The organism is Nocardioides sp. LS1, from assembly GCF_003865225.1.
GTDB lineage: Bacteria > Actinomycetota > Actinomycetes > Propionibacteriales > Nocardioidaceae > Nocardioides > Nocardioides ginsengisegetis.
In genome coordinates, this window is the sequence record NZ_BIFF01000005.1 from 451,624 (window position 1) to 509,057 (window position 57,434).

A 57,434-nucleotide genomic window follows, 5' to 3' on the forward strand; every position below is an offset into this window, starting at 1 on the left:
TCACCCACCAGGTCCTGCCCTCCCAGTCGGTGCGCCAGCTGGCCGAGGGCGTACGCCGCCTGCGCGAGGCCGGTGTCGCGGTGCTGGTCGGCACCTGCCCGGACCTCGGCACCATCAAGCCGATCGCTCCCCCGCTCAAGCAGGTCGCCCGCGCCTGGTCGCGCCGGCTGGCCGCGGCCCAGACGATCGCGGTCGTCGAGCAGGGCGGCCGGACCGTGTCGGTCGGCTCGATCCTCGGCCCGGAGTTCGACGCCGCCCCGGCCCTGCTGTTCGGGCCCGACCAGTTCCACCCGTCCGCGGAGGGCTACCGCTCGCTCGTGACCGTCCTGCTGCCCTCGTCGCTGGCCGCGCTCGGCGTGATCGCCGAGGACGAGGTGCGGCCCGAGGCGTTCCGCGGCGAGGGGATCATGCCGGTCGTGGCCGCCGCGATCCAGGCCGTCCGCAACCCCGGCACCGAGCTGGACGGCACCGAGGTGGCCGGTGCGCGCCGCGGCGTACGCGGCATGTGGGTGGAGCTGCGACACCGTCGCCGGCACCCGCACACCGAGGGCTCCGCGCCGGACGCCGAGGACCCGCACGACGACGTGCAGGCCGACGACACCTCGGTCCAGGCATGACACAGGGCCCCGGGCGACTGCCCGGGGCCCTGTGTCGTACAGCTCGGTGGTCGAGCCTGCCGAGACTAGTTGTCGCTGAAGATCGCGAGCAGGCGCAGCAGGTTGGTGTAGATCCAGACCAGGCTGACCGTCATCGCGAACGCGGCACGCCACGACTCGCGCTCCGGGATGCCGTTGCGGATGCCCTGCTCGACGAAGTCGAAGTCCATGACGAGCATGAAGACACCGAGCACCAGGCCGGCGATCGCGGTCAGCAGGCCGAGGCCGCCGAAGCCGAAGAGGCCGAGCTGGGCGCCGAAGAAGCCGAGCACCATCTCCATGAGCGAGAGGCCGACCATGCCGAAGACGGCGGCCATCACGAACATGCGGAACTTGTTGCCGACCTTGATGTCGAAGACCTTGTACGCCGCGAGCGTGCCCGCGAACGCAGCGAAGGTGCCGATCACGGCGCCGGAGACGACGTTGCCGCCGAACTGGGCGTCGAAGACCTTGCTGAGGCCGCCGAGGGCGACACCCTCCAGGGCGCAGAACGCCAGCACCAGCGCGGGGCTGATGACGCGCTTGAACGAGTTGACCATCGACAGGACGAAGGCGCCGAGGCTGCCGATCGTCACGGCGGCGTAGAGGCCGCTGAGGTCGGCGGCGGTGGTGGCCGTCGTGATGGCCGGGGTCATGATCCAGGTCGCGAGTGCGGCCACGATGACGACGCCGAGCGAGAGACCGGTCTTCTGGACGACCGTGTCGATCGTCATCGGGCCGGTGGAGACCGGGGTCTGGGTGCCGGGCGTGCCGGTGCCCCACGTGGACGGGTCGGAGTAGCCGGCCTGCCCGTAGCCCGGGTAGGCCTGGCCGTTGCCGGCGTAGGTCTGGTTGCCGTAGGCGTTCGCGCCGGGGCGATTGAACTCCTCCGAGCGGCGGAACACCGGGTTGTTGCTCTGCATTGGTCTCTCCTTGGAGGCCGGGATGATCTGCCCAGTCTAGGCAGGCTCACCGGTTCCAACGCCCGGCCCGGGCCCCTCGTTCCCCGGTGGGACAGGATTTTGGCAGGTTCTCAGGTTATCCGGCCCCTGCGAGTGCCCCCGGTGGGACTCGAACCCACACTCGGTCGCTTTTAAGGCGACTTCCTCTGCCGATTGGGATACGGGGGCGGGGGGACGTCATACGGAGTGGTCGCCGGGGCGACCGCGTCGTACGACGTCCGGTCATAAGTAGGTCTTGCGCGCGTGGATCGCGTGCGCCCCGGCCGCCCGGTCGAGGAAGAGCAGCCCCTGACAGTGGTCCATCTCGTGCTGCAGCGCCTTGGCCTCGAAGGCGTCGGTGGTCACGGTGACCTCCTCGCCCGTGCCGGGCAGCTGGCCGCGGACGACGATCCGGGTCGCGCGCTTCACGTCGCCGGTGAAGTCCGGGACGCTCATGCACCCCTCGCGGGCCTTCTCGTTGCGGCTGGCCTCCACCACCTCAGCGTTGCACAGCACGAAGGTCCCGTGGTGGGTGCGCGTCTTGGGGTGCTCGGACACGTCGACGCAGAACAGCTGCGCGCCGACCCCGACCTGGGGTGCGGCGAGGCCGACGCAGCCGGGGCTGACGCGCATGGTGGCGACCAGGTCGGCGGCGAGCTGGACGGTCTCGGGGCTGGCGGGGTCGACCGGCTCACCCGGGGTGGACAGGACCGTCGCCGGGGCGCGCACGACGTCGAGCAGCCGGCCCTCGACGCCCAGCTCGTCGACGGACCACGCGAGGACGCGGTTCACAGGTCGTCGGCCTCCGCCTCGCGCAGCGTCGCGCCGACGCCGAGCGTGGTGGCGACCGCCTTGATGGCGGCCTCGACGGCGGGTACGTCGATCCCGGCCGGGAAGTCGATCTCCGCGATCAGGAGGTAGAGGTCGCCGGCGAGCCGGGTGGTCAGGTCCGTGATGTTGCCGCCGACCCGGGCCACCTCGGTGACGATCGAGGACACGATCCCCGGCCGGTCGCCGCCGTGGACGGTCAGCACCCACGAGCTGCCGGGCGTGCTGTCCGCGTGCTCCTCGGGGACCTCACGGACGGTGACGGTGAGGGTGCCGTCGGCTGCCAGCGGGGCCAGCGCGGCCTCGATCGCGCCGCCCTCGGCGTCGCCGGCGCACACCAGGGTCATCGCGAAGTGGCCGCGCAGCAGCGTCATCGAGGAGTCCTCGAGGTTGAGGCCGAGCTCGGCCAGCCTCCCCGTCGTCTCGGCGATGATGCCGGGACGGTCGTGGCCGAGGACGGTGATGGCGTGCAGGTGCGTGGTCACCCGGGCATTCTCGCAGCGGCCGCCGCCCGGCCGAGCACGTCGTCCAGCATCGGCTCGGTCAGCTTGCCCGTGAAGGTGTTCTGCTGGCTGGGGTGGTAGCTGCCGAGCAGCAGCACGCCCCTGTCCCTCACGCGCAGGCGCGCCTCGGCGCCGTGGCCGAACCGCGGCTTGGGCGTCGGGACGTCCCAGCCGGCGCGGCGTACGGCCCGCAGTGCCGCATCCCACCCGAACGAGCCCAGCGCCACCACGACGCGGACGTGCTCCTCCACCAGGGCCAGCTCGGCGTCGAGCCAGGGCGCGCAGGTGTCGCGCTCCTCGGTGGTCGGCTTGTTGAGCGGCGGCGCGCACCGCACCGCCGCCACCATGCGGGTGTCGACGAGCCGCTGCCCGTCGCCCGCGTGCTCGCTGGTCGCCTGGGTCGCCAGCCCGACCCGGTGGAGGCTCGCGAACAGCCAGTCCCCCGACCGGTCGCCGGTGAAGATCCGCCCCGTCCGGTTGCCGCCGTGCGCCGCCGGCGCCAGGCCGACGACGAGAACCCGTGGCGTGGCCGATCCCCATCCCGCGATCGGGCGCCCCCAGTAGGGCTGGTCGGCGTACGACGCCCGCTTGTCGGCGGCGACCTCCTCGCGCCACGCCACCAGCCGCGGGCACGCCCGGCAGACGCTCACCTGGGCATCCAGGTCGGCCAGCGGGGTTGCCGTTTGGTCCCCAACGGCATGTCCCGGGGCCGATTTCATGCCGTTGGGGACCAAACGGCATGCCAGACCCTGCACGTCGGAGGGGGTGCGGGCGACGGGGGTGGCGGCCGATGCCGGGTCGCCGGGCCAGCCCGTGCCGGGCGGGACGGGCGAGGGGAACGGCCGGCCGGTCAGCGGGTGCGGCAGGTCGGTCACCGGGTCATCGTGCCGGACCGGTCAGGGGGTCGGCGAGACGGACGCCTCGCGGCGTACCTTGTCGGCCGCGGTCGAGACCGCCTCGGACGCCTTCTCCTTCGCCACGTCGGCGACCGCGGCGGCCTGAGCGGCCACCGCGTCCTGCGCCTGGTGGGCCACCGACCGGACACGCGGGTCACGGGCGACGCGGCGTGCACCCGCGGCGATCTGCTCGTAGCGCTGACGTCCGGCGCGGGTCCCGAGGACGTAGCCGGCGCTCGCGGCCAGCAGGAGGGGCAGCTTCTTCATGGTGGTCTCCTTCGTGAGTGGGTCAGCGGGTCCGGCGCCAGATGACCAGGCCGACGGCGCCGACGAGTGCGGCGGCCCCGACGGCCAGGATCGGCCGGTTCTTCGGGTCCTTCACGGCCGCTCCGGCCCGGGACTTCACGTCCAGGCGGGCGTGCAGCTCGCTCACGGTCGCGGCGAGCTCCTCGCGCTGCTGCGCGATCTCGGCCTCGATCTGCTCGGGGGTCTGTCCGTTCATGCCCGGCCTCCCTTGATGACCGAGACGTCCTCGCGTACGCCGGCGAGGGCGCGCTCGGGGGCCGGCGGGGTCGCCGCGGCGACCTCGTTCCTGCCCGCCAGCGCGGCACCCAGGGCGGCGACCAGGAGGACACCGGCCACGATCAGGCCGCTCGCCCACAGCGGCAGCACCAGTGCCAGCGCGATGACGGCGGTGGCGACCAGGGTGGCCACGCCGAAGAAGGCCAGCAGCCCGGCGCCGGTGAACATGCCGATGCCGATCCCGGCCCTCCGGCCCTTCTGGGCCAGCTCGGCCTGGGCCAGCCGGAGCTCGCTGCGGACCAGCTCGGGGACCTGCTCGGAGAGTCGGTGCACGAGCGCACCGAGCGGTTCGTCGGACGGATGAGTCGTGGGTTCGCTCATGTCCGGCCCGTGCCCGATCGACTCGGGGACAAACGGGTGCGCCGCGTCACGACACGAGCGACCAGGCGATCCCGTCGAGGATGTCGGACTCGGAGACGACCAGCGACGGCACGGAGGCGCGGGCCAGCACGCGCGACAGGATCAGCGCCCCGGCGTCGATCACGTCGGCGCGGCCGGGGTGCATCCAGGGCAGCGCGAGCCGCTCCTCCACGGTCATGCTGACCAGGCGCGACACCAGCGCGTGCACGTCCTCGACGGCCAGGACCTGCTGGTCGATCGCCTCGCGGTCGTACGCCGGCAGGTCGAGCACGCCGGCCGCCACCGTCGTCACGGTGCCGGCCACCCCGACGACCGTCGCGGCACCCGCGGGCGGGACGGGGCAGGCGTCGAGGTGGGCGTCGATGTCGGCGACGCAGGCCGCGACCTCGGCGGCGGTCGGGGGGTCGGAGTGGAGGTGCCGCTCGTGCAGCCGCACCGACCCGATGTCCATGGAGTGGGCCGCGGCGGGCGAGGACGACCCCAGGATCAGCTCGGTCGACCCGCCGCCGATGTCGACGACGAGCACGGGAGCGGCGGGCGGCGAGGCCAGGTTGCGCACGGCGCCGTCGAAGGACAGCGCGGCCTCCTCCGCACCGGACAGCACCTCGGGCCACACCCCCAGCCGGGCGTGCACGCCCGCGGCGAAGACCGACGCGTTGGCCGAGTCGCGGGTCGCCGAGGTGGCGCAGAAGCGCACGCGGGAGGGCGGGACGCCGTGCGCGGCGATGAGGACGGCGTACTCGTCGATCGCCGCGAACGTCCGCGCCAGCGCCTCGTCGGCGAGCCGGCCCGTCTTGTCGACGCCCTGGCCCAGCCGCACCATCCGCGACTCGCGCACGGCGACGTCGGGCAGGGTGCCGATCAGCAGCTTGATGGTGTTGGTGCCGCAGTCGATCGCGGCCAGGGGGCCGGTCACGCGTCCGGGGTGGCGGTCACGCAGGGGCCCGAGGACCACCAGTCGCCGAGCGCCTCGAGCACCTCGTCGCCGAGCGGGTTGACGCCCGGCCCTTGGGCCAGCGACTGCCCGGCGAGGACGTGCAGGCACTTCACGCGGTCGGGCATGCCGCCGGCGGAGATGCCCTCGATCTCCGGCACCTCGAGACCCGCCTCGGAAGCGATCGCAGCGCGCGCCTCGAGGTAGCGCTCGTGGGCGGCGCGGTAGGCCGCGGCCAACTCCGGGTCGGTCCCGAGCCGGTCCTGCATCTCCTTCATCACCCCGCCACCCTCGAGGGTGCCGATGCGCGAGGCCGCGCGCGGGCAGGTCAGGTAGTAGGTCGTGGGGAACGGCGTGCCGTTGGGGAGGCGCGGCTCGGTGGTGACAACGTCGGGGTTGCCGCAGGGACAGCGGTGCCCGACCTCGTGGATGGCCCGCGGCTCCCGGCCCAGCTGGGCGGCGATCGCCGCTTCGTCGGCCGGGTCGATCACTGGTGGTTCACTCCTTCGTGCCGTCGATCTCGGAGACCGGCGGGGCTTGCGGCTTGGGCGGGACCCCGGCGAGCGTGACGGAGTTCCACTCCTGGGTCCACCAGGCGGTGGGGGCCTTGCGGTCGACGGTCGCGGGGTCGGTGAGCGAGGTCTGGCTCTCCAGCGGCTTGCCGTCGGCCCCGAGGACGACGTACGACGTCTCGCCGGGCATCAGGTAGCCGAAGCGCTCGCGGGCCTGGGCCTGGACGTAGGCCGGGTCGTGCCAGCGGCGCTTCTCCCGCTCGAGGGCGTCGATGCTCGTCTCGCGCTGCGCGATCTGGGCCTTCAGGTCCTGGATGTGCGAGCGCTGCTGGACGTAGGCCCGCATCGAGGAGGCGTAGGAGACGGTCAGCACCGCGAGCACCAGGACCAGGATCGCGGCCCGGCCGGTCAGCCGCGGCCGGCGGCCCTCCGGGCCGGCGCTGCCCGGGGTGGGTGCGGCAGCGGCCCGGGCCCGCGGGTTGCCCCGCTGGCCCGGTCGCCTGCTGCCTCCGGGTCCACCCCGGCTCGTCCGTCGCTGTTCCGCCACGGGAGAAGTCTCCCCCGATCAGGACCGATAACGCGGGAAGGCGCTCGCACCGGCGTAGCGCGCCGCGTCGCCGAGCTCGTCCTCGATGCGCAGGAGCTGGTTGTACTTCGCGACGCGGTCCGACCGGGCCGGTGCGCCGGTCTTGATCTGGCCGCAGTTGGTGGCGACCGCGAGGTCGGCGATCGTGGTGTCCTCGGTCTCGCCGGAGCGGTGGCTCATCATGTTGCGGAAGCCGGCGCGGTGCGCGAGCTCGACCGCGTCGAGGGTCTCGGTGAGCGAGCCGATCTGGTTGACCTTGACCAGCATGGCGTTGGCCTGGCCGCCGTCGATGCCGCGCTGCAGCCGCTCGACGTTGGTGACGAACAGGTCGTCGCCCACGATCTGGGTGCGGCTGCCGAGCTGGTCGGTGATGGCCTTCCAGCCAGCCCAGTCGTCCTCGTCGAGCGGGTCCTCGATGGAGACGATGGGGTAGGACCCGACCAGGTCGGCGTAGTAGGCGGTCATCTCCTCGGCCGACTTGGTGCCGCCCTCGAAGGCGTAGGACCCGTCCTTGAAGAACTCGGAGGCCGCCACGTCCATGGCCAGCGCGATGTCGCGGCCGAGGGTGAGGCCCGCGGCCTGCACGGCCTCGGCGATCAGGTCGAGCGCGGCCCGGTTGGAGTCGAGGTTGGGCGCGAAGCCGCCCTCGTCGCCGAGGCCGGTGGAGAGGCCCTTCTTCTTCAGCACCGACTTGAGCGCGTGGTAGACCTCCGCGCCCTGGCGCAGCGCCTCGCGGAAGGTGGGGGCGCCGATCGGCGCGATCATGAACTCCTGGATGTCCACGTTGGAGTCGGCGTGCGAGCCGCCGTTGAGGATGTTCATCATCGGCACCGGCAGCAGGTGGGCGTTGGGGCCACCGACGTAGCGGTAGAGCGGCAGGCCGGCCGAGTCGGCGGCGGCCCGGGCGACGGCGAGCGAGACACCGAGGATCGCGTTGGCGCCGAGGTTGGCCTTGTTGGGCGTGCCGTCCAGCTCGAGCATCGTCTGGTCGATGAGGCGCTGGTCGTCGGCGGCGAGGCCCTCGACGGCCGGGGCGATCGTCGTGATGACGCCCTCGACGGCCTTCTGGACGCCCTTGCCGAGGTAGCGGTCGCCCCCGTCACGCAGCTCGACCGCCTCGAAGGCGCCGGTGGAGGCGCCGCTGGGGACCATGGCGCGCGCGAACGCGCCGTCGTCGAGGAGCACCTCGACCTCGACAGTGGGGTTGCCGCGCGAGTCGAGGATCTCGCGGGCGCCGACAGCTTCGATGGATGCCACGGGTTGCTCCTGGGTCGAGGGGGCGCCCAGGGGGTGCTCTGGGCGGGGCTCAGCCTAGCCCCGCGGTCCCCCGGCGGTGCCGGGCCCCGGGAGCAGGCTCATGGACTGGTCAGTAACCGGCGTACGGCGTCGCGCAGCGCCTGCTCCGGGTCGGTGCCGGTCGTGCGCGCCTCGGCCACGAGGGCGAGCAACCGGTCGCCGAGGTCACCGGGCTCGGTGGTCGAGCCTGCCGAGACCCCCCTCCGCTCGAGCCGGTCGAGCACCTTGTCGGCGTAGAGCAGGGCGGGCAGCGTGGGCGAGATCCCGTCGGTGAGGGCGGCGCCGGGCTTCTCGGCCGCCTTGACGGCCTGCCAGGCGTCGTTGACGTCGGCCGCGTCCATGGTGGCGGCGGCCCCCCGATCGGCAGCGTCCCCGAAGACGTGCGGGTTGCGGCGCCGCATCTTCTCGGTGATCCCGCGCGCCACGTCGTCGATCGTGAAGGCACCGGACTCCTCGCCGATGACGGCGTGGAAGTAGACCTGCAGCAGCAGGTCGCCGAGCTCCTCCTCGAGGTGCGCCCAGTCACCCGACGCGGCGCCGGCGTCGATCGCGTCGAGGGTCTCGTGGGTCTCCTCGAGCAGGTAGCGCGCCAGCGACCGGTGGGTCTGCTCGCGCTTCCAGGCGCACTCGGCCCGAAGCCGGCGCATCACCTCGAGGAACTCCAGCAGGGGCTCCCCCGAGGCCGGCACCGGCGCGGGCACGCGAGCCTGCTCAGCCGCCGCAGCGGTGGGCGTCGGGCAGCCCGGCGGCGTAGGTCTGGTCGGGCTGCTCGGCCTGGCCGTTCTTGGCGGAGTCGCCGACGGCGAAGGAGATGCTGGTGTCGGCCTGGACGGCCTGGCCGTCCTTGATCTCCATGCCGAACTGCGGGTCGATCTGCACGTCGTGGGCGTCCATCCACTCCACGAACGCCTGCGTGCCGACCTGGTCGGCCTTGGCGGTGGAGTAGTGCTTGCCCTCCTGGGCGGCCTGCTGGTCGCCGATCGCCTCCTGGATGGCGTCGATGTAGGTGCCGGCCGACTCCACCGCGATCACGGCGTCCTGCTGCTCCTGCGGGAGGGTGCTGACGGCGGCCTGGAGGCTGGCGACCTTCTGGTCGTACTGCTCGCCGGCCTCGACGCCGTACTGCTCGGCGATCTGCTTCGCCGCGGCCACCGTGGCCAGCAGCCCGGCGACCCCGCCACGCAGGAAGTGCTGGGGCAGCACCTGCTTGCTCTGCGCCAGCTGGCTCTCGATCGCGGAGCAGTAGTTGCTCGCCGTCGTGTCCACGTCGGCCACGGTCACGGTCTCGTCGCCCACCTGGGCGGCGATGCCGGGGTGGAAGCTGGTGCCGGCGACGCCGCACCCGGACGTCGTGCCCACGAACACCAGCGACACAGCGGCCAGGACGATCTGGCGGGTCTTGCTCACGACGACTTCTCCTCGGTCAGGGCACCTTGCTCGGGGGCTGGTCCGTGGGTGGATCGATGATGGCGTCGATCACACCGCGGGCCCATTCAAGCAGGGCCACCCCCGTGATCGGATGACCCCCGACCACTGCCGTCTGCGGGCGCGGCACGAGGATCGTGTCGAGCTGCGTCTTCACGATCGACCGGGGGTACATCCGGTTGAGGCGTACGACGCGCGAATCGGGCAGGCTGACCGGCGCGAACCGGACGTTCTTGCCCGCGATCGTCACCTCCCCGACCCCGGCCTGGCGGGCCCGGGCCCGGAAGCGGGCCACGAGCAGCAGCGAGGAGACCTCCTGCGGCGGCTCGCCGTAGCGGTCGAGCAGCTCCTCGTTGATGAGGTCGACGTCGTCGTCGGAGCGGACCTCGGCCAGGCGCTTGTACATCTCGAGGCGAAGCCGCTCGCTGGGGATGTAGTCGTGGGGCAGGTGGGCGTCGACGGGCAGCTCGATGCGGACCTCCCTCATGTCGTCCGCGCTCGGGCCGTCCGTCCCCTTGAACTCGTTGACGGCCTCGCCGACCAGCCGGACGTAGAGGTCGAAGCCGACGTCGGCGATGTGCCCGGACTGCTCGCCGCCGAGCAGGTTGCCGGCGCCGCGGATCTCGAGGTCCTTCATCGCGATCGCCATGCCGCCGCCGAGGTCGGAGTGCTGGGCGAGGGTGGCGAGCCGCTCGTGGGCGGTCTCGGTCAGCGGCTTCTCGGCCGGGTAGAGGAAGTAGGCGTAGGCCCGCTCCCGGGACCGGCCGACCCGGCCCCGCAGCTGGTGCAGCTGGGAGAGGCCGAGGGTGTCGGAGCGCTCGATGATCATCGTGTTGGCGTTGGAGACGTCGAGCCCGGACTCGACGATGGTCGTGCAGACCAGGACGTCGAAGCGCTTCTCCCAGAAGTCCAGCATCACCTGCTCGAGCTGGTGCTCCCCCATCTGGCCGTGGGCGGTGGCGACGCGGGCCTCGGGGACGAGCTCCTTGATCCGCGCGGCGGACTTCTCGATCGACTGGACGCGGTTGTGGATGAAGAAGACCTGGCCCTCGCGGAGCAGCTCGCGGCGGATCGCCGCGATGACCTGGCGGTCCTCGTAGGCGCCGACGTAGGTCAGGACCGGGTGTCGCTCCTCCGGCGGGGTCGTGATCGTGGACATCTCGCGGATCCCGGTGATCGCCATCTCGAGCGTGCGCGGGATCGGCGTCGCGGACATCGACAGCACGTCGACGGAGGTGCGGAGCCGCTTCATCTGCTCCTTGTGCTCGACGCCGAAGCGCTGCTCCTCGTCGACGATGATCAGGCCGAGGTCCTTCATCCGGATGTCCGGGTTGAGCAGCCGGTGCGTGCCCACCACGACGTCGACGGTGCCGTCGGCGAGGCCGGCGATGACCTCCTTCGCCTCCTTGTCGGTCTGGAAGCGGCTCAGCCCCCGGAGGTTGACCGGGAACCCGCTCATCCGCTCGGTGAACGTCGAGAGGTGCTGGGTGACCAGCAGGGTCGTGGGCACGAGGACGACCACCTGCTTGCCGTCCTGGACGGCCTTGAAGGCCGCGCGCACGGCGATCTCGGTCTTGCCGTAGCCCACGTCGCCGCAGACCAGCCGGTCCATCGGCATGGTGCGCATCATGTCGCCCTTGACCTCGTCGACCGTGGTGAGCTGGTCGGGGGTCTCGTGGAAGGGGAACGCGTCCTCGAGCTCGCGCTGCCACGGGGTGTCCGGTCCGAAGGCGTGGCCCTTCGTCGCGGCGCGGGCGGCGTAGAGCTTGATCAGCTCGGCCGCGATCTCGCGGACCGCCTTGCGGGCCTTGTTCTTGCGCTTGGTCCAGTCACCGCCGCCGAGCCGGTCGAGCGAGGGCGACTCCCCGCCGACGTAGCGCGTGACCTGGTCGAGGGCGTCGGCCGGGACGTAGAGCCGGTCGGGCGGGCCACCGCGCTTGGAGGCGCCGTACTCGAGGACGAGGTACTCGCGCGTCGCGCCGCCCACCTCGCGCTGCTTCATCTCCACGAAGCGACCGACACCGTGCTGCTCGTGGACGACGAAGTCGCCGCCCTTGAGCTCGAGCGGGTCGATCTGCTTCTTGCGTCGGGCCGGCATCTTCCGCATGTCGCGGGTGGAGGACTTCTGGCCCGAGATGTCCTCGCCGGTCAGGACGGCGAGCCGTCGCTCCTCGTCGACGAACCCGTGCACCATCGCGCCGCAGGTGACCGTGACCAGGCCCGTCGGCAGCTCGCCGTCGACGTCGTCGACCAGCCGGGCCGCGACGTCGCGCTCGCCCAGCGCCTCGACCAGCCGCTGGGCCGGCCCGTGGCCCGGGTGGACCACCGCGACGCGGTAGCCGTCCCTGACCCAGCCGGCGATGTCGGCGATCGCGCGCTCGACGTCGCCGCGGTAGGCCTCGGCAGGCTTCGCGGAGAGCGCGCGGCTGGCCACCGCGCCCACCAGCACGTCGACATCGACGCTCACGACCTCGCCGAGCGAGTCGCGCAGCGGCCCGGCCTCGGTGGTCGAGACCTCGTCGAGCCCGAACGGGCTCATCGTCCACCAGGGCTTGTGCTGGTCGAGGGAGTGCTCGCGCACGTCGCCGATCGAGCGGTAGGACGCGGCGCCGAGGTCGATCGGGGCGGTCCCGCCGCCCGCGGCGGCGGCCCAGCTCGCGCCGAGGAACTCCTCGCTCGTCGCGACCAGGTCGTGGGCCCGGCTGCGCGCCCGCTCGGGGTCGAGCACCAGCACGTGGGTCTCGGCGGGCATCAGGTCGACGAGCAGCTCCATCTCGTCGACGAGGACCGGCGCGAGGGACTCCATGCCCTCGACCGCGATGCCCTGCGAGATCTTGTCGGTCAGCTCCAGCAGCTGCGGGTGGGCCTCGCCCAGCTCCCAGGCCCGGCGGCGCACGTCGTCGGTGAGCAGCAGCTCGCGGCACGGCGGCGCCCACAGCCGCTCGACCTTCTCCAGCGTGCGCTGGTCGGCCACCGAGAAGGTCCGGATCTCCTCGACGTCGTCGCCCCACATCTCGACCCGGAGCGGGTGCTCCTCGGTCGGCGGGAAGACGTCGATGATGCCGCCGCGCACGGCGAACTCGCCGCGCTTCTCCACCAGGTCGACGCGCGTGTAGGCCGCATCGGCGAGGCGGCGTACGACGTCGTCGAGGGGGGCCGTGTCGCCGGGTGACAGCTCGACGGGCTCCAGGTCGCCCAGGCCCTTGACCTGCGGCTGGAGCACGGAGCGGACCGGGGCGACGACGACCTTCAGCGGGCCGTTGCTGGCGTCGGTGCCGGGGTGGCAGAGGCGGCGCAGCACCGCGAGCCGTCGCCCGACGGTGTCCGAGCGCGGGCTGAGCCGCTCGTGCGGCAGCGTCTCCCAGCTCGGGTAGTAGCCGACCTCGGCCGGGTCGAGCAGGTCGCCCAGCGAGCCGACCAGGTCCTCGGCCTCCCGGGCGGTCGCGGTCACCGCCAGGACGGTGCGGCCGGCCCGGACCAGGCCCGCCACGACGAAGGGGCGGAGGGCCTCGGGGCCCGTCAGGTCCAGGGCGCGTACGGCGCCACCGCGCGCGTCCTCGACCGCCTGGGCGAGCGCGGGGTCGGACAGGGTGGCATCGGCGAGGCCGGCGAGGTGCACGGGTGCTCCTGGGAGGTCCGGGTGAGGTTGCGAGGCAACACGAGAGCCCCCGGTCCGTCGGGACAGGGGGTGTCCGACCAGTGTACGAAGCCCCACCGACGGGCCCGGTCGAGGCGCTCACCTGTCTTGGGTATTCGCCTCCTGTAGCCGGTCGGGGCACCCCGGCCGCTGCCTAACTTGGCGTTGTCGACGGGGGCACGCGACACCGCGGTCAGACCCCCACTCACCGAGAGCTGATGCCCGTGACGCGCTTCCTCGTCGTCGCCGGGACCGGCACCGGAGCCGCCGCGCTCGCCGTCCTGCTGATGGCCGTGACGGCGCCCACGATCCTGTCCGCAAGCCCCACCCAGCCCGCCCACACCCAGACCCCCGGGCGCTCGGCCGCCGCGCGTCCCGAGCGCGCGGCGGTCGAGTCCGGAGCCACACCCGGGCAGCACCGCGACGCCGGCACGCGAGCGGGCACGCGCGCCGCCGCACCGGGCCCGACACCGGCCCCGACACCCGCATCGCCGACCGGCCACCCCTCCGGCGGGCAGCGTGACGAGACCGCGCCGACCGACGACCCCGTGACCTCGCGCCTGCCGCGCACCGGCCGACCGACCCTCACCCTCCGGCAGCTGCTCCGGCACGCGATGCCGGGCTCGGCCATCACCACCAGCAGCGTGTCGCCCTCGGACGGTGTGCTGCAGGTGGCCCTGACCGCCAGCACGTCGCGCCGCCCCGCGGCGGTGCTCCGCTGGTGGCGGATCCATCTCGCGCGGCTCGGCCTCCACGAGGTCCGCACCCGCGCCGTCGCGGGCTCGGAGGCCGCGGCGTTCCACCTCGGCCGCTCGTCGGCCACCGTGACCGTGACCCGGCCAGGAGGCGCACGGGAGACGACGTACTCCGTCTTCGCCACCCTGTCCGACCGAAAGACCTGACGATCGTGTACGTGTCCGTACGCGACCGTCCGGCCACGGGAGCCGCCCGCCCCCCTGTCCCCGGGAAGAGGCGGGTGGCTCCCATCGTGGTCACCCTCGGCCTGGTCAGCCTGCTCACCGACGTCTCCTCGGAGTCGGTGGCGGCGATCCTGCCGCTCTACCTGACGGCGACCGTCGGCCTCTCGACCGTGGCCTACGGGTTCGTCGACGGCATCTACCAGGGCGTCAGCTCCCTGGTCCGGGTCGTCGGCGGCTTCGCGGCCGATCGCGGCGGCCACCCCAAGTGGGTCGCCCTCGCCGGCTACCTCATCTCCTGCGTGTCCCGGTTCGTGCTGCTCCTCGCGACCGGCCTCGGCGCGATCTCCGCGGTGATCGCCGCGGACCGGATCGGCAAGGGCCTGCGGACCGCGCCGCGGGACGCGATGATCGCGGCGGCCAGCCCGCCCGACCAGCTCGGCCGCGCCTTCGGGGTCCACCGGACGCTCGACACGATCGGCGCCGTCCTGGGGCCGCTGGTCGCCTTCTCCCTGCTGTGGTGGATCCCCGACGGCTTCCACGCCGTGCTGCTGGTCTCCTTCGGCTTCGCCGTGCTGGGCGTCGCCCTGCTCGGCCTGCTCGTCTCCGACCGCGAGACGCGGGTGCGCGAGCACGCGACCCGCGAGCCCTTCCACTGGCGGGCACTCGCCGACCCGCGGCTGACCCGGCTCCTCGTGGTGGCCGGCGGCCTCGCCCTGCTGACGGTCGGTGACGGCTTCGTCTACCTCGCACTCCTGGACCGGGGCGGCTTCGCGACGCACTGGTTCCCGCTGATGTACGTCGGCACCAACATCGCCTACCTCGCCCTCGCCGTGCCCCTGGGTCGGCTCGCCGACCGGGTCGGCCGGGCCCGGGTGGTCGTGGGCGGTCACGTCGCCCTCGCCGCGGCGTACCTCGTCGTGGCGGCGCCGATGACCACCACCACCTCCACGCTGGCGGCGCTGGCGCTGCTCGGGACGTTCTACGCCGCCACCGACGGCGTCGTCGCGGCCCTGGCCGGCGGGATCGTCGATCCCGGTGCCCGGGCCAGCGGGATCGCCGCCGCCCAGTCGACGGTCGCGGTGGCACGGATGGCCTCCTCGGCCGGCTTCGGGATCCTGTGGTTCGCGCTGGGTCCGGCCACGGCCCTCGTCGTCGTCGCCACCGTGCTCGGCGCCGCCCTGCCGGCCGCCCACTTCGCCCTGCGCGGCCTCGACCGGCCCCTCCTCACGGGAGCGACCCCGTGAGCCCCGTCCTGCGCCGGATCCTGAGCCCCAACGGCCGTGCCGTCGCGTTCATCGCCGTGGCCCTCGCCGTCGTCGGCACGGTGGCGGCCTACGTCCTCGGTGACGCCGCGCGCTACCACTCGCTGCACACGGCGGCGCCGGTCGTCGCGAGCGTGCCCGAGGGCCGGATCGCCGACGGCCCACGCATCGTCTTCCGGCACACCGGGGTGGACAGCAAGTACGGCGTCGTGGCGATGGTCGCGCTCGACGACCCGGGCGGCCCCCGGGCCTTCACCGACCTGGCGTGCGACCGCATCGACGCGACCAGCACCGGCGCCTCGTGCCTGCAGACCAAGCGGGGCGTGGTGACCCGCTACGACCTCCTCGAGCTGGACCGGCACTGGAAGGTGACCGACAAGATCGCCCTGCCCGGCCTCCCGAGCCGGACCCGGCTGTCGCCCGACGGGTCGCTGGTGGCGACCACGACCTTCGTGGCCGGCCACTCCTACATGCAGACCGGCTTCTCGACCAGCACCGAGATCCGGCACGTCGACGGCCGCAGCTACGGCGACCTCGAGAAGTTCCACCTCCTGATCGACGGCCACGACAGCCAGCCGGCGGACCGCAACATCTGGGGCGTCACCTTCGTCGACGACCGGACCTTCTACGCCACCGTCGCGACGGGGGGCCGCACCTACCTCGTCCGCGGCGACCTGCCCAGCCGCACCCTGCGCACGCTGCGCACGAACGCCGAGTGCCCCTCGGTCTCCCCCGACGGCACCCGCGTCGCCTACAAGGTGCGAGCCCCGGGGTCCGGGCTGCCGCACTGGTCGATCGCCGTGCTCGACCTCGTCACCAACCACGAGCAGGTGCTGCGCCGGGAGACGGCCAGCGTCGACGACCAGGTCGAGTGGCTCGACGACGACACCCTCCTCTACGGGCTGGCGCGCGAGCACGAGCCCGGCGTGACCGACGTGTGGCGCATCGACGCCCGCGCCAACGCCCGTCCGCACCTGCTCATCGAGCAGGCCTGGTCACCGGCGGTGGTGCGGCGATGACCCGGTCCCCGATGTCGGTGATATCGGGTCGGCATCCCGGTGGGGACGGGCTTCGGCAATCGAGGCTGATGGCATGGCTGTGAGACCCCATGCACTGATCGTCGTGCAGAACCTCCCCGTGCCGCTGGACCGTCGGGTCTGGCTGGAGTGCCGGGCCCTCACGGCGCGCGGGTTCGACGTCAGCGTGATCTGCCCCAAGGGTCCCGGCGATCCCGCCCGCGAGACGATCGAGGGAGTCCGCATCTACAAGTACCGCCCGGCTCCCCAGGCGTCCGGCGTGCTCGGCTACCTGCTCGAGTTCGTCTACTCGTGGGTCCGCACCGCCCTGCTCTCGCGCCGCGTGTGGCGGCGCAGCCCCTTCCAGGTGCTCCAGGCCTGCAACCCGCCGGACACCTACTGGCTGCTCGCCCGGATGTGGCAGCGCCGCGGCGTACGGTTCGTCTTCGACCAGCACGACCTGAATCCCGAGCTGTTCCTCTCCCGGTTCGGGCGACCCACGGGCCTGGGCGGGCGGCTGCAGCTCGGCGGGCTGCGCTGGCTCGAGCGGATGACCTACCGGACCGCCGACCACGTGATCTCGACCAACGAGTCCTACAAGCGGATCGCGATCGAGCGTGGCGGGCTGGACCCGGCCGACGTGACCGTGGTGCGCAGCGGGCCGGACACCCGCACCATGCGCCCGGTCCTGGCCGAGCGGGGCGCCGCCCGCAAGCAGCGGCACTCACTGGTCTACCTCGGCATCATGGGGCCCCAGGACGGGGTCGAGACGATCCTCGAGGTGATGCACGAGCTGGTGCACGTCCGCGGCCGGACCGACGTGGAGGCCACCCTGCTCGGCTTCGGCGACTGCCTCAAGGACCTCCAGCGCCGCAGCGTGGAGCTCGGCCTGGAGGACCTGGTCACCTTCACCGGGCGCGCGGACGCCGGCATGATCGCCGAGCACCTGAGCGCCGCCGAGATCGGCCTGTGCCCCGACCTGAAGACGCCCCTCAACGACGTGTCGACGATGAACAAGACGATGGAGTACATGGCCTACGCGCTGCCCTCGGTCTCCTTCGACCTGGTCGAGACCCGGGTCTCGGGCGAGGACTCCTGCCTCTACGTCCCCTCCGGGGACGTCGGCGCGTTCACCGACGCGGTGGAGAGGTTGCTCGACGACGTGGAGCTCCGCGTCGAGATGGGCGTGCGGGCCCGCAGACGGGTCTGCGAGGTGCTCGACTGGCGCCCCCAGGCGGAGGCGTACGTCGGGGTGCACGACCGGATGGCGGGCCGCACCGACAACGACATCATGCTGTCGGCGGACCTGTCGCCGGCGGGTGCCGACGGCCACGGCCACGTCTATGCCGACCTCGAGTCGGAGGAGTCGCTCCGCAAGTTCGTCGCCGACCGGGACCCGTTCCTCGGCCACGACGCGGTGGCGTCCTGACACCCTGAGCTCGACCCCGACACGGGCGACCCCATAGCGGACGCCTGCCTCCATACCGACGGATGTCGGACAGTCGTCGGGTATTTCCCCGGCATCCGTGCCTCTCGGCGCGACTGCGGTGATCTGGGCTACAGCCCGGTTTGCCGCCATGCCCTCCTGCGCAGGCTCTGGTCTCCACCGAGCTTCTGGGAGGGAGCCACCATGAACACCGAGAAGATGCACCACGACCCCCAGCACGAGCGCTACCGCCGCGACGCCTCAGGGGCGCCCGACAAGGTCGGCACGAGCGCCCCGTCACAGGGGGGACTGGCATGAGCAGGATCCTGAAGACCCTGGCCGGGACCGCCGTCTTCACCTTGGGCTCCTTCGCCCTCGTGAACGCGGCCACGACCAGCCCCACCCTCGTCGGCGCCGACACCACCACCGCATGCGTCAGGCCATCGGGCTCGGCCACCCGCCAGCAGATCCTCGACTACACCGACTGCCGCGCCAACGAGCTGGCGGCCCGGATGCAGCAGGGCAGCACCCCGACCACGACCCAGCCGGCCCCCACGACCAGCCCCACGCCGACGCAGTCCCCCACCCCCACGCAGTCCCCCACCCCCACGCAGACCCCCACCCCCACGCAGTCCCCCACCCCCACGCAGACCCCGACACCGACGCAGAGCCCCACCCCGGCCCCGAGCAACGGCGCCTGGCCCGGCCCCGACAACACGGGCGTCCCCGCCGGCACCACGCTCACGCCGTACTCCGGCCCGTGCACGATCACGTCGAGCGTGACCATCACCGCCGTCGACGCGCTGGGCAAGTGCGACGCGATCACCATCAAGGCCCCCAACGTGGTCATCACCAAGTCGAACCTCCCGCGGGTCGACGCGACCAACGGCAGCAGTTACTCGGTCACCCTGACCGACGACAACGTGTCGGCCGGCCAGTGGTTCGACGGAGCGATCTGGGGCTCGAACATCACCGCCACCCGGGTGGAGGCGACCGGTGGCCAGCACAGCTTCCACTGCGACGACAACTGCACCGTCCTCGACTCCTGGCTGCACGACCAGTGGAACCCCGACGGCCAGAGCTTCCACAACAACGCCTTCATCTCCAACGGCGGCACGAACATGCTGGTGCGGCACAACACGCTGCACTGCACGTCGGGCTACAACTCCACCGACGGCGGGTGCACCGCTGACCTGTCGCTCTTCGGCGACTTCGGCCCGATCAGCCACGTCACCATCGACAACAACCTGTTCAAGGCCAACAACGTCAGCAACTCGTTCTGCCTGCACTCGGGCTGGAACCCGTCGAAGCCGTACGGCGACAACCCGACCTACATCCAGGTCACGAACAACGTCTGGGAGCGCGGCGCCAACAACAAGTGCGGCGTCTACGGCCCCGTGACCTCGTTCAAGTCGAGCGGCACCGGCAACACCTGGTCCAACAACACGTGGATCGACGGAGGGGTCGTCAACCCCGCCTGATCCCGGCGACACAGACAGCCCGGGCAGCGGCCGGACCACCCTCCAGCTGCTGCCCGGGCTGAGCCGCCTGAAGGTCAAATTCCCGGACCCCGGGCGTGTTCGTCCGGCTACCGGGGAGCGGGCCGTGTTCCATGGTGGCTCACGTCACAGTCCCCCGAGAACCGGCCGCGACCGCCCCTAAACTCGGCCGCTTGCGCCAGCGCCACCCGCCCCGGCGCGCCATCCGACCCTGTCCCCAACCCCAGTCCCTGAGCCTGTCCGGCATGCCCCGACGTCCTCACCGAAGGTTGCCCCCCATGAAACACACCTCCCTCGTCGCCGTCCTGAGCGCCCTCGCCTCGACCCTCGCTGCGCTCGCGCTGGCCAGCCCGTCCGCCGACGCCGCCAGCAGCACCGACCTCCAGAGCGCCGCCCCCACGACTGCCCGGGCCGCAGGTTGGCCCGGCCCCCACAACACCGGCGTCCCCGACGGCACGACGCTGCGCACCTACAAGGGCCCGTGCACGATCACCTCGACGCGCACCATCACGCGCGTCGATGCGACGACGAAGTGTGACGCCCTCCTCATCCGCGCACCGAAGGTGATCATCACCAAGTCGCTGCTCCCCCGCGTCGACGCCACCAGCGCCGGCTCGTCCTCGGTGACGTTGATCGACGACCGGGTCAAGGGCGGCCACTTCACCGACGGATCGATCTGGGGCTCCAACATCCACGCGCGACGCGTGAACGTCACCGGCGGCCAGCACACGTTCCACTGCGACGACAACTGCACCGTGCGCGACTCGTGGCTGCACGGCCAGTGGAATCCCGACGGCCAGGGGTTCCACAACAACGCCTTCATCTCCAACGGCGGCACCAACATGCTGGTCCGCCACAACACCTTGCACTGCACGTCGGGCTACAACTCCACCGACGGCGGGTGCACCGCCGACCTGTCGCTCTTCGGCGACTTCTCCCCGATCAGCCACGTCACGATCGACCACAACTACTTCGCGGCGAACAACGTCAGCAACTCCTACTGCCTCTACGGCGGCCACGACCCGAACAAGCCGTACGGCGACAACCCGACCTACATCACGGTGACCGACAACGTGTTCCAGCGCGGCCACAACAAGCAGTGCGGTGTCTACGGTCCCGTGACCGCGTTCCGTGACGGCGGCACCGGGAACACCTGGTCGGGCAACCACTGGAACGACAAGGGCGCCGTCCGCCCGTAGCACGCCCGGTCCCTGGCCCGCGGCAGGTCAGCCGCGGGCCACGGCCGTGATCGACTTGGTCAGGCCGGCGACCTTCTCGCGAAGGATGTCCGAGCGCGGGAAGTACGCCCGCAGCTCCGCGACGCCCACGAGCTCGGTCCACTGCACCTCCGACATCGCCGCGGCGGCGTCCGCGGGGCGGCTGTGGGCGAGCGGCCACACGGCCGACACCCGAGCGCGTGCGGCGATCGGCAGGAACTGGAGCATCGGGAAGAGCCAGTGCGGCTCGACCGGGAAGTATCGGTAGGGCGTCTGCACCCAGTGCCGGGGCGCGAGGGCATGCACCTCCGCAGCCAGCGCCGCGCGCTGGGCGTGGCCGCCGACGTGCTCGAGGAGCGAGTTCGAGAACACGAGGTCGAAGTCGGTGCCGGCCCTCGCATTGCGCAGGGCGGCGCGCGCGTCGCAGGCGTCCCCGGTCACGGGGTGCAGCCACGGCTCGTCGGACTCGCCGGGCTCGAAGAGGTTGACCACGGTCACGTCGGCGGGGCGGACCGGCGCCCGGCGCCACGCCTCGACGGTGCCGCCCAGGTCGACGACGCGCAGGGTCGCGAGGTCGGGGAAGAGCTGGTGCACCAACGCCCAGCGCTCGGCTCGCTTGCGTGCCCCGATCGACGTCGGCGCATCCACGAACCGGCTGCGCAGCCGTGGCGCCAGCCCTGCGATGACACTCATGTCCACTCCTGTCGTCGAGACCTCATGGCGTCAGGACCGACCCGTCGTCCCACGTGTTGTCGGCCCACCGGTTTCCCTCGCCGTCGCTGCGGAAGCTCGTGGCCGCGCCGTACGTGCCGCACGTGCCGGTCGGGCCACGCTCGAAGACGTTGTCGACGACCACGATCCCGGTCGAGGCCTCCCCGTACTTCTTCTCGGGGTTGTCGCCGAAAGAGCCGCAGTAGCCGCCCCGGCCGGCCAGGAACAGGTTGTCCTCGACGGTCACGTCGGTGACCGGCCCGAAGTCGCCGAACAGCGACAGGTCGGCGGTGCACCCGCCGTCGACCGCGTTGGCCCGGCGGTCGCAGGACAGCGCGTTGTGCCGCAGGACCATGTCGCTGCCGCCGTTGGAGATGAAGGCGTTGAGGTGCCGGGGCTCGTCCGGCGGCAGGCTCTGGGCGTGCAGCCAGGAGTCCTCGACCACGCACGTCCCCGAGCACTGGACGCTGTGCTGGCCGCCCCGCACGTCGACGCGGCGCAGCGTCATCGAGCCGAACGCGACGGCCCCACCGACCCAGGCACCCGCATCGATCGAGGTGTCCTCGACCACGACGGAGGCGGGTGGGTCCCCGATCTCGATGCGCCGGGTGGTGCTGTTGGTGATGTGCACCCCCGGCGCCCGGACCACGAGGTCGCACGCCACCTCCTTCGCGTCGATCTCCGTGCCGGGCTCGGTGATCACGCAGGGGCCGGTGTACGGCGTGAGCTCGGTGCCCGCCGGAACGCCGGTGCTGTCCGGTCCCGGCCAGGCCGACCGGTCGAAGCCCGTCGCCGCGGCGCCAGCCGGGCCGTCGGAGCCGGATGAGTGCACGGCCAGGAGGACCACGACCGCGACTCCGAGCGTCAGCACGGCCGGCACTGCCAGCAGCACCGGTCGCGAGCGCACGAGATCCGTGTCCACGTCAGGCCTGGCGCCCCACGGCGAGCTTGTGGTCGATGAAGGTCGCGAGGCTGCCCACGGTGTCGAAGACCTCACCGGTGAACTCCTCGTCGTCGATGACGAGGTCGAACCGGTCCTCCAGGGCCGCGGCCAGCTCGACGACGGCGAGCGAGTCGAGCTCGGGGATGCCCCCGAACAGTGTCGTCGCGGCGTCGAGTGAGGCGCGTCGCTCCTCGATCCCGAGGGTCGACACGATCACGTCCTTGACGCCTTCCAGCGTGGGGTCCTCAGCGCTCATGACTGCCTCTCGGTCGGGTCTGGGGTGGGGCCATCAGACGAGCACCTCCCGCGGTGCCGGGTGGCCCAGGAACGCGGTGGGACTCGCCGTGAGCCCGTAGGCGCCGGCCTGGAAGAGCACGACCAGGTCGCCCTCCTCGACCGCCGGCAGCGACACTTGCTTGCCGAGCAGGTCGAGCGGCGTGCACAGGCATCCCACGACGGTCACCGGCCCGACGGGCTCCTCGGTGACCCGGTTGCCCACGACGAGCGGGTAGTTGCGACGGATCACCTGGCCGAAGTTGCCGGAGGCGGCGAGCTGGTGGTGCAGGCCGCCGTCGACGACGGCGTACTGCTCGCCGCGCGACTCCTTGCGGTCCACCACCCGCGTGACGTAGACCCCGCTCTCGCCCACGAGGAAGCGTCCGAGCTCGATGACGGTGCGCACGTCGGGCAGCACGGGCCGGATCCTGGTCTCGAGCAGCTCCGCGAGGTTCTGCCCGATCGGCTCGAGGTCCAGGGGCTCGTCGCCCTCGACGTAGGGGATGCCGAACCCGCCACCCAGGTTGAGGTACGACGGAGGCTCGTCGGTCTGCTCGGCGAGCTTGAGCAACAGGTCCACCGTGCGCTGCTGGGCCTCGACGAGGATCTCGGCATGGAGGTTCTGCGACCCGGCGAAGAGGTGGAAGCCCTCGACCGCGAAGTCCCGCTCCGACATCCAGGTCAGCAGCTCGGGGACCGCCTCGACGTCCACCCCGAACTGCTGGGGGCCGCCTCCCATCCGCATGCCCGAGCCCTTGACGGCGAAGTCGGGGTTGACGCGGACCGCGGCCCGCGGCCGGACGCCGAGCCGCTCGCCGGCGGCCAGCAGACGACCGACCTCACCCAGTGACTCGATCTCGACGATGACGCCGGCGGCGACCGCCTGGGACAGCTCGGCCCCTGTCTTGCCGGGGCCCGCGAAGCTCACCTGGCCCGGCCGCATGCCGGTGTCCAGCGCCACGTGCATCTCCCCCGCCGAGGCCACGTCGAGGGAGTCCACCAGCCCGGCGAGGTGCTGCACCACGGCCGGCATGGGGTTCGCCTTCACGGCGTATCCCAGTTCAAGGCCGGGGGGCAGCATGTCGCGCAGGAGGCCGACCCGCTCGGTCATCAGGCGGCGGTCGTAGGCGAAGAACGGCGTCGAGCCCACTCGCTCGGCCAGGCGCGTCAGCGGGACGCCACCCACGGCGAGCTCGCCGCCGGCGGTCCCGAATGCGCCGGCGTGGCGATCCGGCGTCACGGCGTCACCTTGTCCCGGATCAGCGGGCGGTCGAACTTGCCGTTCGCCGAGCGCGGCATCTCGTCCCACTCCTGGACCTCCCCCGGCACCATGAACAGCGGCAGGGCCTGGCGAAGGGACTGCTGGACGGCCTCGACGTCGAGGCCCCCGGGGGCGGACGTCGTCACGACGAGGACGACCCGCTGGCCGAGCCGCTCGTCGGGTACGCCGACGGCGACGGCGTCGCGGACCAGCCCGGTCTCGTAGGCGGCCTCCTCGATCTCGGTGGGGCTCACCCGGTAGCCCGAGGTCTTGATCATGTCGTCGGTGCGGCCCACGAAGTAGAGGAACCCGTCCTCGTCGGCGACCACGGTGTCGCCCGACCAGACCGCCAGCTCGGGCGCCCGCCAGGGCTGATCGGCGCCCGGGACCGGACGGAACCTCTCGGCGGTGCGCTCGGCGTCCTGCCAGTAGCCCAGGGCGACGAGCGGTCCCCGGTGCACCAGCTCCCCCTCCTCGCCCGGCTCGCAGCGGGAGCCGTCGGGGCGCACGACCAGGATCTCGGCGTTGGGGATCGCGCGGCCGATGGAGTCGGGTCGACGGTCCACCTCGGCCGGGTCGAGGTAGGTCGAGCGGAAGGCCTCGGTCAGGCCGTACATCAGGAACGGCGCGGCCTGCGGGAAGATCCCGCGCAGCCTCTCCAGCGTCGACCGCGGCATGCGTCCGCCGGTGTTGGCGAAGTAGCGCAGCCGCGCCGCGGCCGCGTGCGGCCAGGCGTGCTCGGCCAGCTGGATCCAGAGCGGCGGGACGCAGGTGAGCCCGGTGACGCCGTGCTGCTCGCACAGCCGGACCACGTCGCCGGGGAAGAGGTAGTTCATCAGCACCAGGTGCGCACCCGCGGCCAGCGCCGTGGTCAGCTGGCTCAGGCCGGCGTCGAAGCTGAACGGCAGTGCCGCCAGGATCACGTCGTCGGCGTCGTTGCCGAGGTAGTGGCTCACGCTCTCGGCGCCCACGATGAGGTTGCGGTGGCTGAGCACGACGCCCTTGGGCCTCCCCGTGCTGCCGGAGGTGTAGAGGATCGCCGCCATGTCCAGGTCGACGCCGTGTGCCGGCCGCCGCCGCTCGCCCCGCAGCAGCTCCTCGAAGTCGTGGACGGCCACCCGGTCCCCGGACACCGCGCGGCCGGGACCGTCGGGCGCGGCATCGACGAGCACCACGTGCGCCAGGGCGGGCAGCCCGGCCAGGTGCTCGGCGAGCAGCAGCCACCGCTGCTCGGTGGTGACCAGGACGGTCACGTCGCAGTCGGCGAGGACGTAGGACACCTGGGGCGCCTTCAGGATGGGGTTCACCGGCACGAACACGCCGTCCGCGGCGGAGGTGCCGAGCAGGGCGACGACCGTCTCGATCCGCTTCTCCAGCACGATGGCGACCCGCTCGCCGCGGGCCAGCCCGAGACCGCTCAGCCCGCCCGCGAAGGCGAGCACGGACTCGGCCAGCGAGGCGTGGTCCAGCGTGACCTCCTTGAACGTCACGGCAGGGCGGGACCCCACGGTTCCCGCCTGCTCGATCAGGAGGTCGTGCAGCCGCGTTCTCATGCCCCCTCGCCCTTCACCGCTCTCCGTCACCAGGCCACGCAGGCCAGCTCGCTGTACAGGTAGTCGACCGACTCCGGGCGCAGTTCCCGGCTGCGGAACATCTTGGCTCGCGGTGTCGGCACCATGACCGACAACCGCGGCCGTATACCCACAATGCGGAGTTCTGCGAGCGTTGCGAGTGCACCGAGGTGCAGCAGGAGGCAGCGCCGAACCGGCATCGGGTGGGCGGCCAGGAGCTCGGGGTTGCCGACGTACAGCAGGGATGCGAAGAGCGGCAGGTTCTTGCGCCGGTCCCGACGCGCGACCACGTAGCAGTGCTCGCCGCCGGCCACCAGGACCAGGTGGTGGGCGGCTGCCGCCTCCCGGTGGTCCAGGAACAGCTGTCGCTCGTGCGGGTCGAGGAGGCCCTCGATCTCGTCGGCCCGGGTCACCACCCGGGCGCGGCTGCTCCGGGACGGCCAGGCGAGGTTGGGGACCACAGCGGTGGCGGTGTCGAGCCGGGTGAAGCCCAGCCGCTCGTTGAGCGCCACGACGTTGCCGCTCGGCGAGAGGTCGGTGAAGTCGAACTCGCGCTGGGCGAGGAGGGCGCGGAGCAGGCGAAGGCCCTGGGACCGGTGGCTGTCCAGCACGCACCACGCGCCCAGGTTGCAGAAGAGCCGCTGTTGCCCGTCGATCACCCGGCTGGAGTAGAAGGCGAGGTGGACCCCCACGACCTCGCCCCCGTCGTGCAGGAGGAAGCCGTGGTTGGGAGCCTCGAAGGTCCAGGGTGGCACCATCGCGGCCGCCCAGGCCTCGGGACTCACCCGGCGGTTGAGGTGCTCGTGCAGGAACTGCGCGACGCGTTCGACATCGGCCCGCCCGATCGGGGCGAGCTCCGTCGTGCCGCGCGCCAGCATGGCGCCACGGTACGGCGGGAGCCTGGTCACGGGCCGCCGAACCCGGAGATTGTTACGCTCCCCCCGAGCGCGCTGCGAGCGCACGAAGCTGGTGTTGGGGGGTGGCGATGGCCGGTCGAGCGGGCCTGTGCTTCCACGGCATCGGCGAGCCCCGGCGGACCCTCGAGCCCGGGGAGGCCCGCTACTGGATCGGCGTGGAGACCTTCCGCGCCGTCCTGGATCGCGTGGCCGCGATGCCCCGCACGCCGCAACCGGTCCGGATCACCTTCGACGACGGCAACGTCTCCGACGTCGAGACGGCGCTGCCGGAGCTCACCGCCCGCGGGCTGAAGGCCACCTTCTTCGTCCTCGCCGGCCGGCTGGACGAGCCAGGAAGCCTGTCGCGCGACCACGTCCGGACCCTGGTCACGGAGGGGATGGGCGTCGGCAGCCACGGGATGGACCACCGTCCCTGGGTCGGGATGGACGACGTCACCCGACGGCGGGAGCTGGTCGAGGCACGCGATCATCTCCGCGAGGTGACCGGCACCCCGATCGACGAGGCGGCGCTCCCGCTGGGCCGTTACGACCGGCGGCTGCTGCGCCAGCTGCGATCGCTCGGCTACCGCCACGTGCACACGAGCGACCGGGCGTGGGCACGCCCGGACGCGTGGCTCCAGCCACGGTTCAGCCTCCGGGACACCGACACGATCGAGAACGTCCACACGGAGATGCTCACCCGGCCCTCGTTCGCCCGCCGGGCCGAGCGCACCGCCGTGGGGTGGGTCAAGCGGCTCCGCTGACCGAGGTCAGACCCGCTCCAGCCACCTCGGTCCCCGCTCCGCCCTCAGCATCGCGGGCCGGAAGAGGACCCGGATGGCGGACCGGGAGATCTGGCTGCCGACGAGGGCACGCGTGCCCTCCCGGAGGACGAGTGCGAGCCAGAAGAACGTCGTCGGCGCGAGACCGTTGCGACGGCGGAAGAACAGCAGCCGGTTGGCCACGAGGAGCGACCAGAGCCGCGGCGAGGTGCCCGAGTCGCCCTCGAGGTGCGTCGCCGTGGCGGTGGGGACGTACCGGACACGCAGCCCGGCCTCGCGGGTGCGCAGGTGGAAGTCGACCTCCTCGGAGTAGAGGAAGAACGACTCGTCCCAGCCCCCGCAGCGCTGCCAGCACTGGGCGCTGATGAGCTGGGTCGACCCCTCGGCCCACTCGATGTCCGACGCCGACCGGTATCGCGCCGGGTCGGTCACGACCTCCCCCAACGCCCCGACCCGTCCCACCCGCGAGGCGCCGATCAGCGCGTCGCCGAATGCCCGCGGCAGGGTGGGTGCCCGGCGGATGGAGGTGATGACGTCACCACCGGCGTCCAGCAGCCGGGGAACCACGATCCCCACGCCCGGCTCGCGCAGCGCGGCCAGCAGCGTCGGGACGCACCCGGGCGTCAGCCGCACGTCGGGGTTCAGCGCCAGCACGGCGGTGTGCGGCCCGGCGACCGCGACCGCGGCGTTGATGCCCGCGGCGTACCCGGCGTTGCGGCCCATCTCGACCACCGTCGCTGCCGGGGCGAGCCGCCGGACCAGGTCGGCGCTGCCGTCGGTCGAGGCGTTGTCGGCGACGACCAGCTCGTAGGGGACGCCCGCCGTGCCGGCGTCCAGTGACTCCACGAGGCCGGGCAGCACGGCGCTGCTGTTGAAGCTGACCACGACCACCGCGACTCGCTCGGGACTCATGGTCAGGACCTGACCGGCCGCCCATTGCGGGCCGTGGCCGCGACGGCGACCCGGCGGCTCCGGCGGCTCCGGCGGCCGAGCAGGGCCCGGTCGGCCAGCAGGGTCAGCGACGTGACGACGACCAGACCGATCAGCAGGATGCCGGCGGCCGCGCGTGTGGGTCGACCGTTCGCGAGCAGCACTGGTGGATCCTGGGGGACCACGCGGGACGAGATCATGCGGGACGGCCCGATGCCGTCGGCAGCCTGGAGGTCGTAGAGCGTCCGGTCGATCCGCGCGACGGCCGACGTGCGTCGTGCCACGACGTCGTCCGGGGTCGGCCCCACCACCTGGACGGACAGGATGGGTGAGACGTAGTTGTAGTTCCACTGGCCGCCGGCGTTGGGGAGCGAGATCAGCGTCCCGTCACGCACGCCGCGACCCTCCAGGGGCACCCCCTCGCTCGTCGCCGCCTCCGGAGGGACCCCCGCGTTGACCTCGCGCTCGACCAGGCCGGCCATGGCGATGAGGCTCTCCTCGGGGCTGACCAGCGACGTCCCCTCGGCCAACGCCCCCTTCGGGCCGACGAGGATCACCTGCACCTCGGTCGTGTAGACACCCGGTCGGGACATCACGAGGACGGCGCAGACGGCGGACAGCACCAGGCCAGGGACCACGAGGTACCAGCGCCGCAGCAGTGTGAGGAGCACATCCGTCGACGTCACACGCCCACCATCCCTCGCGGCCCCGCGGCCCCTCGGGCCTCCGGCCGCACGTCCCCAAGGCTGGGGAGACGGACGGAACAACGGCACGAAGAGTTGGCGCCGAGAGAAGAATCGGGAGCGGCCTGTGGAATGCGCGGGCCTGGCCACACGAGGGGACGGCCGAACGTTGTATCTACGTGACGTGTTGATGAGCTGCCTGCGCCGTTGGCCGCTCCTGCTGGTCTTCCTGCTGGCCTCCGGCGGCCTCTGGTTCTTCGCGTTCACCCAGATCCCGCCGAGCTACGAGGCCAAGGCCTCTGTGGTGCTCGTGCCGCCGGTCAACACCGAGCTGCCCAACCAGAACCGCTACCTCGGGCTGGGTGGCCTCAAGCAGTCGGCCGACGTCCTGACCCGCTCGATGAGCTCGGAGGACGTCGCGAAGGAGATCAAGCAGGAGGCCCCCGGCGGGACCTACAAGATCGAGCCCGACTTCGCCACGAGCGCACCGATCCTGGTCGTGACCACCAAGAGCAGGTACCCCGACGCGGCCGATCGTGTGCTCGAGTCGGTGCTCAGCCGGATCCCCGACAACCTGCGTGCGCTGCAGGAGGCCGTGGACATCAAGCCCGCCAACCAGATCACCGAGATCCTGGTCGCGCACACCGACAAGCCGGACGTCGTCCAGAAGACCCGGATCAGGATCCTGGGCCTCCTCGGCGTGGTCCTCCTGGTCGGGAGCGGACTCACGGTCGGGGCCATCGACGGGCTCCTCATCCGCAGGCGGGCGTCCCGTGCGGCGAGGCGGCGCGAGGGTCTCCTGCCGCCGGCGACCTCGCCGCCGTACGACGACGGCCCCTCCGCCCGGCCGGCGTCCCGGCCGGCGATGCGGGTCCACAGCGAAGCGGTCCAGCGTCCCTCCCGGCAGCACTGACCCGGTCATGGCCGCGGAGTACCGCAAGAAGTCCTTGCCGCAGCACCTGGATGCCGTGACCTTCCTGACCGTCTTCCTCGTGTGCCTGGTCGGCATCGAGTCGCGCCTCGTGGTCGGCCCCTTGGGCGCCGCCGGGAGTCCGGCCAAGCTCGTGGCCTGCGTGGGGCTCTGCTGGTGGGCGTTCTACCACGTGCAGCGCACCCAGCCGCTGGGCTGGAGGTCGCAGCCGATCCGGATCTCCCTCCTCCTCCTGTTCCTCGCCTTCATGGCGAGCTACGTCGTCGCCATGTCGCGCCCCATCGACGCCGCCGAGGTCAGCACCGCCAACATCGGCCTGGTCAGCCTGCTCGCGTGGCTCGGCATCGCCCTCCTGGCCAATGACGGGATCCCCACGTTCGCCCGTTTCGCGGCGATGTCGGGACGGATCGTCGTGGTGGCGACCCTCCTCGCCCTCCTCGGCATCGCCCAGTTCGTCCTCCACGATCCGCTGATCCACTCGATCACGATCCCCGGCCTCACCTCCAACGTCCCGCTCGGGGGCCTGCTGTCCCGCAACGGCTTCGCCCGTCCGTCCGGGACCGCGCTGCACCCCATCGAGTTCGGCGCGGTGCTCACCACGGTCCTCCCGATCGCCATCGCCCGGGCCCGGTCCCGACTCCCCGAGCGGGCACTGGGCTCGTGGGCCAGCGTGGTCGTGCTGGCCTTCGGCGTCGTCGTCTGCGGCTCGCGGTCCGCGCTCCTGTGCGCCGTGGTCGGCTTGTTCGTGCTGGCGCTGGTCTGGCCGCCCCGCACCAAGCTCGTCGCGGCCGGCGGCGTGGTCGTCATGATGGCCGTGGTGGCCCTGAGCATCCCGGGGATGACGGGCACGATGTTCAAGCTCTTCTGGGACGCCGGCAACGACAACAGCTTCCGGTCGCGCACCGACTCCTACGCGATCGTGCAGGAGTTCTTCCTCCGCAGCCCGTGGCTCGGGCGGGGGTTCGGCACGTTCCTCCCGAGCTACCGCATCCTCGACAACCAGTTCCTCCTGCTCCTGATGGACGTCGGTGTCCTCGGCCTGCTGGCCTTCCTCGGCGTCCTCGGGGCGGCGGTCCTGTGCGGTCGGGCGGCCCGGCTCCACGCACCCGACCGGTTCACGCGCGAGCACGGCCAGGCCTACGCCGCCGCAACGGTGTCGGCCGGCGTGGGCATGCTGACCTACGACGGCCTCAGCTTCCCGATGGGTTCGGGGATGCTCTTCCTCGTGGTCGGCATGTCCGGTGCGCTGTGGCGGCTCGCCCGGACCCCCGACGCGCCTCCGCCACGTCACTCCCGGGCACTGGAGATCCCCCTGGTCCCGGTGAGGGCGCACCAGTGACCGCGCCTGCGCTCGTCGGCATCTGGGCCGGCCAGGACGTCGTCGTGCTCACGGCCGCCAACAGCTGGGACGAGACCCGGATGGCCGACCGCCAGCTCGCTGTCGCGCTCTCCGCCCACGCCCCGGTGCTGTACGTCGATCCCGCGTTGTCGGTCGTCGCGCGGGCGCGGATGCACGGCCTGCGGGGAGCCCGGGTCGGCGGGCACGTGCGGCAGGTGGCCGATCGCGTGGTCCGGCTGTCCCCCGAGGGTCTGCCGGCGGGCAGCAAGCGCGGCGTGGCCGACGTGAACCGAGCCGTCGTGGCCCACCAGGTCCGTCAGGCCCTCAGGACCACGGGCGGGACGGTCCGGGCCCAGCTCGAGGCGAACGTGCAGGCACCGACGATGGGCCGGGTCCCGGCGGGGAACCGGGTCTACTGGGCCCAGGACGACTTCGTGGCCATGGGGCCCCTCGTCGGGGTGAGCCCGCGGCTCCTGGCCCGGGGGGAGCGTCGCCTGGCCGCGGCGGCCGACGCGATCATCGCGGCCAACCCGACGGTCGCGGGCTCGCTCGAGGCCCCCGGCCGCGCGATCCACCTGATCCCGTTCGGCTGCGACGCCGGGCTCTTCGGGGGGCCTCCGCCGGCTCCGGACCCGGCCGTCGACCTGCCGCACCCGATCGCCTTCCTCATGGGCACCCTCAACGACCGGCTCGACGTCGCCTGCCTCCGGGCCGTGGTCGAGGCAGGTGTCTCGTTGTTGCTGGTGGGGCCGAGGAGCGGGCGCTTCGCGAGCCCGGCGTTCGACGCGCTCCTCGCCCGCCCGGACGTCCAGTGGACGGGGCCGCGCGCGTTCGAGGACCTGCCCGCGCTGCTGGCGCATGCCGACGTCGGGATCGTCCCCTACACGCACTCCCCGTTCAACGAGGGCAGCTTCCCCCTCAAGACGCTCGAGTACCTCGCGGCCGGTCTCCCCGTGGTCGCGACCGACCTGCCGGCGATCCGCTGGCTGGCCTCACCCCACGTGGAGGTCGCCGACCGGGCCGCCGACTTCGGCCGCACGGTGGCGCGGAGGGCGAGCCAACCCCGGGACACCGAGGCCGCCTGCCTCCGGCGGCGCTTCGCCGCCGGGCACAGCTGGCAGCACCGCGCCGTCGAGTTCGCCGAGGTGCTCGGTCTCTGAGCTGTCCCACGCCCGGCGGATGTCGCGCAGCTGGCGACGCATCCAGGGCCCGGTGGAGGCGGCGTAGACCGCGAGCGAGAGGGAGCCGGCGGCGACCAGCTGGCGCCAGCCCGGGTCCGTCAGCCCGCGCACCCCCAGCAGCGCGACGGCGACGAGCCCGGTCCCCAGGGCCGGCCGGGCGCACGCGCGCAGGAGGTGCCAGGTCGGTCCACCGCCGTGGCGGCGCACCGACCACAGCGCCAACGGGGAGACGGCCAGGAGCGCCACCACCGGCTGCGCCACGCCGGCTCCGACGATGCCGTCGGCGCGCACGGCCAGCAGCAGGGCGGGCACGAGGGTGGCGATCCACGTCAGCTGGATGGCCAACACCGCGCGCGACGCGCCCACCGCCGTGAGGTAGATGGTCAGGACGGTCATCAGGATGCGCACCGAGCCGAAGACCCCCAGGACCGCGAGGACGGGGGCCGCCGCGTGCCACGTCGGGCCGTAGACGGAGACCACCAGCGAGTCGGCCAGGACGAGGCAGACCAGGCTCACCGGCAGCGCGACGGCGGCGGCGAGCGCGAAGATCGAGGCCAGGCGGGCGGGCAGGTTGCGGCGGTCCCGGCGTACGTGGGCAAAGGCGGGCAGCGCCACCTCGTTGACCATCATGCCGAAGACGCTGACCGGCCAGCCGGCGACGTTGTAGGCGAGGGCGTAGAGGCCGAGGGACAGGGGGCCGAGCTCGCGACCGACGATGATGGAGTCCACGTTGGTGAGTGCGAAGGCGACGACACTGGCGCCCGCGAGAGGCAGGCAGTAGCGCAGGACCGCACGGGCCTCGCTGCGCCGCCACCCCGGCCGGAAGCGCGGCGTGATCATGAGGACGAGCACCACGCACGAGACCAGCTGCCCGCCCAGGCGGGACCAGGCGAGCCCGTCGGCGCCCCAGCCGCGTTCGGCCAGCACGATCACCGCCGCCGTGCTGACCGTGAAGTTGAGGACGTCCGCGACGAAGCGCTTGTCCTGCCGGAAGTCCCGCACGAGGATCCCGTACGGCACCGACGTGAGCCCGCCCACGAGCACGGTGAAGGACAGGATGCGGATGGCCGACGCCGCCTCCGGCGCCCCGAGGCTGGACGCGAGCGTGGGGGCTCCGACGAACATCAGCGTCGTGAGCACCGCGGACGACGCGATCGCGATGGTCAGGACGGTCGGGGCGATCGACTCGAGGCTGCGGTCGGCACGGACGATCGCCGCGCTCACCCCGAGGTCGCTGATGTTGCTGACGATGGCGTGCACGATCAGCGCGACCGCGAACACCCCGAACTGCTCGGGTGCGACGAGCCGGGCCACCACCACACCGACGGCGAACTGCGCGAGTCGCAGCACGAACGAGTTCAGGCTGGTCCACAGCGCCGCGTGCGCCATCCGGCGGCCCATCGGCGGCGGCGACTTCGCCGTCATACGCCAACCTGGTTCATCCGCCACCAGCGCAAGTGGTTGCGCAGGCGGTGGCGCGCCGCACGCGGGAGCCACGCTGACCGCGACCTGAGGGACGAGCACTCACCCAGCGCCAGGGTCCGTCCCCGGCCGGCGACGGGGGCCGGGACCAGCTCCTGCCACAGCTCGACGAGGTCGTCCACGACCCGGTCGTCGTGGCCCCGGGCCCGGGCGCTCACGATGAGGTCGAGTGCCTCGGCGGCCAGGGTCCGACGGGCCACCGCACCGAGGCCCGATCCGGAGAGGACCGGTCGCCCACCGTCGTCGAGGACGGCCCGGAACGCCGCCCACCGGTGGCGCAGGTCGATCGCGGCACCCTCCTGCTGATCGGCCCGGAACGTCCTGACGTGCATGTTGTCCTGGTGCTGGCGGTAGAGCGCCTGGTCGGGGCCGACGACGTAGCCCACGTCGGAGACGGCGGCCACCCGCATCCACATCTCCAGGTCGCCGGAGTGGGGCAGGTCGGCGCGGTAGCCCCCGACGGCGCGGAGCACCGACCCGCGCACGACCACCTCGGGCGACGCGATCACGTTGTGCGCGGTCCGGCAGCGAGCCCGGAGCCACGCCTCCCCCGGCCACACCACCCAGTGGCTGGCCTCGAGGCGCGGCGTCGGGGGCAGGCCGACGAAGTGCCGGGCCCGCCCGTAGGTGAACCCGACCCCCGGGTGCTCCGCCATCAGGGCCGCGGCACGCGTCAGCGCCCCCGGGGTCAGCAGGTCGTCCGCCGACACGAGCGCGACCCAGTCGCCCCCGGCCGCCTCCAGCCCGTCGTTGTACGTCGCGATGTGGCCCCGGTTGGTCCGGTGCCGGATCACGGAGATGCGCTCGTCGTCGCGGGCCAGGTCCTCGGCGACGTCGCCGCTGTCGTCCGGGGATGCGTCGTCGACCACGATGACCTCGACCGCCAGCCCGGGCTGGTCGAGCGCCGCCCGCACCGCGTCGGCGAGGTAGTGGCCGTAGCGGTAGCACGGAATCACGACCGAGGCCCGGCCCAGGTCCTCGTGGGGCACGACGGGGACCGCCCTCCCGCCGCTCCGGGAGAGCGCGAGCGCCAGCTCGGGGGCGACCATCACGCGGTCCCGTGGAGGGCACGCGCCAGGCTCGCGACCACGTGGTCCTGCTGGTCGTCGGTGAGGTGCGGGTGGAGCGGAAGCGACAGCAACCGCCCGGCGGCCGCCTCGGCGACCGGGAAGCTGCCGGGTCCCCGGCGCAGGCAGGCGTAGGCGCCGGTGAGGTGCACGGGCGTCGGGTAGTGCACGCCGGCGTCGACCCCGTGCTCCGCGAGCGCGGCGAGCGCCCGGTCCCGGTCCTCGACCCGGACGACGTAGAGGTGCCAGACGTGCGTGTTGCCCGGCGCCTCGACGGGCACCCGGACCCCGGGCACGTCCGCGAGCAGCTCGCCGTAGCGGGCGGCGAGCCGACGGCGTGCCTCGTTCCAGTGCGCCAGCCGTCGGAGCTTGGCGCGCAGGACGACGGCCTGCACCGTGTCGAGGCGGGAGTTGACCCCGATCTCGTCGTGGACGTACTTGCGCGGCGACCCGTGGGCCGCCAGGACCCGCACCCGGCGCGCGAGGTCGGGGTCGTCGGTGGTGACGGCTCCCGCGTCGCCGGCCGCGCCGAGGTTCTTGCCGGGGTAGAAGCTCGTCGCGGCGACCAGGCCGATCCCGCCGGCCGGGCGGCCGTGCTGCCGGGCCCCCTGCGCCTGCGCGGCGTCCTCGACGATGGGTACGCCGGCGGCGGACGCGATCGCCTCGAGACGCTCCATCGGCGCGACCTGGCCGTAGAGGTGCACCGGCACGATCGCCCGGGTCCTAGGGGTGACCGCCCGTTCGACCTGCGCCGGGTCGATGAGCAGGTGCTCGTCGTCGACGTCCACCAGCACCGGCACGGCGCCGAGTCGCGACACGGCCTCGGCCGTGGCGACGAACGTGTTGGCCGGCAGGACCACCTCGGCACCGGGCCGCACGCCGGCGACCCGCAGTGCGAGCTCGAGGGCGTCGGTGCCGTTGGCCACGCCGACGCAGTGCCGCACGCCGACGAAGCCGGCGTACTCCTGCTCGAAGCAGGCGACCTGCGGTCCTCCGATGAAGGCGCTGCTCGCGAAGACGTCGTCCAGGCCGGCGCGCACCTCGGCGGCGATCTCGACCTGCTGGGACGCGAGGTCCACCAGGGGGATCCTCATGCGGACCGCCTTCCGGTCCGGACCGGCATCGGGCGTGCCGGGACACCGACCCACGTCTCCCCGGCGGGCAGGTCCTCCAGCAGGACCGAGCCCATCCCGAGCGTCGCACCGGCACCGATGCTGAGCCCCTCGCGGACGGAGGCGTTCATGCCGATCCGGGCGCCGTGACCGACCCGCACCCCACCGCCGAGCGCGACACCGGCGCTGATCGTGGCGAAGTCGGCGACCCGGCAGTCGTGCGTGAGGGTCACGTTCGGCATCAGCACGACGTGGCGTCCGACGGTGACCGAGTCGGTCAGGACGACCCCCGCGAGCAGGATGCTGCCGACGCCCACCGAGCAGCTCTGGGGAACGTCGACATCGGGGTGCACGACCCGCGCGTAGCGGACGGTCCCCGTGCCCATCGCGGTCAGGCGGCGCACGATCGCCGACCGCGCTGCCCCGCTCCCGACGGCCACCACGACGGCGGCCTCCTCGAAGGAGAGCAGCCGCTCCAGCCCGCCGACCACGCAGGCGCCCGACACCCAGGCGCCCCAGGTGAGCGGGTCGTCGTCCAGGACCACGACCCGTCCGGTCTCGTCGCGGCCGTGCTCGACCGACAGCACCTCGCGGGCCAGCCCGCTCGCGCCGACGAGCACCAGCTCCGGTTGCGCGTTCACCGCGGCACCCCTGCGGTGCGCAGGACCTCGACGACGCGCGCGTGCTCGACCGGGGAGAGCTGGTGGAACAACGGCAGGATCAGCGTGTTCGAGGAGAGCCGGTCGGTGACCGGGAGCTCGCCCCAGCCGCAGTCGCGGTCGGCGTAGGCCGGCTGCCGGTGGGCCGCCATGATCCCGCGCCGGGCCGAGATGTCGGCCTCGGCGAGCAGCCGCATGAGGCCGTCCCGGCCGACCGGGTGACCGGGCAGGACCTCCACCCAGAACGACTGGAAGTTGCTGGTCCCCCAGGGCGGGTCGGCCACGCAGCGCAGCCCGGGGACCCCCCGCAGCTGCTCGGTGTAGCAGGCCGCGAGCTCGCGGCGCCGCCGGACGATCTCGGGCAGCCGGGACAGCTGGACCAGCCCCAGGGCCGCCTGCAGGTCGGTCATCCGGTAGTTGAACCCGACCTCGGCGTACTCCTCGGCGGGCGGCAGCACCGACGTGTGCCGGGCCGCGGCGGAGATGCTCATCGCGTGCTCGCGCAGCTGCCGCGCGCGGGCCGCCCAGTCGGCGCGCGTGGTCGTCAGCATCCCCCCCTCGCCGGTCGTCAGCAGCTTGCGCGGGTGGAAGGACCAGCAGGCGATCTCGGCGCCGGCACCCACCGGCCGGCCCTGGTACGTCGATCCCGCGCCGCAGGCCGCGTCCTCGACCACCACGATCCCGCGGGGGTCGCAGACGGCGCGGATCGGGTCCAGGTCGACCGGGACGCCGCCCTGGTCGACGACGATCACGGCCCGCGTGCGCGGGGTGATGGCGGCCCGGACCGCGTCCGCGGTCACGTTCCCGGTGGTCTCGTCCACGTCGATGAAGACGGGCCGCGCGCCGACGTACGTGGGTGCGTTGGCGGTGGCGATGAACGAGAAGGACGGGACGAGGACGTCGTCACCGGGCCCGATCCCGGCGACGACGAGTGCGAGGTGGAGGGCGGTGGTGCAGCTGGACGTGGCGACGGCGTACGGCGAGCCGACGGCGAGGCCGAAGCGCGCCTCGAACTCGGCCACGCGGGGGCCCTGGGCGACCCACCCGGAGGCGATGACCTCGGTGACCGCGGCGATCTCCTCCTCGCCGAGCCACGGCTGCATGACGTTGATCCGGCTCATGACAGCCCCGCGAAGGCTCGTCCGGCGGCGATCTCGCCGCGGAGCGGGCGCCACCACGCGACCAGCTGCCGCAGCCCGTCCTCGAGGCCCACCTGGGACTGGAAGCCGAGGTCGGCGCGGGCGGCGGTCACGTCGGCGAGCCGGCGCGACACGTCGTTGACCGCACGGGCCTCGGCGTGCTCGGGCTGGAGCTTGGACCCCATGACCCGGAGCAGGGCCGCGGCCAGCTCGGCCAGGGTCGTCTCGGTGCCGCTCCCCACGTTGTAGGCGCCTTCGACGACGTCGGACTCGGCGGCGAGCACGTTGGCGCGGGCCACGTCGGTGGTGAAGACGAGGTCCATGGACTGGCTGCCGTCACCGAAGATCACCGGTGCGAGGCCGTCGTCGATGTGCTCCATCCAGCGGACCAGCACCTCGGTGTAGCGGCCGTGCACGTCCATCCGCGGGCCGTAGACGTTGAAGTAGCGCAGCAGCACGTGGTCCAGGCCGTTCATGGCCCGGAAGCTGCGGAGCAGCCCCTCGTTGAACGACTTGGCCGCGCCGTAGAGCGTGTCGGCGTTGTGGTGGTGGTGGCGCTCGCCCGTGGGGAACTCCTCGGCCATCCCGTAGACCGAGGCCGAGGAGGCGGCGACCAGCTTGGAGACACCGCCCGCGACGGCGGCCTCGACGACGTTGAAGGTGCCGCCGACGAGGACGTCCAGGGCCAAGCGCGGCTCCTCGGCGCACTGGGTGATCCGGATCGCCGCCTGGTGGAACACGACGTCCTTGCCGCGCACGAGGTCGTGGACCAGGTCGCGGTCGCGGATGTCGCCCTCGATGACGTCGACCCGGCCGGAGGCCCGCGCGCCGTCGAGGTTGACGTGGCGGCCGCGGACGAAGTTGTCCAGCACGGTCACGTGGTCGACACCGGCCTCGACGAGCTGGTCGACCAGGGTCGAGCCGATCGTGCCGGCCCCGCCCGTCACCAGCACATGCGCGCCGGCCAGCCGGCCGCTCACACCCGCTCCAGCCACGAGTCGGTGGTGGAGACGTCGACGAGCGCGCCTCCGGCGGCGGTGCTGGCGGCCACCGCCTCGAGCACGGACAGCACCCGCAGCCCCGCGGCCCCGTCGGTGCGTGGTCGCCGCCCTTCGCGGATGCTGGCCGCGAGCTCGGTGACCATCGCGCCGAGCGCCTCGCGCTCGGGCAGCGCCGGCGCCCACGTGTCGCCGAGGCGGTAGGAGATCTGGCTCTGGTCACGGTCGGCGGCGTCCACCGACTGCTGCACCAGGTCCACGCCGCGGTCGTAGACGCTGAGCCGCTGCTGGGGGTTGAGGTCGTCCCACACGAGGGTCCGCCGGGTCCCGGCCACCACCATCTGGCGGATCTTGGTGGGGCTGAGCCAGTTGACGTGCACGTGCGCGATCGCGCCGTCCGCCAGGGGCAGGGTCAGGTAGCCCACGCAGGCCTTGCCGGCCGCGATCGGGTCGGCGCCCTGGGCCGCGACCCCGGTGGGCCGCAGCCCGCCGGGGAGGATGAAGTCGAGGATCGACAGGTCGTGCGGCGCGAGGTCCCAGAAGACGTCGACGTCGGGCTGGACGAGCCCGAGGTTGATCCGCACGGAGTCGACGAAGAGCACGTCGCCCAGCTCGCCGGCCTCGATCAGCTCGCGCATCCGGAGCACGGCCGGGGTGTAGCAGTAGGTGTGGTCCGTCATCAGGACCAGCCCCTGGGCCCGGGCCTCGGTGACCATCAGGCGTGCCGCCGCGCTCGAGTGGGCCAGCGGCTTCTCCACCAGCACGTGCTTGCCCGCCCGCAGCGCCGAGAGCGCGAGCGTGCCGTGCGTGCCGGCCGGGGTCGCGATCGCGACCGCGTCGACGTCGCTGCGCGCGAGCACATCGGTCAGGTCCCCCGTCACCAGCACCTCGCGGCTGCCCCCGACCACGCGCCGGGCGCGTTCCAGGTCGCGGTCGCACACCGCGACCAGCTCCCACTCCTCGCTCGCACGGAAGTTGCGGACCAGGTTGGGCCCCCAGTAGCCCGCCCCGACCACGGCCACCCCGAGCCGTCGTGTTGTTGTCATGGTGCTCCCCCCAGGGTCCGTCAGGCTGTCGGCCTGAAGACCACGTCGACGAAGTAGTTGGTGCTCTTGTTGGTCGTGGTCGGGAAGCCGCCGCCGGTGGCGTAGCGGTACCGGCCGTTGGTCGTCGCCGGCGCCGTCAGCGGTGCCGCCTTCCAGACCGTCTTGAAGTAGTTCGGCGTGGACGAGTAGTGGCCCTTCGGCGCGTAGTACGACGCCACGTAGGTCTGCCCCGCCACGATCGGCACCGGCGTCGAGAACGTCGCCGTCTGCCAGCCGCTGGCGCTCTCGTTGGTGAAGGTGACCGTCGCGAGCCGGGTGCCGGTCGAGGACCACAGCGATCCGGTGTGCGTCCCGGTGTTGGTGGCCGCCTTGTAGAAGCGGATCTGGGTGACGTTGCCGTTGACCGCGGAGCTGAACGCCACCCCGAGCTCCACCGGCAGCTTGTCGTTGGTGTCCACGGTCGACGGGCTGACGCCGGTGAACAGCGACGTGGTGTCGGTCGTGTGGAACGTCCACGACTGGGTCGCCAGGACCGCGCCGGCCGTCGACACCACGCCTGCGACGGTCACCGTGAGGTCGGCGTCGGCCGGCAGCACGGCCGACGGCTTGAACGTCAGCGTCTTCTGGTCCGAGGAGAGGGACGCGGTGCCGGCGATCGTCGTCGTGCCCTGCTTCACCGTCATCGACCAGCCCGGCCCGACCGGGGCCGAGACCGTGATCGACGGCTGGACGTCCCGGGCGATGCCGGTGGCTCCCGGTGCCGGGGTCTGGCCGACCGTCGCGATCGTCGGAGCGGCGTAGACGACGTCGACGAAGAAGTTCGTCCCGGCCGTGGCGGTCGTCGGGAAGCCGCCCCCGGTGCCGTAGGTGTAGAGCCCGTTGCCGGTCCCCCGGGCGGTCAGGTCCCCGGACGTGAACGGTGCGGTGAGGAAGCCCGGCGTCGAGGAGAAGTGGCCCTGCGGCGCGTAGTAGGAGACCACGTACGTCGTGCCCGCGCTGATCGTCACCGGCTGGGCGAGCACGGCCGTCTGCCACCCGGTGGCGGTCTCGTTGCCGAAGGTGACCGTCGCCAGCCGGGTCCCGGTGGCGCTCCACAGCGAGCCCGTGTGCACCCCCAGGTTGTCGGCGGCCTTGAAGAACCGGATGGCCGTGACGGTCCCGGTCTTCGAGGCCGAGAACGCCGTGCCCAGCTCGACCGGAGAGCTCTCCGGTGCCGACGCGACGGTCGGCAGGTAGTCGCCGAACAGCGACTGGCTCGCGCCCGGGTCCGGAGCGCGGGTGTGGAAGGTCCAGGCCTGGGGCGCCAGGTTCGCACCGGCCACCGACGTGACGCCGCTGAGCGAGACCCTGATGTCGGTGTCGGGCGGCATCAGTGCCGACGGGGTGAACACGAGGCGCGTGCCCGTCGCGTCCAGTGCGGTCGTCCCGGCGATCGACGTACCGCTCGGCTGCTGGGTGGCCGTCATCGTCGCGCCCGGCCGGACCGGGTCGCTGAAGGTCACCGTGACCGGCGTCGCCCGCGGCACGTTGACCGCGCCCGGAGCGGGGTCCTGCGAGGCGATCGACAGCGGTGGAGGGGGCGGGGCGAAGACCGGGTCCACGAGGTAGTTGCTGGCCGAGGTGAAGCCGGGGAACCCGCCGGCGTAGGTGTAGGCGCCCGAGTTCGGGGCGACCCGGAGCGGAGCCCGGGACAGGTCGGCGGCGGCGAAGGCGTTCGGGGTCAGCGAGAACGACCCGGTCGGCGAGCGGTAGGACACGACGTACTCGGTGTCGGCGGCGATCGGATAGGGCTGGGCGAACGTCAGCGTCTCCCAGCCGCTCGTCGACTCCCCGGCGAAGGTGCCCTGTGCCAGCTCGGTCCCATCCATCGCCCACAGGGAGCCGGTGTGCACTCCGGTGTTGTTCGGGCCCTTGTAGAACCGCAGGCCGGTGATCGTGCCTGCCTGGCTCGAGGAGAAGCGCACCCCGAGCGTGACGGGCGTGGACTCCGCCGAGTCGAGGACCGTCGGCAGGAGCGACTCGTCGAAGAGCGTGCACGGGCAGACGCCCGGGACACCCGGCGGCCGGGCCGTCGTGAACTGCCAGCTCCCACCGGAGGTGACCCCGCCACCCTCGAGGTCCGTGCCGGCCACGGTCACCGTGTAGGTCACCAGGCCGCCGAGCGGGTTGGTCGGGGTGAACGTGGCGACGCGGGTCGCGCTGTCGTAGCCGGTGGTGCCCGGCACGTTGGTGCCGCTCTGGTCCTTCACCGTGACGTTCGGTCCGGCCGCGCTCAGCGCCCGCGAGAACTTCGCGGTGACCGTGGTGCTCGCCGGGACCGATGAGGTGCCGGGCAGTGGCCACTGGTTGGTGACCACGAGCGGTGAGCTGTCCGCGGTCGTGAACACCGGGTCGACGAAGTAGCTGGCCTTCTGGAACGTCGAGGCGGGGAACAGCCCGGGCGAGCCGAAGACGCCGGCCGCGCCGGATCCGAGGCCGCCCTCCACCGACAGCGGTGGTGCGGACACGCCCCGGTAGGCGAAGGCGGACAGCTGCACGGCGTAGTTCCCGTTGGGGGCCGTGTAGGAGACCGTGTAGGCCTGTCCCGCCGACACGGGGACCGCCGAGGAGAAGGTGGCCGCCTGCCAGCCCGTGGCGGACTCACCCGAGAACGTCACCTGGGCGAGCCGCTGCCCGGCCGGGCTCCAGACCGAGCCCACGTGGGAGCCCGTGTTGCCTGCCCCCTTGTAGAAGCGGACACCGGTCACGAAGCCGTCCACCTGCGGGATGAACCGCAGGCCGAGCTCGACCGCCCCGGGGTCGTTGGCGGCCGGGACCTGCGGCACCGTGGCCCCGAGCACGCTGCACGGGCACCGCACGTCGAACGACCGGGTGACCGGCGCACCGGTGTTGGCGCTGTCGTCCATGGCGCGGGCCTGCACGGCGGTGCTGCCCAGACCGTGCTGCACGTAGGTGAAGCTCCAGGTGCCGGCACCGGTCGCGGCGCTCCAGGACTGGCCACCGTCCGTCGACACCTCGACACCAGCCACGCGGCCGCCGACGTCCGACGCCGTTCCCGTGACGGTGACCTGGGAGCCGTTGGCCTGAATGGACCCGGCAGCCGGCGAGTCGATGGTGACCGTCGGGGCGGTGGTGTCGGTGGACTTCGTCGCCGCGACGAGGCCGGGCATCAGGGTGGCCGGCTGGACGCCCATGTCCGCCATCACGTTGACCTGGGCCTGCTGCATCCGGGCATCGGGCGGCGACGGCGTCACCGCGTCGTCGTGGACGCTGTCGAGGCCCCAGCTCCACTGGATGGACCCGGTGCTGAAGACGAGGGCACCGCTGGACGCGCGGTACATCGTGAGGTGGTGGGTCGTCGTGCCCGGCTGGACCGTGTTGCCGAAGTCCTGGAGGGACTCCGGCGTGGCACCGGTCGTCGTGGACAGCCGGATGAGGCCGGCCGGCCGGAAGCCGTTGTCGACGTCCTCGTCGGACTCGTAGCCGATGGTGTGCGGCGCGAGCGCCTGGGTCGTCCCGGCGGGGAGGGCGTCCAGGCCGGTGTCGCGCCACAGGCGGAGCTTGCCCTCCTCCGCGCTCACGGTGACCGCGAGGTCGTCGTGGTTCGACTGGAACTGGGTGCCGGTGAGCTGGTTCTCCGGCCTGCCGCCGCCCTTGCCCGTCGGGGCCAGCCGCGGGTCCCGCCACGTGCCGGTCCACTCGTCGGAGGGGTCGATCTTGGCGTTCGCCCAGGTCTCCTTGTAGCAGACGAGCGTGCGGTACGCCGTGCCGCTCGCGTCGGCCGACGGCTCGTAGCGGGTCTTCCAGTAGGCCTCGTTGCCGCTCAGGAACTGCAGGTTGACGCCCGCGTCCCGAGCGGCCTCGACGTTGGCGCGCTGCGCCTTGCTCCAGTACTCGTCGTGGCCCACCGAGAGGAAGACCCTGTGGTTCTGGAGCAGAGCGCCGGCGCGGTCTGTGTCGACGCCCGCGATGTAGCTGACGTCGTAGCCGTTGCGCTCGAGGAAGCGCACGGCCGGGTACTCGTTGGCGAAGAAGAAGTCGCGGCCACCCGCCCCGTCGCGGGTCGTGATCGGCCGGTTGTAGCTCACCTTGTAGGCACGACCGGCAGCACCGCCGGAGTAGAAGTCCGCCCCGCCGTAGAGGTTGTAGGCCTGCCAGGTCGGGTCGGAGGTCTGGAAGACGATGTCGGAGTGGCTGGAGTCGTCCCGGACGATGAAGGTGATCAGGCTGGCGTGGCCGTTGTCGACACGCTGGAGGCGTGCGACGTACACCCCGGACACGGCCGTGCTCGGCACGTCCCACGAGGCCGAGACGGCCCAGTTGCCGCAGTCGTAGAGGGCGGTGGCCGCGTCGGTGATGCACTGCGGCTGGACCTGCGGCAGGCTCGCCGAGGGCGTCACCGTGGCGATCTCGCGGGCGCCGGCGCCGTTGTAGTAGCCGGTGCGGTAGATCGTGATGCCGTAGGCCGTGGCGTCGGTGTCGATCTTGAAGTCGATCCGGTGCCCGACGTCGACGCTGATGTCGGTGGAGAAGCCCTGGATGTCCGCGGCACCCGAGCCCTGAACGTCCCAGACGCTCTTCGGGGTGCCGGGCAGGCTGTTCTCGCAGGCGATCTTGTTGCCGTCCGCGCCGCACGGGTCGCCGGCCGCCGAGGCGGCGCTGACGGGCACGAGGGCCAGGACGGCGACGGCGAGGAGGCCGGCGAGGATGGCCGCCAGGCCGGTGCGGGAGTCGGCCCTGCTGGTCACTCGGTGCGTCACGGGGCGGTTCCCTTCGGGGAGGATCAGGGGGTCAGGCACGGGAGCTCTCGTCCCGGAGCCAGGTGCTGAAGTCGCCGCGTCGTACGGCGCCGCGGCTGGAAGCCCGCGCCACGAGGGCGATGCCGAGGAACACGGGAAGCCGGACAGCAACGGCGGGTCGGGCCACAGCGAGGCGACCGAGGACGCGCCAGGTCGTCACGGACTCGGGACGACGTGCGCCGTGACCGGCGGCCTGGGCGTCGCCCGTCGCGACGCGCGTGCGTCGCCGGACGAGGTCGCGCACGGTCCCCGGCGGCACCACCACGACCTCGGCCTCGTCGACGACGCGGCGCTCGTCGGGGGCGAAGGCGTCGGAGGTCGCGAGGTCGTCGCTCATCAGTGGCGGGAGCGCCGAGACCCGCGCCTGGCCGGCTGCGGACAGGGCGATCACGCCTCGACCGAAGAGACCGGACCGCACCTGCGGCAGCTGCTCCCAGACGTCGTAGTAGGTGCGGACCAGCCAGGGCGCGTGCTCGCGGCGCAGCACCCGGCGCGGGGCGGTCGCCAGCACGAGGCCGTCCGTGAGCGGCCGGACGAGGGTGGCCAGGTCGCTGCCGCTGAGCTCGACATCGGCGTCGAGGTGGACCCGGGGGAAGACCCGCGTGGCCGCGTTGCCGGCGCGCACGGCCGCCGCCTTGGAGGGCTGCTCGATCTCGAGGACCCGGGCACCGGGCGCGGCCCGGCGGGCAGCCGCGGCCGTCCCGTCGGTGCAGCCGTTGCAGACCACGACCACGTCGAGCGAGCCCGGCGGCAGGCCCTGCTGCAGCCTCGCCAGGGTGCGCGGGATGACGCGCTCCTCGTTGTGGGCCGGGATGACCACACTTGCCAGCACGGCCCTGTCCTGCACCGTCCGGCTGCCGACCCCTGGGCCCCCCAGGACGTCCATGTCTCGTGCCTGTCTGCCTGCTGAAGCTTCTGCGACGTCTGGTGGCGCGGGTCGGGGGACCCGGTCGCTGCAACGCCTCGGATGAGGTCCGAGACTCACCCTGTAACAGGGCCGTCGGGGGTCTGCGGACACCCGTTCCCCGATATTGGTTAGCCCCATTTCGGACCCCTCTGGACGGGGTCTCGGAGGGGGTGCCCAATGTTGAGGAACGCACGGTCCGAAGCCCCCGTGCGCCGTCCCGCAGCGCTGTCATTCGGCCATGCCCCACACGCAGCCTGTCTTCATCGCCGAGTCGGCGGACGTGGCCCCGGAGGCCACCCTCGGGGAGGGCACCAAGGTCTGGCACCTGGCCCAGGTCAGGGAGCTGGCCGACGTCGGTCGCGAGTGCATCATCGGGCGCGGCGCCTACGTCGGCCCGGGGGTCCGGATCGGGGACCGCTGCAAGCTGCAGAACCACGCGCTGGTCTACGAGCCCGCCGTGCTCGAGGACGGCGTGTTCGTGGGACCGGGCGTCGTCCTCACCAACGACTACTTCCCCCGCGCGGTCGACCTGGACGGACGGCTCAAGGACGCGCACGCCTGGACGGCGGTGGGGGTCACGGTCCGCGAGGGCGCCAGCATCGGCGCCCGGGCCGTGTGCGTCGCCCCGGTCGAGATCGGCCGCTGGGCGATGGTCGCGGCCGGTGCCGTGGTCACCCGGGACGTGCCCGACTTCGCGCTCGTGGTCGGCTCTCCCGCACGCCGGGTCAAGTGGGTCGGCCACGCCGGCGTCCCGCTCCAGTACGTCGGGGCCGACGTGTTCCGCTGCCCCGTCTCCGGCCGCGCCTACGTCGAGACCAACGGCCTGCTCCGGGAGGAGCGGAGCCGATCGTGACCACCGAGGTCGTCCCCCGGCGACGCCATCCCGTCCGCAATGCCTTCATCGGGCTGATGGTCTGCGTGGCGATGCTGGCCGTGACGGCCGCCGTCGGCATCTTCTGGATCCAGCACACCCTGACCGGCCACATCGGCCGGATCGACGGGGTCTTCACCGGTCTCGACGAGTCCCAGCGACCGCCCAAGCCCACGACCGGACCGGCCGCGAAGGCCGTGAACATCCTGCTGATGGGCACCGACCGCCGCTCCCCCGTCGGGACGACGGGACGCTCGGCGGCGGCCCCCCTGTGGGTCCCCGGCGCCCAGCGCACCGACACCCTGATGGTGCTGCACATCGACGGCGACCGTCGCGGTGCCTCGGTGATCTCGATCCCGCGCGACTCGTGGGTCTCCGTCCCGGGCTACGGGATGGACAAGATCAATGCGGCCTTCTCCTACGCCGGACCCTCGCTGGCGGTCCAGACCGTCGAGCAGCTGACGGGCGTCCGCATCGACCACCTCGCCGTCATCGACTGGGAGGGCTTCCGGCAGCTCACCGATGCCGTCGGCGGGGTGACCGTCAACGTGCCCACCACGGTCTACGACTCGGCCCGTGGCATCACCTGGACCGCCGGGACGCACACGCTGGACGGCCAGCAGGCGCTCGACTACGTCGGGCAGCGCTACGGACTGCCCGGCGGCGACCTCGACCGCGTGCGCCGCCAGCAGGCCTTCCTGCGCACGCTGATGGAGGACAACCTGCACGCGGAGATGCGGCACGAACCCCGCCAGGTCCTGGCCTTCCTGAAGACCGTGACCCGCAACCTGTCGGTCGACTCCGGCTGGTCGACGCGCGACATGGCACAGCTCGCCCTGTCACTGCGCAACCTGCGCTCCGCCGACATCCGCTACCTCACGGTGCCGGTCGCCGGACTCGGCATGGAGGGCGCGCAGAGCGTCGTCCACCTCGACCACATCCGGGGGTGGCGCATGTGGTCCGCGGTGCGCGACGACCGGATCGAGCACTGGGCCGAGCAACATCCCTGGTACGAGACGTCCACGACGGTACGGTGAGGCCACCGAGCCGAAACGGAGGGGACCCGTGCTGGCCGATCGCCTCTTCGAGGCCCTCACCGACCTGACCGAGGCACTCGACCGGACGCGCACGCTGCCGGACGCCTCGGCGGTGATCGCCGACTTCGCGCTGGCCAACCTCGACTCGGACCACGCGGGCGTGGCGCTGCACCCCGCGGACGGCGGCGTGATCAGGCTGGCGGCGACCGGCCCGGTGGTCCACGACCTCGACGCGGCCCAGGCGCTGGGTGAGCCCGGCCCCGGAAGCCACGACCTGGAGGCCGGGTCCATCCTGACGATCGCCGACACCCGCACCGACACGCGCTGGCCGGCCTGGAGCGCCCGGGCCGCCGCAGCGGGTGTGCTCTCGGCTCGCCTGGTCGGGCTGACCCAGCTCAACCACGGGTCGGCCACGCTCGACCTCTTCTCGCACGAACCGCACACCCACAGCACGGCCGGCTTCCTCCACGCGCGGAGGGCGGCCAAGCACGCGGGACTCGGCCTGCGCCTCGTCGACCGGATCGCCAACCTCGAGGAAGGCCTGGCCAGCCGGACCCTCATCGGTCAGGCGCAGGGCATGCTGATGGAGCGCTACGGCCTCTCCGCCGACCATGCGATGAGCTACCTGCGACGCAACTCCCAGCACGCCAACGTCAAGGTCCGCGACCTGGCCCGGGCCATCGTGGCCGACCGCGACGCCCGTCCGGGCGACCAGCCGTCCACGATGTGATACACGACACACCCCCGCCACATCCGTCGCCCCCGCCTGAGTTCACGGGGATTTGCCACGGCGTTGACGCCGTCTTGACGCGCGTTTCGCATCCCGATGGCTTCATGTGTACGAGGCACGAGGGGGTGCCACAAGGGGGGAACCATGTACCGCATCGTTACCGAACGCCGTCAGGGGACAGAAGGGCAGCCAGCGGACACGTCATCGGGGCCGGTCGTCGCGACATCGCCCGATCCGGACCCGGCACCGCCCGCGTCATCGGCAGTTCCGGACGCAGACGACGGAGGTCACGACGTATGTCCGCGCCGTGCGCCGCTCCGGCCGACGGGCCCACTGCTGCTCCTGACCGGGCTGGTCCTGTCCACGCCCGTGCTGCTGCTGGTCGCGGTCCTGAGCGGCGTGTCCGAGGCCGCCAGCCTCACCATGGCCGTCCCGTGGTCCCTGGCGCAGCTCCCGCTGCTGGCCTGGGCCGGGCACCGCCACCTGGAGCGCCGCACCCGCGAGCTGCCGTCCCCGGCCGACCTCGAGGTGCTCGGCACCCGTGCCGAGACCGCCGAGGCAGCGCTGCGCAAGGACGAGGAGAAGCTCCACGAGCTGCGCGCCACCGTCGTCGGGATCACCCTCGCCCACCAGCTGTTGCACGACGCCGACAAGGAGCTCCAGGAGGCCACCCGGGTGCGGCTGGAGCAGCTCCGCGAGTCCGAGCTCGGCCGCCTCGAGCGGCTGCTCGCCGTGGAGCCCGACCGGGCCGTCCAGCGCGTGGAGCTCGAGGAGGTCGTCAACCCCCTGGCCGAGTCGCTGCGGCTGCGCGGCCACCGGGTGCGCTGGACGGGCACCCCGCTGTGCGCGACAGGCCGCGCCGACGACATCGCCGAGATCGTGCACGTCCTGCTGGAGAACGCAGCGAGGCACGCCCCTGGCTGCGACATCCGCGTGACGGCGGTGGCCACGCCCGGCTCGGTCCGGGTGCAGGTCACCGACGGCGGACCGGGCGTCGCCCCGCACGTCCGGCCCCAGCTGTTCGACCGCGGCGTCCGCGGCCCCGGCTCGCCCGGGCAGGGGCTCGGGCTGCACATCGCCCGCTCCCTCGCCCGCGAGATGGGCGGCGACCTGCGACTCGAAGAAGGCACTCCGGGAGCCACGTTCACCCTGACCCTGCCCACCGCTGCACCGGTCCGGTCATGCCTCGGTCACTCGGCCTGACGCGGGTCGCCATCGTCGAGGACCACCAGCTCTTCGCTGAGGCCCTCGACGTGGCGATGACGCTGGAGGGCCACGACGTGCACCGCGTCCCGATCACCGACCACGCCGTCTCCACCGGGCACCTGCTCACCCAGGTGCTGCGGATGCGCCCGCGTGTGGTCCTGCTCGACCTCGACCTCGGGTCCACCGGCAACGGCACCCGGCTCGTCGAGCCGCTCACCCAGGCCGGCATCGCCGTGGTCGTGGTGACGGCGAGCATCGACCGGGCCCGGTGGGGTGAGTGCCTGCGGTACGGCGCCCGCACGGTGCTGCCCAAGTCGACACCGCTGAACACCATCCTCGCCACCATCCGCCTGATCGGCGAGGGCCGGCCGGTGCTGTCGCGGGAGGAGCGGGACCGGCTGCTGGCGGTGTACCACCACGAGAAGGCCAAGATCCAGGACCTCCGGGACCGCCTCGAGCAGCTCACCCTGCGCGAGCGCGAGGTGCTCGCGCACCTGATGGCCGGACGACCGGTGCGGGACATCGCGAAGCTCTCGTTCGTCTCCGAGGCGACCGTGCGCACCCAGGTCAAGTCGATCCTCGCCAAGCTCGACGTCACCTCGCAGCTGGCGGCGGTGGGCGCGGCCCACCAGGCCAGTTGGAGCCCCCCGGTCCTGGCCGAGGACCGCTGACCCCAGCCCCTGCCGGCCGGGCCTCGGGGCCCGGAACGGGGATCACCCAAATTGCGGCATGTCCGCCGCGCGGCCAGTCCCTACCGTCGAGGTAGCCGTTGCACCGTGCAGCGGGCGACGGGGGGTGGGTGCGATGGACGGGTCGGCACCCCGCACCGTGCGCGGGCCGCACCAGGACACGTCGTGACGGCAACCGTCCCGCTCGGCCCCGAAGCAGCCACGTCGCGCCACGCCCTCCGCCGGTTGGTCCGTCCCCTCTCGATCCGCGGCACCCGACAGCTCCCGGCTGCCGGGGCCGCGTCCACCCGCCCGGCGCGGACGCCGTGGGCACTCGTCCCTGGGGACGCGCTGGCGGCGCTCGTGGTGTCGGCGGTGACGCTGCCCGCCGGCCCCTCCACGGGGACGGCCGCCTGGCTGCTGCTCGCCGCCGTCACGGCCACGTGGCTCGCCCTTCTCGGCGGCACGGGCGCCTTCGAGGCCCGGCGAGCGACGTCGGCAACCGAGGACCTGCGTCGCATCGCCCGCGCCGGCGTGGGCCTGGCCGCGGCCACGCCCCTGATCGTGACCATGAGCGGACAGCCGCTCGAGCCGTGGCGCGTGCTCGTCGTCGCGGTGGCGGTCTCGGCTCTCGCCGTGGGCCTGCGCCGGGCCGGCACGGCCCTGCGTCCGCCCGATCCCGTGCGCGTCGTGGTGTCCGGGCCGCGGCCCGCTGTCGACCTGTTGCTCCGCGAGCTCGCGGCCGACCGTCGGCCGGCGTTCGTGGTGGTCGGCATCCACGAGCCCGCCACCGGCCGGGACCTGCCGACGACTGCCCAGCGCCTGGGCGCGGAGGCCGTCGTCGTGCTGCCGACCGAGCGCGACGACCCCGCGGCACTGCGGCGCCTGGGCTGGCAGCTCGAACGGGCCGGCACCCAGGTGCTCATCGCGACCGGTCTCCTCGACGTCGCCTCCCACCGGACCCGCCTGGAGTACGCCGGCGCGCTCCCCCTCCTCCGGGTGCGACACCCCGACACGTCCGGGGGCCGGCGGCGGGCCAAGGCCGTGGCGGACCGGGTCGCCGCCGCCGTCGCACTGGTCGTCCTCGCACCACTGCTCCTCGCCATCGGCGTGGCCGTGCGTGTCGAGTCGTCGGGTCCGGCGTTCTTCCGGCAGACGCGCGTCGGCTGCAACGGCGTGCCGTTCACGATGCTCAAGTTCCGCACGATGGGCCTCGACGCCGAGTGCCGGCGCGAGGAGCTCACCGCGCGCGAGGCGGTCGAGGGTGTCCTGTTCAAGATGCGCTGCGACCCTCGGGTGACACGCGTCGGCGCCGTCCTGCGGCGCTACTCCCTGGACGAGCTCCCCCAGCTGGTCAACGTGCTGCGCGGCCAGATGTCCCTCGTCGGCCCCCGCCCGCCCCTGCCCAGCGAGGTGGAGCAGTACGCGCCCGACGTGCACCGTCGCCTCGCCGTGAAACCGGGGCTCACCGGCCTCTGGCAGGTCTCCGGGCGCTCGGACCTCTCCTGGGAGGAGTCGGTCCGGCTCGACCTGCGCTACGTCGACAACTGGTCGCTGGGCTCGGACCTGCGCATCGTCTGGCGCACGGTCGGCGCGGTGCTGGGGCACCGCGGCGCCTACTGAGGGCCTCCCCGCCGGCGCCCTTCCTGCCTCTCGCCGTCCTGTTATCGGCCCGCACCGAGCCCGGCGTCCGCGCGTGCTCCTCCGGACGACGGCCCCCCGAATATTGGTGATGATCGACCCGAGGCCTGCCGGGATGGTGGGGAGGTCGGGAGGGGGCCCGGCACGCGAACGGCTCACCAGCCGCACACCTGGGGAGGAACGGTCCGTCCGCGGATCAAGCCTCGGGGAGTCCCGCCTCGGTAGCCCCGGAACTGCCTGTGCATGTCCCCCCATGGCGACGGGCAGCGCACCGGAGGCGGCTGGTGAGTCCTCGCTCCCCTCCCCGCAGGCAAGGTTAAAAATGCGTCAGACAGGCCTCCGTAACTCACCCGTTCCCCTGCGGAGTTGCAAAACCTTGTTCTACGGTGATAGTGCGGTCAGACAGGTGCTGCACAACGTGAGGCTGGGGAGGGGCCTGACTCATGAACGAGCAACCACTGATCCGCATCTGTGTCCTCGGTGAACTTCAGGTGTGGCGCCAGGACGGATCTGCCGTCGCCATCGACGAGTGGCGGACGGGCAAGACCCGCGACCTCCTCCGACTTCTCGCGCTCAGCGCCGGTCACCCGGTGCTGCCGTCGCGGCTGGTCGAGAAGCTGTGGCCGGACGTCGCCGAGGAGCGACGGCGCAACAGCCTGCGCACCGCCGCCAGCCAGATCCGGCGCACCATGGGCACCAACTGCGTCGTGCGCCAGGCCGACGGGCTGGTGCTGCGCGACGCGTGGGTGGACGCGGTGCAGTTCCTCGAGGACGCGCGGAAGGTCCACGTGTTCGCCCGCGACGCCCAGCACGAGCAGGTCCTGGCCCTGACCCGGTCGGCCGAGCAGATCTACCGCGACGACTTCCGCGCCTACGACCAGGACAGCGCCTGGGCCCGCGCCGAGCGCGAGCACCTGCAGCGCACCCGCCACGAGATGCTCTGCGACGCCGCCGCGGCCGCGCTCGAGCTGGGCCACTTCCGGGAGGCCCTGGACCTCGCGGCCGACGCGGTCCGCCTCGACCGGGGCTCCGAGACGGCCCACCGCTCACTGATGCGGGCGCACGCCGAGCTCGGCGAGATCGGCAGCGCGCTGCGCGTCTTCGAGTCTTACCGGGCCCACCTCGCCGAGGAGCTGGGGGCCGACCCGTCCCCGCAGACCCGCGAGCTGCACCTCCACCTGCTGCGGGGGCTGGGCGCCTGACCGGGGCTCGGCTCAGCCGGCCGAACGTCGGGCGTACGTCGTCGCCGCGGCGTACACCGCGTCGACGTACTCCTGGGCGTGGTTGTAGCTGAAGATCGCGGCCGCCCAGCCGGTGCCGGTCGCCAGGTCCGTGCCGCCGGCGCAGAGGTAGCGCGCCGTGGCGGCGGCCGCGTCGTCGAGGTCGTTGGGGTCGGCCGTCCCGTCGCCGTCCCCGTCGGTGGCCCACGTCCGCCAGGTCGACGGGATGAACTGCATCGGCCCCACCGCGTGCTCCCACACGGGGTCCCCGTGCCACTGCCGGGAGTCGGCCGAGGACCGGATCGCGGCGAACTTCCCGGAGCCGTCGAGGGCCGGCCCCAGGATCCGGGTCGAGGAGTGCCCGTCGTCGCCGAGGGCGCGGCCGCCGATGGTGCCGTGCCGGGACTCGACCCAGCCGATGCCGGCCAGGGTCGTCCAGCCGACGTCGCAGCCGCCCACCCCGTCCAGCTGGGCGCGGGCGTAGGCGCGCAGCGCGGGGACGGGGATCCCCGTCCGGGACGCCGTCGCCGAGAGCCAGGCCGGGTCCACCTGCGTGGCGCCCAGCGGCTGGCCCGCGGCCGCCGTCGGCGCGGCCTCGGCGGGCACCGGGGCGGAGACGTACTGCGGGGAGGAGAGGTCCAGGGGCGGTCGGGCCATGACCGTGTGGGCGGCGAGGTAGCCGAGCCCGGAGACGACCACGAGCGTCACGGCCAGGGCCGCGATGAGGCGTGCAGGGCTCACCCGAAACGACCGTTGACGTAGTCGGACGTGCGCTGGTCGCGGGGGTGCTGGAACATCGCGGCGGTGTCGCCGTGCTCGACGATGACGCCCGGGGTCCCCTGGGAGGCCAGGAAGAAGGCGCACTGGGTCGACACGCGTGCCGCCTGCTGCATGTTGTGGGTCACGATCACGATGGTCACCTCCCTGGCCAGGTCAATCATCGTCTCCTCGATGACGCGGGTCGACGTCGGGTCCAGCGCCGAGCAGGGCTCGTCCATGAGGAGAACGCGGGGCTTGATCGCCAGCGAGCGGGCGATGCACAGGCGCTGTTGCTGGCCGCCGGACAGGCCGCCACCGGGGGCGTCGAGCCGGTCCTTGACCTCGTTCCACAGGCCGCCCTTGATCAGGCAGGACTCGACGAGCTCGTCCTTGGCGCCCTTCGAGGCGCGGGTCCCGGTGAGCCTGAGCCCGGCCAGGACGTTCTCGCGGATGGACATCGCGGGGAACGGGTTGGGCTTCTGGAAGACCATGCCGATGGCGCGCCGGGCGTCGATCAGGCGCTTGTCGGGGTCGTAGATGTCGTGGCCGTCGAGCAGCACCTCGCCCGCCAGGGCGGCGGACGGCACGAGCTCGTGCATCCGATTGAGGATGCGCAGGAACGTCGACTTGCCGCAGCCGGATGGGCCGATGAGCGCGGTGATGCCGCCTGCCGGCATGGTCAGGGACACCCGGTCGAGGACCTTGTGCTGCCCGAACCACGCCGTGATGTCGCGGGCCTCGATCGTGGCCAGGGCCGTGGGCTCCGGGACGGTCGGGAGGACCGTGGTCTCGTCGGTGACTGCACTCATCGTCGTTCCTTGCATCGTTGCTGGATGGCGGAGGGCCGGCCCACCCGTTCCCGGGTGGGCCGGCACCGGATCACTTCTGGGTGATGGTGAACTTCTTGGTGGAGCCGGCCACCGTGCTGCTGCCGGCGTAGACCGCCTTGAGGGTGTTCTTGCCCTTGGCCAGCGCCGGGAGCTTGACGGTGAGCTTGCCACCGACCAGCGAGCCGGACGCGAGCTTCTTGGTGCCCTTGAAGATGGTCACCTTGCCGGTCGGGGCCATCGCCGAGGTCACGGTGATCGTGCCCTGGGCGCGCTTGCCGGCCTGGACGCTGGCCGGGAACGTCTCGGTCATCGACGAGGCGGCCTTGACGAGCACCGCGGCGTCGCCGGTCGAGGGGTCGAACTGCGAACCCGAGGCCGGGACGAAGTCCGCGGTGTAGGTGTGCGAGCCCGGGGTGGCGCCGGTGACGTCGTACGTCGCCTGGCCCGAGACCAGCGGGACGCCGGACTGGAGGACGACGTCGCCCTCCTTGAAGGTCACGGTGCCGTCGGGGGCCGAGGAGCCGGAGACGGCGGCGACGAGGGTGGCGGCGCCGCCCTTGGCGCTGGAGCCGGTGAGCGAGGTGGTCGTGGTGACCTGCTGGTTCAGGATGAAGTTGCTGGTCGCGGTCTGCGTCGGGGCCCCGCAGACGCCGCCGTGCGCCGGCGTGGCGAGCTGCTGGAAGCCGGCGGCCTCGATCGCCGAACGGGCGGCGGTGGAGCAGACGTAGCCGTTCTCACCGAAGACCGACAGGATGTCGGCGCGGCCCAGGTCTGCCTGACGGACGACGTTGTAGAGCGCCCGGTCGGCCTTCCAGCCGCTCTCGAGGCGCAGGGTGGTGCCGAGCAGGCCGGCGCGGCCCTTCGAGAACGGCGCGATCGCGTTGGGGTCGTTCTTGATCAGCGAGTCGTCGTGCTCCTGGACCTCGGCGACCGAGCTGGCCAGCGTCACGTCGACGCCGCCGTTCATGGACTTGAGCTGGGCCACGAAGAAGGAGCGGGTGCCGGAGCCGGCCTGCGGGATCTTCGGGGCGATGACGCCGGACTTGGTCGAGTCGATCTGCGACCAGTTGGTGACGTCACCCTTGTAGATGCTGACGATCTGGGCCGGGGTCAGCGAGGTCGGCGCGTTGGACGGCACCGAGTTGGAGACCGCCATCACCAGGGTGTCGAGGGCAAACGGGAAGGCCTGGAGACCGGCCTGCGCCTCGGTGGCGCTGATCGCCGAGGAGGAGCGGGCGAAGTCGACGTCGGCGTTGTTGCCCGAGCCGTAGAGCAGGGCCTTGCCGGCACCCGAGCCGTTGGGACGGTTGATCGCACCGCTCGGCAGGGTGATGGTGCCACCGCCGGTGGCGGCGAAGGACGCCACCTTGAACGCCGGGGCGGGCGTCTGGGCGTTCCACCCGTCCGCGAGCAGCTTGAGCGCGTGCTGGCTGGTGTCCGAGCCGACGCCGATGAGGTCGGCGGCGACGGGGGTGAACGTGGGGTCGTCGGCGTCGGTCGCCGCGAGGGCCGGGACGGCCGTCAGGGCGACGACGGAACCGGTCAGGGCCGCGGCGACGAGGCCCGCGAGGGACTTGCGTACGAACATTGCGGAGTTTCCTTCGGAGTGGGTGCTGCTCGGAACTGCGTGATGGAGGTGGTGCCGGTGCTGCTTCCCGAGAGGCGTTGCAGGGTCGAGTCTTGGAACATCGGTGGGGTTCCGGGGCGGAACCATCGGTCGTTCAGCAAGCGTTCAGATCACGTTGGGCAAGAGGCGCATCACCACGTCGGTGGTGGCCCAGGACAGGGCGATCGCGAGCGGTGCCGCGACCACCCAGACGAGCGGGCCCGACCACTTCTGGCGCGCGGCGACGACCCCGAGGGTCAGCGCCACCAGCAGGGCCAGGAACAGCGCCAGCAGGGGCATCGCGCCCTTGTCGGTGGCCATCGGCTTCTCCGCCTCCGGGACGGCCAGCGGGCGGCCGGCCGGCGCGGGGAAGGACTTCTTGGCGTCGGCGTCGACGTAGATCACCGCGTTGGGGGCGATCGCGGAGTAGCGGCCGGTGCCCTCGGCAGTGACCAGGGTGAGCCGGGCCTTGCCCGCGGCCAGCGGCTGCGGGAGCGGGTCTCCGGTCCGGCGCACTGACAGCACGTGGAAGGTGACCTTGCCCTGCGCGTCGACGACGCTGATCGGGTCGCCGGGCTGGAGCTCGGCGAGCCTCCCGAACGGACCACCGTAGGTCGCCGCGCGGCCGTAGACGACCGAGATGCCCTCCTGGCCCGGCAGCGGCGTGTCCCGGCGGTGGCCGGGGCCGTCGAGGGTGTCACCGGAGGCGGTGCCCTCCGTGACGACCTCCTGCAGGCCCAGGCTCGGGATCGTCAGCAGCGCGACCGGGTCGCCGACCGGGACGATGGGACCGATCGGGGCGGTGGCGCTGGCGAGCTGGGTGCGGAACTCGCCGTACAGCAGGCTCTGCGCGCGCTCGTGGCTCAGGTTGCCGAGGAACAGCAGCTGCGCGACGGTCCACAGGCAGACAAGGGCGACCATCGTGAACGCCGTCGACGCGACCGAGACGGCCGACTCGGTGGGCGTCGGCGGCCGGGTCGGCGCCGGCTGACCCGGACGCCCCAGCCGCCGGCCGGACGCGCGGAGGCCGGAGAGGACCCCCGACAGGGACGGCACGCGCGCGGGCAGCCGGCGAGCCGGCCTGCTGCGCTGGGCGGTGCCGGTCATCGTCGTGGTCATGGACGGCTCCTCGGTGGGCTCACGAAGAAGCGCAGGCCGCTCGCGATCATCAGGCCGGCGAAGCCGACCAGCAGGAGCGCGGGCAGCAGGCCGCTCGCGACGCGCGACCCGACCGGCGAGGTGGCCGGCATCTCGACCGCAGCGGGCGGCGTCGACGGCGACGCCGAGGCGCTCGGTGCGGCCGACGGGACGGGGTCGGACGGGATCGTGCCGGGCGCGTCGATCGGGCCCGAGCCGGTCCCGCCGCCGGTGGTCGTCGGCTCCTGCGTCGGGGCCGGCGTGGACGTCGGCGGCACCTTCTGGGCCGCCACCTCGGCGGCGACGGCCTGGGCGGAGGCGTAGAGCTTGCGCGTCGAGCCGCTGTCACGGATCGGCAGGAAGCCCGCGGGCAGCTCGCCGTTGCCGGAGCCCACCTCCTGGCCCTCCGTCGTCGAGACCTTGATGAACTGGCTGACCTTGGCGGCGTCGGCCTCGTCGAGGTGCTGCAGGCGCGCGGCGGTGTAGACGACCATCGTGCCGGGGTAGGCCGACCCCGACTTCTTCACGTCGGCCTGGTCGA

General features: G+C 72.7%; 53 protein-coding genes, 1 tRNA gene and 1 pseudogene (2 of these 55 only partly in view). 18 read left to right on the plus strand and 37 right to left on the minus strand.

Features of this window, described 5'->3' with window-relative positions:
* Positions 1-617: the 3' portion of an SGNH/GDSL hydrolase family protein gene (locus tag EJF31_RS16375; RefSeq protein WP_125038199.1), read on the plus strand. The gene continues 430 nt to the left of window position 1, outside the view; 617 of the gene's 1,047 nt are visible here — the last part of the coding sequence; the start codon falls outside the window, past its left edge; its stop codon occupies positions 615-617.
* Positions 618-682: 65 nt separating this feature from the next.
* Here the strand turns inward: EJF31_RS16375 and EJF31_RS16380 are convergent, their stop codons facing one another.
* The 15 genes from EJF31_RS16380 to mfd all read right to left on the minus strand — a co-directional run bounded on the left by EJF31_RS16380 (position 683) and on the right by mfd (position 13,117).
* Positions 683-1,558 (minus strand): Bax inhibitor-1/YccA family protein, encoded by an 876-nt coding sequence (locus EJF31_RS16380; RefSeq protein WP_125038200.1) that lies wholly within the window; start codon positions 1,556-1,558, stop codon positions 683-685.
* 133 nt (positions 1,559-1,691) lie between these two features.
* A tRNA-Leu gene (locus tag EJF31_RS16385) sits at positions 1,692-1,765 on the minus strand.
* A 54-nt stretch (positions 1,766-1,819) separates the two neighbouring features.
* Positions 1,820-2,368: a peptide deformylase gene (gene def / locus EJF31_RS16390; RefSeq protein ID WP_125038201.1), complete on the minus strand. Its 549-nt coding sequence runs from the start codon at positions 2,366-2,368 to the stop codon at positions 1,820-1,822.
* A complete protein-coding gene (locus EJF31_RS16395) occupies positions 2,365-2,889 on the minus strand; it encodes a glycine cleavage system protein R (RefSeq protein ID WP_125038202.1) in 525 nt (174 codons plus the stop codon). Before EJF31_RS16395 ends, def begins: the two co-directional genes overlap by 4 nt.
* Entirely contained in the window at positions 2,886-3,782 is an 897-nt protein-coding gene (locus EJF31_RS16400) for a uracil-DNA glycosylase (protein WP_125038203.1), read from the minus strand. The genes EJF31_RS16395 and EJF31_RS16400 overlap by 4 nt, the downstream gene beginning before the upstream one ends.
* Before the next feature lie 21 nt (positions 3,783-3,803).
* A complete protein-coding gene (locus EJF31_RS16405; RefSeq protein WP_125038204.1) occupies positions 3,804-4,070 on the minus strand; it encodes a hypothetical protein in 267 nt (88 codons plus the stop codon).
* Positions 4,071-4,092: 22 nt separating this feature from the next.
* Positions 4,093-4,305 (minus strand): DUF3618 domain-containing protein, encoded by a 213-nt coding sequence (locus EJF31_RS16410; protein ID WP_125038205.1) that lies wholly within the window; start codon positions 4,303-4,305, stop codon positions 4,093-4,095.
* The gene (locus EJF31_RS16415; RefSeq protein WP_125038206.1) at positions 4,302-4,706 is read right to left on the minus strand and encodes a phage holin family protein; all 405 of its coding nucleotides are present in this window, start codon (positions 4,704-4,706) and stop codon (positions 4,302-4,304) included. The genes EJF31_RS16410 and EJF31_RS16415 overlap by 4 nt, the downstream gene beginning before the upstream one ends.
* 46 nt (positions 4,707-4,752) lie before the next feature.
* Positions 4,753-5,661, minus strand: a complete 909-nt coding sequence (locus EJF31_RS16420) for a Ppx/GppA phosphatase family protein (RefSeq protein ID WP_125038207.1) — start codon at positions 5,659-5,661, stop codon at positions 4,753-4,755.
* The gene (locus EJF31_RS16425) at positions 5,658-6,170 is read right to left on the minus strand and encodes a DUF501 domain-containing protein (RefSeq protein ID WP_125038208.1); all 513 of its coding nucleotides are present in this window, start codon (positions 6,168-6,170) and stop codon (positions 5,658-5,660) included. The genes EJF31_RS16420 and EJF31_RS16425 overlap by 4 nt, the downstream gene beginning before the upstream one ends.
* 7 nt (positions 6,171-6,177) lie before the next feature.
* Positions 6,178-6,738, minus strand: coding sequence for a septum formation initiator family protein (locus EJF31_RS22410; protein ID WP_260430911.1), 561 nt, complete (start codon positions 6,736-6,738; stop codon positions 6,178-6,180).
* 18 nt (positions 6,739-6,756) lie between these two features.
* Positions 6,757-8,034 carry a phosphopyruvate hydratase gene (gene eno, locus EJF31_RS16435; protein ID WP_125038209.1) on the minus strand — a complete coding sequence of 426 codons (1,278 nt, stop codon included), beginning with the start codon at positions 8,032-8,034 and terminating at the stop codon, positions 6,757-6,759.
* A gap of 98 nt (positions 8,035-8,132) precedes the next feature.
* Positions 8,133-8,774 carry a MazG nucleotide pyrophosphohydrolase domain-containing protein gene (locus EJF31_RS16440; RefSeq protein ID WP_260430912.1) on the minus strand — a complete coding sequence of 214 codons (642 nt, stop codon included), beginning with the start codon at positions 8,772-8,774 and terminating at the stop codon, positions 8,133-8,135.
* A 10-nt stretch (positions 8,775-8,784) separates the two neighbouring features.
* Positions 8,785-9,480 (minus strand): hypothetical protein, encoded by a 696-nt coding sequence (locus tag EJF31_RS16445; RefSeq protein WP_125038210.1) that lies wholly within the window; start codon positions 9,478-9,480, stop codon positions 8,785-8,787.
* A 16-nt stretch (positions 9,481-9,496) separates the two neighbouring features.
* Positions 9,497-13,117 carry a transcription-repair coupling factor gene (mfd, locus tag EJF31_RS16450; protein ID WP_125038211.1) on the minus strand — a complete coding sequence of 1,207 codons (3,621 nt, stop codon included), beginning with the start codon at positions 13,115-13,117 and terminating at the stop codon, positions 9,497-9,499.
* Positions 13,118-13,353: 236 nt separating this feature from the next.
* On the opposite strand from mfd, the gene EJF31_RS16455 reads away from it, so the two are divergent.
* The 6 genes from EJF31_RS16455 (at position 13,354) to EJF31_RS16485 (ending at position 20,457) form a co-directional block, all read left to right on the plus strand.
* Positions 13,354-14,037 (plus strand): hypothetical protein, encoded by a 684-nt coding sequence (locus tag EJF31_RS16455; RefSeq protein ID WP_125038212.1) that lies wholly within the window; start codon positions 13,354-13,356, stop codon positions 14,035-14,037.
* A gap of 74 nt (positions 14,038-14,111) precedes the next feature.
* Complete coding sequence (locus EJF31_RS16460; RefSeq protein ID WP_260430913.1) at positions 14,112-15,299, plus strand: MFS transporter; 1,188 nt, start codon at positions 14,112-14,114, stop codon at positions 15,297-15,299.
* On the plus strand, positions 15,296-16,336 hold the full coding sequence (locus tag EJF31_RS16465; protein ID WP_125038214.1) for a PD40 domain-containing protein: 1,041 nt from the start codon (positions 15,296-15,298) through the stop codon (positions 16,334-16,336). Before EJF31_RS16460 ends, EJF31_RS16465 begins: the two co-directional genes overlap by 4 nt.
* A gap of 73 nt (positions 16,337-16,409) precedes the next feature.
* Positions 16,410-17,762, plus strand: coding sequence for a glycosyltransferase family 4 protein (locus EJF31_RS16470; RefSeq protein ID WP_125038215.1), 1,353 nt, complete (start codon positions 16,410-16,412; stop codon positions 17,760-17,762).
* Positions 17,763-18,073: 311 nt separating this feature from the next.
* A complete protein-coding gene (locus EJF31_RS21940; RefSeq protein WP_185736320.1) occupies positions 18,074-19,240 on the plus strand; it encodes a hypothetical protein in 1,167 nt (388 codons plus the stop codon).
* 296 nt (positions 19,241-19,536) lie between these two features.
* On the plus strand, positions 19,537-20,457 hold the full coding sequence (locus EJF31_RS16485; RefSeq protein ID WP_125038218.1) for a hypothetical protein: 921 nt from the start codon (positions 19,537-19,539) through the stop codon (positions 20,455-20,457).
* 27 nt (positions 20,458-20,484) lie between these two features.
* Here the strand turns inward: EJF31_RS16485 and EJF31_RS16490 are convergent, their stop codons facing one another.
* From EJF31_RS16490 to EJF31_RS16515, 6 genes are read right to left on the minus strand one after another with little or no spacing between them, the layout of a single operon-like run.
* Positions 20,485-21,168 carry a methyltransferase type 11 gene (locus tag EJF31_RS16490; RefSeq protein WP_125038219.1) on the minus strand — a complete coding sequence of 228 codons (684 nt, stop codon included), beginning with the start codon at positions 21,166-21,168 and terminating at the stop codon, positions 20,485-20,487.
* A gap of 22 nt (positions 21,169-21,190) precedes the next feature.
* A complete protein-coding gene (locus EJF31_RS16495) occupies positions 21,191-22,108 on the minus strand; it encodes a hypothetical protein (RefSeq protein ID WP_125038220.1) in 918 nt (305 codons plus the stop codon).
* A gap of 1 nt (position 22,109) precedes the next feature.
* Complete coding sequence (locus EJF31_RS16500; protein WP_125038221.1) at positions 22,110-22,385, minus strand: acyl carrier protein; 276 nt, start codon at positions 22,383-22,385, stop codon at positions 22,110-22,112.
* A gap of 33 nt (positions 22,386-22,418) precedes the next feature.
* The gene (locus EJF31_RS16505; protein ID WP_125038222.1) at positions 22,419-23,645 is read right to left on the minus strand and encodes a pyridoxal-dependent decarboxylase, exosortase A system-associated; all 1,227 of its coding nucleotides are present in this window, start codon (positions 23,643-23,645) and stop codon (positions 22,419-22,421) included.
* Positions 23,642-25,219 carry an acyl-CoA ligase (AMP-forming), exosortase A system-associated gene (locus EJF31_RS16510; RefSeq protein WP_125038223.1) on the minus strand — a complete coding sequence of 526 codons (1,578 nt, stop codon included), beginning with the start codon at positions 25,217-25,219 and terminating at the stop codon, positions 23,642-23,644. The genes EJF31_RS16505 and EJF31_RS16510 overlap by 4 nt, the downstream gene beginning before the upstream one ends.
* 26 nt (positions 25,220-25,245) lie before the next feature.
* Positions 25,246-26,115 (minus strand): hypothetical protein, encoded by an 870-nt coding sequence (locus tag EJF31_RS16515; RefSeq protein ID WP_125038224.1) that lies wholly within the window; start codon positions 26,113-26,115, stop codon positions 25,246-25,248.
* Between the two features lie 107 nt (positions 26,116-26,222).
* Between EJF31_RS16515 and EJF31_RS16520 the strand changes: the two genes are divergently transcribed.
* Positions 26,223-26,897, plus strand: coding sequence for a polysaccharide deacetylase family protein (locus EJF31_RS16520; protein ID WP_125038225.1), 675 nt, complete (start codon positions 26,223-26,225; stop codon positions 26,895-26,897).
* A gap of 6 nt (positions 26,898-26,903) precedes the next feature.
* On the opposite strand, the gene EJF31_RS16525 is transcribed toward EJF31_RS16520, so the two are convergent.
* A complete protein-coding gene (locus EJF31_RS16525; RefSeq protein WP_125038226.1) occupies positions 26,904-27,827 on the minus strand; it encodes a glycosyltransferase family 2 protein in 924 nt (307 codons plus the stop codon).
* A 2-nt stretch (positions 27,828-27,829) separates the two neighbouring features.
* A complete protein-coding gene (locus EJF31_RS16530; RefSeq protein WP_125038227.1) occupies positions 27,830-28,531 on the minus strand; it encodes a hypothetical protein in 702 nt (233 codons plus the stop codon).
* Between the two features lie 187 nt (positions 28,532-28,718).
* On the opposite strand from EJF31_RS16530, the gene EJF31_RS16535 reads away from it, so the two are divergent.
* The 3 genes from EJF31_RS16535 to EJF31_RS22415 are packed head-to-tail and all read left to right on the plus strand — an operon-like array spanning position 28,719 to position 31,958.
* The gene (locus EJF31_RS16535; RefSeq protein ID WP_125038228.1) at positions 28,719-29,441 is read left to right on the plus strand and encodes a hypothetical protein; all 723 of its coding nucleotides are present in this window, start codon (positions 28,719-28,721) and stop codon (positions 29,439-29,441) included.
* Positions 29,442-29,448: 7 nt separating this feature from the next.
* Positions 29,449-30,798 (plus strand): O-antigen ligase, encoded by a 1,350-nt coding sequence (locus tag EJF31_RS16540; protein WP_125038229.1) that lies wholly within the window; start codon positions 29,449-29,451, stop codon positions 30,796-30,798.
* On the plus strand, positions 30,795-31,958 hold the full coding sequence (locus EJF31_RS22415; RefSeq protein ID WP_125038230.1) for a glycosyltransferase: 1,164 nt from the start codon (positions 30,795-30,797) through the stop codon (positions 31,956-31,958). The genes EJF31_RS16540 and EJF31_RS22415 overlap by 4 nt, the downstream gene beginning before the upstream one ends.
* 471 nt (positions 31,959-32,429) lie before the next feature.
* Here EJF31_RS22415 and EJF31_RS22420 read toward each other — a convergent pair.
* The 9 genes and pseudogenes from EJF31_RS22420 to EJF31_RS16590 form a co-directional block, all read right to left on the minus strand.
* Positions 32,430-33,404: pseudogene (locus EJF31_RS22420) on the minus strand (oligosaccharide flippase family protein); the annotation flags it as partial.
* Complete coding sequence (locus EJF31_RS16555) at positions 33,401-34,510, minus strand: glycosyltransferase family 2 protein (protein ID WP_260430937.1); 1,110 nt, start codon at positions 34,508-34,510, stop codon at positions 33,401-33,403. The pseudogene EJF31_RS22420 and the gene EJF31_RS16555, both read right to left, overlap by 4 nt.
* Complete coding sequence (locus EJF31_RS16560; protein ID WP_125038233.1) at positions 34,510-35,622, minus strand: DegT/DnrJ/EryC1/StrS aminotransferase family protein; 1,113 nt, start codon at positions 35,620-35,622, stop codon at positions 34,510-34,512. The genes EJF31_RS16555 and EJF31_RS16560 overlap by 1 nt, the downstream gene beginning before the upstream one ends.
* The gene (locus EJF31_RS16565; RefSeq protein WP_125038234.1) at positions 35,619-36,281 is read right to left on the minus strand and encodes a NeuD/PglB/VioB family sugar acetyltransferase; all 663 of its coding nucleotides are present in this window, start codon (positions 36,279-36,281) and stop codon (positions 35,619-35,621) included. The genes EJF31_RS16560 and EJF31_RS16565 overlap by 4 nt, the downstream gene beginning before the upstream one ends.
* Positions 36,278-37,420, minus strand: a complete 1,143-nt coding sequence (locus EJF31_RS16570) for a DegT/DnrJ/EryC1/StrS aminotransferase family protein (RefSeq protein WP_125038235.1) — start codon at positions 37,418-37,420, stop codon at positions 36,278-36,280. Before EJF31_RS16570 ends, EJF31_RS16565 begins: the two co-directional genes overlap by 4 nt.
* Positions 37,417-38,418, minus strand: a complete 1,002-nt coding sequence (locus tag EJF31_RS16575; protein ID WP_125038236.1) for an SDR family NAD(P)-dependent oxidoreductase — start codon at positions 38,416-38,418, stop codon at positions 37,417-37,419. Before EJF31_RS16575 ends, EJF31_RS16570 begins: the two co-directional genes overlap by 4 nt.
* Positions 38,415-39,482 carry a Gfo/Idh/MocA family protein gene (locus EJF31_RS16580; protein WP_125038237.1) on the minus strand — a complete coding sequence of 356 codons (1,068 nt, stop codon included), beginning with the start codon at positions 39,480-39,482 and terminating at the stop codon, positions 38,415-38,417. Before EJF31_RS16580 ends, EJF31_RS16575 begins: the two co-directional genes overlap by 4 nt.
* A gap of 20 nt (positions 39,483-39,502) precedes the next feature.
* A complete protein-coding gene (locus tag EJF31_RS16585; RefSeq protein ID WP_260430914.1) occupies positions 39,503-44,242 on the minus strand; it encodes a DUF4082 domain-containing protein in 4,740 nt (1,579 codons plus the stop codon).
* Between the two features lie 31 nt (positions 44,243-44,273).
* The gene (locus EJF31_RS16590) at positions 44,274-45,113 is read right to left on the minus strand and encodes a glycosyltransferase family 2 protein (RefSeq protein ID WP_221767616.1); all 840 of its coding nucleotides are present in this window, start codon (positions 45,111-45,113) and stop codon (positions 44,274-44,276) included.
* A gap of 313 nt (positions 45,114-45,426) precedes the next feature.
* On the opposite strand from EJF31_RS16590, the gene EJF31_RS16595 reads away from it, so the two are divergent.
* The 7 genes from EJF31_RS16595 (at position 45,427) to EJF31_RS16625 (ending at position 52,543) form a co-directional block, all read left to right on the plus strand.
* Positions 45,427-46,041 (plus strand): acyltransferase, encoded by a 615-nt coding sequence (locus EJF31_RS16595; protein WP_125038238.1) that lies wholly within the window; start codon positions 45,427-45,429, stop codon positions 46,039-46,041.
* The gene (locus tag EJF31_RS16600) at positions 46,038-47,096 is read left to right on the plus strand and encodes an LCP family protein (protein ID WP_221767617.1); all 1,059 of its coding nucleotides are present in this window, start codon (positions 46,038-46,040) and stop codon (positions 47,094-47,096) included. The genes EJF31_RS16595 and EJF31_RS16600 overlap by 4 nt, the downstream gene beginning before the upstream one ends.
* Positions 47,097-47,124: 28 nt before the next feature.
* The gene (locus EJF31_RS16605; protein ID WP_125038239.1) at positions 47,125-47,826 is read left to right on the plus strand and encodes an ANTAR domain-containing protein; all 702 of its coding nucleotides are present in this window, start codon (positions 47,125-47,127) and stop codon (positions 47,824-47,826) included.
* Between the two features lie 369 nt (positions 47,827-48,195).
* Positions 48,196-49,029, plus strand: coding sequence for a sensor histidine kinase KdpD (locus EJF31_RS16610; protein ID WP_125038240.1), 834 nt, complete (start codon positions 48,196-48,198; stop codon positions 49,027-49,029).
* Complete coding sequence (locus EJF31_RS16615) at positions 49,008-49,703, plus strand: LuxR C-terminal-related transcriptional regulator (protein WP_125038241.1); 696 nt, start codon at positions 49,008-49,010, stop codon at positions 49,701-49,703. The genes EJF31_RS16610 and EJF31_RS16615 overlap by 22 nt, the downstream gene beginning before the upstream one ends.
* A gap of 183 nt (positions 49,704-49,886) precedes the next feature.
* Positions 49,887-51,323, plus strand: coding sequence for an exopolysaccharide biosynthesis polyprenyl glycosylphosphotransferase (locus EJF31_RS16620; protein WP_221767618.1), 1,437 nt, complete (start codon positions 49,887-49,889; stop codon positions 51,321-51,323).
* Positions 51,324-51,784: 461 nt separating this feature from the next.
* Complete coding sequence (locus EJF31_RS16625; RefSeq protein WP_125038243.1) at positions 51,785-52,543, plus strand: BTAD domain-containing putative transcriptional regulator; 759 nt, start codon at positions 51,785-51,787, stop codon at positions 52,541-52,543.
* 12 nt (positions 52,544-52,555) lie between these two features.
* Here the strand turns inward: EJF31_RS16625 and EJF31_RS16630 are convergent, their stop codons facing one another.
* The 5 genes from EJF31_RS16630 to EJF31_RS21945 all read right to left on the minus strand — a co-directional run.
* The gene (locus EJF31_RS16630) at positions 52,556-53,302 is read right to left on the minus strand and encodes a lytic murein transglycosylase (protein ID WP_260430915.1); all 747 of its coding nucleotides are present in this window, start codon (positions 53,300-53,302) and stop codon (positions 52,556-52,558) included.
* Complete coding sequence (locus EJF31_RS16635; RefSeq protein ID WP_125038244.1) at positions 53,299-54,129, minus strand: phosphate ABC transporter ATP-binding protein; 831 nt, start codon at positions 54,127-54,129, stop codon at positions 53,299-53,301. Before EJF31_RS16635 ends, EJF31_RS16630 begins: the two co-directional genes overlap by 4 nt.
* Before the next feature lie 70 nt (positions 54,130-54,199).
* The gene (locus EJF31_RS16640; protein WP_185736321.1) at positions 54,200-55,738 is read right to left on the minus strand and encodes an Ig-like domain repeat protein; all 1,539 of its coding nucleotides are present in this window, start codon (positions 55,736-55,738) and stop codon (positions 54,200-54,202) included.
* Positions 55,739-55,882: 144 nt separating this feature from the next.
* Entirely contained in the window at positions 55,883-56,875 is a 993-nt protein-coding gene (locus tag EJF31_RS16645) for a class E sortase (RefSeq protein ID WP_125038246.1), read from the minus strand.
* A protein-coding gene (locus EJF31_RS21945; RefSeq protein ID WP_185736322.1) for a hypothetical protein crosses the window boundary here: on the minus strand, positions 56,872-57,434 show its 3' portion. 2,020 nt of this gene lie beyond the right edge of the window; 563 of the gene's 2,583 nt are visible here — the last part of the coding sequence; its start codon lies beyond the right edge, outside the window; its stop codon occupies positions 56,872-56,874. The genes EJF31_RS16645 and EJF31_RS21945 overlap by 4 nt, the downstream gene beginning before the upstream one ends.

Bases quoted from the DNA above. Each gene is read 5' to 3' on its own strand.
- EJF31_RS16555 (WP_260430937.1), bottom strand. From the start codon at position 34,510: ATGGTCGCCCCCGAGCTGGCGCTCGCGCTCTCCCGGAGCGGCGGGAGG.
- EJF31_RS16405 (WP_125038204.1), bottom strand. From the start codon at position 4,070: ATGAAGAAGCTGCCCCTCCTGCTGGCCGCGAGCGCCGGCTACGTCCTC.
- EJF31_RS16580 (WP_125038237.1), bottom strand. From the start codon at position 39,482: ATGACAACAACACGACGGCTCGGGGTGGCCGTGGTCGGGGCGGGCTAC.
- EJF31_RS16485 (WP_125038218.1), top strand. From the start codon at position 19,537: ATGAAACACACCTCCCTCGTCGCCGTCCTGAGCGCCCTCGCCTCGACC.
- EJF31_RS16500 (WP_125038221.1), bottom strand. From the start codon at position 22,385: ATGAGCGCTGAGGACCCCACGCTGGAAGGCGTCAAGGACGTGATCGTG.
- EJF31_RS16470 (WP_125038215.1), top strand. From the start codon at position 16,410: ATGGCTGTGAGACCCCATGCACTGATCGTCGTGCAGAACCTCCCCGTG.
- EJF31_RS21940 (WP_185736320.1), top strand. From the start codon at position 18,074: ATGAGCAGGATCCTGAAGACCCTGGCCGGGACCGCCGTCTTCACCTTG.
- EJF31_RS16540 (WP_125038229.1), top strand. From the start codon at position 29,449: ATGGCCGCGGAGTACCGCAAGAAGTCCTTGCCGCAGCACCTGGATGCC.
- EJF31_RS16535 (WP_125038228.1), top strand. From the start codon at position 28,719: ATGAGCTGCCTGCGCCGTTGGCCGCTCCTGCTGGTCTTCCTGCTGGCC.
- EJF31_RS16525 (WP_125038226.1), bottom strand. From the start codon at position 27,827: ATGAGTCCCGAGCGAGTCGCGGTGGTCGTGGTCAGCTTCAACAGCAGC.
- EJF31_RS16455 (WP_125038212.1), top strand. From the start codon at position 13,354: ATGCCCGTGACGCGCTTCCTCGTCGTCGCCGGGACCGGCACCGGAGCC.
- EJF31_RS16415 (WP_125038206.1), bottom strand. From the start codon at position 4,706: ATGAGCGAACCCACGACTCATCCGTCCGACGAACCGCTCGGTGCGCTC.
- EJF31_RS16515 (WP_125038224.1), bottom strand. From the start codon at position 26,115: ATGCTGGCGCGCGGCACGACGGAGCTCGCCCCGATCGGGCGGGCCGAT.
- EJF31_RS16645 (WP_125038246.1), bottom strand. From the start codon at position 56,875: ATGACCACGACGATGACCGGCACCGCCCAGCGCAGCAGGCCGGCTCGC.
- EJF31_RS16640 (WP_185736321.1), bottom strand. From the start codon at position 55,738: ATGTTCGTACGCAAGTCCCTCGCGGGCCTCGTCGCCGCGGCCCTGACC.
- EJF31_RS16635 (WP_125038244.1), bottom strand. From the start codon at position 54,129: ATGAGTGCAGTCACCGACGAGACCACGGTCCTCCCGACCGTCCCGGAG.
- EJF31_RS16625 (WP_125038243.1), top strand. From the start codon at position 51,785: ATGAACGAGCAACCACTGATCCGCATCTGTGTCCTCGGTGAACTTCAG.
- EJF31_RS16410 (WP_125038205.1), bottom strand. From the start codon at position 4,305: ATGAACGGACAGACCCCCGAGCAGATCGAGGCCGAGATCGCGCAGCAG.
- EJF31_RS16510 (WP_125038223.1), bottom strand. From the start codon at position 25,219: ATGAGAACGCGGCTGCACGACCTCCTGATCGAGCAGGCGGGAACCGTG.
- EJF31_RS16560 (WP_125038233.1), bottom strand. From the start codon at position 35,622: ATGAGGATCCCCCTGGTGGACCTCGCGTCCCAGCAGGTCGAGATCGCC.
- EJF31_RS16595 (WP_125038238.1), top strand. From the start codon at position 45,427: ATGCCCCACACGCAGCCTGTCTTCATCGCCGAGTCGGCGGACGTGGCC.
- EJF31_RS16520 (WP_125038225.1), top strand. From the start codon at position 26,223: ATGGCCGGTCGAGCGGGCCTGTGCTTCCACGGCATCGGCGAGCCCCGG.
- EJF31_RS16490 (WP_125038219.1), bottom strand. From the start codon at position 21,168: ATGAGTGTCATCGCAGGGCTGGCGCCACGGCTGCGCAGCCGGTTCGTG.
- EJF31_RS16570 (WP_125038235.1), bottom strand. From the start codon at position 37,420: ATGAGCCGGATCAACGTCATGCAGCCGTGGCTCGGCGAGGAGGAGATC.
- EJF31_RS16615 (WP_125038241.1), top strand. From the start codon at position 49,008: ATGCCTCGGTCACTCGGCCTGACGCGGGTCGCCATCGTCGAGGACCAC.
- EJF31_RS16380 (WP_125038200.1), bottom strand. From the start codon at position 1,558: ATGCAGAGCAACAACCCGGTGTTCCGCCGCTCGGAGGAGTTCAATCGC.